A 54,176-nucleotide genomic window follows, 5' to 3' on the forward strand; every position below is an offset into this window, starting at 1 on the left:
GCACCGCCACGATCGGCACCGTCAGCACCAGCACGCCCGCGACGTCGGGAACGCCGGTCAGCGCGGCGACCGCCCCGCCGCCCAGCCCGACGTTGAACCCGAACCAGCCGATCATGGCGAGGGCCAGCAGCCCGGTGACCGCGCGGTCGGTGACGGGCGGCAGGTAGCGCGGCGACAGCTCGGCGAGCGTGGCGTTCTCGCCCTCGGGAGGGCGCAGCCCGCGCCGGCCCTGGGCGGCCAGCAGCGCGCACATGACGATCCCGCCCGCCACCAGCACCACCAGCGGCAGGGCGCCGTCGTGCCGCCCGCCGACCTGGGCGCCCAGCACCAGCGTGCCGGGCGCGGTGCCGATGCCGAGCCACGCCCCGGCCGAGTTCCGCCAGCTCCGGCCCTCCGCCGCCGCCGTGCCGGTCACACCACGTGCTCCGCGAAGCGGTCCAGGGTGAGGGTGAGGGCGTCGGGGCCGGGCATCGCCCACAGTTCCTCGTTGAAGATCTCGACCTCGATGGGGCCGGTGTAGCCGGTGGCCTCCACCGCCTCGCGGAAGCGGCGCAGCTCGACGCAGCCGTCGCCGAGCATGCCGCGTCCCGTCAGCACGCCCTCGGGCAGCGGCGTGACCCAGTCGGCCACCTGGAAGACGGCCAGCCGGTCCTCGGCCCCGGCGCGGGCGATGTCGTCGTAGGCGGCCGTGTCCCACCACAGGTGGTAGGTGTCGATGACGACGCCGACCTGCTCCGGGGGGTGCGGGGCGGCGAGGTCGAGCGCCTGGCCGAGGGTGGAGACGACGCACCGGTCCGACGCGTACATCGGGTGCAGGGGCTCGATGGCCAACTGGACGTTGTGGCTTCCCGCGTAGGGCGCCAGCTCCGCCAGACACTCGGCCACCCGTGCACGCGCAGCGTCGATGTCGCGTGAACCCTCGGGCAGGCCACCGCTCACCAGGACGAGCACAGGAGTGCCCAGTTCGGCGGCCTCCTCGATGGCGCGGCGGTTCTCGGCGATGGCGTCCTTCTCCTGGAAGAACCCTCCGCGGCACAGGGACGTGACGGTCAGCCCCTCGTCGCCCATCAGTTTCGCCGTACGGGCCAGGCCGTACTCCGCGACGGGCTCCCGCCACAGGCCCACGCCACGGACGCCCCTGGCGACGCAGCCGGACACGAGGTCGGGGATAGGCCAGTGCCGTGTCGTCCACTGGTTGAGGCTGAATCGCGGATCGGGAACGGTCACTGGGGCACCCCCTGGACGGTCAGCCAGGCCCGCATGCGGGACGCGGCGAGTTCGGGGTCGGGCAGCAGACCGGCGGCGTCGGCGAGCTGGAACAGGCGCACCAGATGCGGGACGGACCGCGCGCTCTCCAGGCCGCCCACCATGCGGAAGTGCCGCTGGTGGCCCGCCAGCCACGCCAGGAACACCACACCGGTCTTGTAGTAGTAGGTCGGGGTCTCGAAGATGTGGCGCGCGAGCGGCAGCGTGGGGGAGAAGACCTCCTCGTACGTGGCGAGGTCGCCTTCGTCCAGCGCGTGCAGGGCCGTCGCGGCCGCGGGGGCGATCGGGTCGAAGATGCCCAGGAGGGCGTCGCTGTGGCCCTGGTCGTCACCGCGGATGAGGTCCGGGTAGTTGAAGTCGTCACCCGTGTAGAGGCGCACGGACGCGGGCAGGCGGCGCCGGATGGCGATCTCGCGGTCCGCGTCCAGCAGCGAGACCTTGATGCCGTCCACCTTCGACTCGTGCTCCGCGATGATCGACAGGACGGCGTCGGCGGCCGCGTCGAGATCGGCCGCGCCCCAGTAGCCCTCCAGCGCCGGATCGAACATCGGGCCGAGCCAGTGCAGGATCGCCGGGCGGTCGAGCTGGCCCAGCAGCCGCCCGTACACCTTCGCGTAGTCCTCCGGGCCCGTGGCCGAGGCCGTGAGCTGGCGGCTGGCCATGAGGATCGGCACCGCGCCGGCTTCCGCCACCACCGCGAGCTGCTCCTCGTACGCGGCGGCCACCCGGTCCAGGGACGTCGGCCCCGGCTCCAGCTGGTCGGTGCCCGCGCCGCAGGCGATCAGCCCGCCGTGCGCCCGCGCCTCCGCCCCGCTGCGCCTGATCAGCTCCTTCGTGGTCTCCCACTCCAGGCCCATCCCGCGCTGCGCGGTGTCCATCGCCTCCGCCACGCCGAGCCCGTACGACCACAGGTGGCGGCGGAACGCCAGCGTCGTGTCCCAGTCCAGCGAGGAGCGTTCCGAGAACGGGTCCGGGACGACGTGCGCCGCCGCGAACGCCGCCCGCGACCGGGCCGGACCCGCCGGCCGCGCGAACGCCCGCGGCTCCCCCAGCGCGTACGGGACCAGCGACCCGTCCGCCGCCGGCAGGTCCAGCTTGACCGCCGCCGATGTCATCGGGTCAGCTCCGGCACCTCGAGCCGCCGCCCCTCGCGCCACGCCTTCAGCCCCAGCTCGGCCAGCTGCACGCCCCGCGCGCCCGCGTAGAAGTCCCACGGGAACTCCCCGTCGTCGGCGACATGCCGCAGGAACATCTCCCACTGCACCTTGAAGCCGTTGTCGAACTCCTCGTTGTCGGGGACCTCCTGCCACTGGCCGCGGAAGTCGTGCGTGGCGGGCAGGTCGGGGTTCCACACCGGCTTGGGCGTCATCGAACGGTGCTGGACGCGGCAGCGCCGCAGGCCCGCCACGGCGCTGCCCTCGGTCCCGTCCACCTGGAACTCCACCAGCTCGTCCCGGAACACCCGGGTCGTCCAGGAGGAGTTGATCTGCGCGACGATCCCGCCCTCCAGCTCGAAGATCCCGTACGCGGCGTCGTCGGCGGTGGCCTCGTACGGCTTGCCGTGCTCGTCCACCCGCTCGGGGATGTGCGTGGCGCCCAGCGCCTGCACCGACCGGACCGGCGCGATCGCGTCCAGCACGTACCGCCAGTGGGCGAACATGTCGAGGATGATGCCGCCGCCGTCCTCGGCCCGGTAGTTCCAGCTCGGCCGCTGCGCCTCCTGCCAGTCGCCCTCGAACACCCAGTAGCCGAACTCGCCCCGCACCGACAGCACGCGGCCGAAGAACCCGCCGTCCATCAGGCGCTTCAGCTTGCGCAGCCCCGGCAGGAACAGCTTGTCCTGGACGACGCCGTGCCGGATGCCAGCCGCGTCGGCCAGCCGGGCCAGCTCCAGCGCCTCATCCAGGTCCTCGGCCAGCGGCTTCTCGGTGTAGACGTGCTTGCCCGCCTCGATCGCCGCGCGGATCGCCGGGACCCGGGCCGAGGTGATCTGGGCGTCGAAGTAGATCTCGACGCCGGGCCGTGCCAGGGCCTCGGCCAGATCGGTCGTGAAGGCGTCCAGCCCGTGCTTCTCGGCCAGCGTGCGCAGCTTGTCCTCGCTGCGCCCGACCAGCACCGGCTCCGGCCACAGCAGGGTGCCGTCGGCCAGCGGCAGCCCGCCCTGTTCCCGGATCGCCAGGATCGAGCGGAGTAGATGCTGGCGGTACCCCATGCGGCCGGTGACGCCGTTCATGACGATCCCGATGGACCTGCGTGCCATCCCGTTCCTTCTTTCGTATGTGTGCGGGGAGCCGTCGGCGGGCGCGTCTATTCGACGGCCGCGCCGGCCCCCAGAAGCTCGCGGATGCGGCCCGCGACGCTCGCGAACTCCGGCATGGCCAGGGTGGCGGCGTACTCGCGCTCGGCGGGCAGGTCGACGTCGATGATCTCCCTGATGGTGCCCGGCCGGTCGCTCATCACCACCACCCGGTTGGCCAGGAAGACCGCCTCCGGGATCGAGTGCGTGACCAGCAGCACGGTGGTGCGGGTGGTCCGCCAGATCCGGTTCATCTCGATGTTGAGCTGCTCGCGGGTGAGGGCGTCCAGCGCGCCGAACGGCTCGTCCATCAGCAGCACCGGCGGCTCGTGCAGCAGTGCGCGGCACAGCGCCACCCGCTGCTGCATGCCGCCCGACAGCTCGTGCGGCAGGGCGTCCTCGAAGCCGGACAGCCCGGTCATCTCGATCAGCTCGGCGGTGCGGCGCCGGGCCTGCTCGCCCGGCATCCTGCGCATCTCCGCCTGGAGCAGGATGTTGCGGCGGGCGCTGCGCCACTCCAGCAGCGCGGCGCGCTGGAACACGTACCCGATGTCGTGCCGCGGCCCGGCCACCTTCTCGCCGTTCAGCCGCACCGTGCCGGTGGTGGGCTTGAGCAGCCCGGCCACCATCTTCAGCAGCGTCGACTTGCCGCAGCCGGACGGGCCGACGATCGCGACGAACTCGCCCATCGGCACGTCCAGCGACACCTCGCGCAGCGCCGTGACGTCGCGCTTGCGGGTGCGGAAGCGCACGGCCACCTCGTCGATGCGGACGGCGGCCTGCTCCGCGGGCCCGGGGTCGCGCCCGGACGCGGTCGTGGAATCGGTCTCCGGCTTGCTCATGATCCTCATCGCTGGTCCCGTCAGCCCTGGGGCGCGGAGTCCGCCTGCCAGTACGTGGCGGGCGGCTGCGCCTTGCCGATGAGGCCGGTCTGGTGGAAGAGGTCGATCGTGCTCTTCCAGTCGGCCTCGGTGTTGACGCCGGGCGTCTTGCCCTGGGTGGCGTCGGTGTGCAGCAGCGTGAGCGTGGTCTTGAACTGCTCGGTGATGACCGGCACCGGCGGCAGCTGGTCGGAGGCTCCGGCCATGGAGGCGACCGCGCCGGCCTCGTCCTTCTGGGCCGCGGTCCAGGACTCGCTGGTGGCGGCGACCATCTTCTTGACCAGGTCGGCGTCGCTCTTGAGCTTGCGCTCGGAGACCATCAGGCCGTTGGAGTAGAAGTTCAGGCCGAACTCGGAGAACCGCAGCGCCGACACCGGCTTCTTGGCCTTGTCCTGCATGATCGGGCCCTGGTCGCTGGCGTAGCCGAGGAGCCCGTCGGCCTTGCCGGAGATGACCGCGGCCATCTTCCCGGCCGGGTCGGTGTTCTGGATCTGGACGTCGCTCTCCGACATGCCGTTCTTCTTCAGGAACGCCGGGAAGGTGCGCGACAGCGCGTCGCCCGCGGTGCCGGCGATCTTCTTGCCCTTGAGGTCGGCCGGCTTCTTGATGTTGGTGGCGTCGAACGCCTGCACCGAGGCCGGGGTGGTCTGGAGGAAGACGCCGATGCTCTTGATCGGCATGCCCTTGTCGACCGCGGCCAGCAGCGCCGGGGTGTCGGCCCAGCCGAAGTCGGTCTGGCCCGCTCCGGTGGCCTGGACGGTCTTCTGCGAGCCCTGCCCGGCCTTGATCTCCAGGTCGATGCCGTGCTTCTCGTAGATCTTCTGCTTGACCCCGTAGTAGAACGGCGCGTGCTCGCCGTAGGGGTACCAGTTCAGGGTCAGCGAGACCTTGGTGAGCTTCTTGCCGTCGGCGCCGGTGGTCTCCTCGGAGCCCCCGCCGCACGCGGTGAGCGCGAGGAGGGGCAGCAGCGCGGTGGTGACGGTCGCGAAGGTGCGGAGTTTCATGGGGTGGTCTCTCCGTCAGTAGGTGGTGGTGACGGCGTCGCCGCGACGGCTGGCGTGCCAGGGGAGAAGGAGGTGCTCGGCCAGTTCGACCAGGACGAACAGGACGACGCCGATCAGTGACATGACCAGCAGGCCGGCGAACAGCATCGGGGTGTCGACGTTGCCGTTGGCCTGCAGGATCACGTAGCCCAGGCCCTCGTTGGCGCCGACGAACTCGCCGACGACGGCGCCGGTGACCGCCAGGGTCACCGCCACCTTGAGCCCGGAGAACAGGTACGGCAGCGAGGCCGGGAAGCGGATCTTGGCGAAGGTCTGCATCGGCCCGGCGCCCATCGTGGCCGACAGCTGGATCATCTCCGGGTCGACCGCCTTCAGGCCGGTGACCATGGAGATGACCACCGGGAAGAACGCGATGAGCACCGCCACCACGATCTTGGGCGTGATGCCGAAGCCCAGCCACACCACGAACAGCGGCGCGATGGCGATCTTCGGGATGACCTGCGCGAACAGCAGGACGGGGTAGAGCGTCTTCTCGACCGTGGTGGAGTACACCATGACCACGGCGGCGGCGATGCCGATGATGACGGCGATCGCGAAGCCGAGCAGGGTCTCGTAGGTGGTGACCCAGGTGTGGTGCGAGAGGTAGGACCACTTCTCGGCCATCAGCGACAGCGTGCTGCCGGGGGACGGCACGAGGTAGGGCTCGACCAGCTCGGCGGCGGTGACCGCCCACCAGGCGGCCAGGCAGGCCAGCAGCAGGCCGACCGGCCGCCAGGACCGTTCGAGCAGGTCGCGGGTGCGCTCGCCCGCGGTGGGGCCGCCGCGCTCGGCGACCCCGGCGGCCGCCGGTCTGGCCGGCGGCGCGGTTGTGGTGCCCTGACTCACCTTGGTACCTCCGTGGTCGGGGACGCGGTCTCACTCGGAAAGCGCATTCTGAAAGCGCTTTCTGATGTACCGTAAGAACGACGAACGGCGCGGTCAAGAGGGCGACCCACCCCAATTGACCGGGAGCGGCGGCTCGAGGCGACGAGGGGGCGGCGATGACGGCGGACGGTGTACGGTCGCCCGACCGGCGGCACGAGCGGCAGAACGACCGGCCGAACGACCGGCAGCACGTCACGCTCCAGGACGTGGCCCGGCAGGCCGGCGTCTCCCTGGCCACCGCCTCCCGCGTCCTCAACGGCACCGCCCAGGTCCGCGCCGACCTCCGCGAGCGCGTGCTGGCCGCCGCGGGCGAGCTGGCCTACACCCCCAACGCGCACGCCCAGGCCCTGGCCAGCTCCAACAGCAAGGTCATCGGCGTCATCTGCCACGACGTCAGCGACCCCTACTTCGCCGCCATCGCCCGCGGCGTCATGCGCACCGCCGCCGACCACGAGCTGCTGGTCATGCTGGCCAGCACCTTCCGCGACCCGGCCCGCGAGATCGAGTACATCGCGACGCTGCGCGCCCAGCGGGCCCGCGCCATCCTGCTGATCGGCTCCGGCTTCGAGGACCGCGACTGGGAGCGCTCGATGGGCGCCGAACTGGACCCCTACCAGCGCGCCGGCGGCCGGGTCGCCGTGGTCAGCCGGCACCGCAGCCTCAAGGTCGACACCGTCCTGCCGCAGAACCGGGAGGGCGCGGCGGCGCTGGCCCGCGCGCTGCTCGACCTGGGCCACCGCGACTTCGCCGTCCTCACCGGGCCCCGCGCGCTCACCACCGTCGCCGACCGGTTCGGCGGGTTCGCCGCCGCGCTCGCCGAGGCCGGGGTGCCGCTGCCCCCCGAACGGATCGTCGAGGCCGGCTTCACCCGCGACGGCGGCTACGCCGCGGCCACCGAGCTGATCCGCCGCGGCACCCTGCCGACCTGCGTCTTCGCCGTCACCGACGTGATGGCGATCGGCGCCCTGGCCGCCTTCCGCGACTCCGGCGTGGACGTCCCCGGCGAGGTGTCGCTGGCCGGGTTCGACGACATCCCGATCGTCCGCGACCTCACCCCGCCGCTCACCACCGTGGCGCTGCCGCTCGACCTGATGGGCGAGCGGGTCATGGAGCTGGCCGTGCGCGAGCCCGCGCCGCGGCGCAGCCGGGTGGAGCGGATGGCGGGCGAGGTCGTCCTGCGCACCAGCACCGCCGCACCGCGCGGCGCCCGAACCGGCGGGAGTCCCCAGTGACCTTGAGCGACCTGAAGATCGAACGCGTCGAGACCTTCGCCGTGGCGCTGCCGACCCGCCGCTCGTTCGGCGTCTCCGGCGGCGCGGTGGCCGTCGCCGGGCGGCCCAGCCTGCGCGTCCTGGTCAAGGTCAGCGCGGACGGCGTGAGCGGCTGGGGCGAGGCCACCCCGATCCCCGCCTGGACGTACGAGACCGCCGAGTCGATCGTCACCACCATCGACCGCTACCTGGCGCCCGCCGTCGCGGGCCGTCCCGCCTGGGATCTGGACGGCGCCTGCGCCGCGGTCGAGCGGGCGGTCAACCGGGGCTTCAGCATCGGCGCGCCGCTGGCCAAGAGCGCCCTGGACACCGCCCTGCACGACCTGCTCGGACGGGCCGCGGGCGTGCCGCTGGGCGTGCTGTGGGGCGCCCGCCGCGCCGAGCGGATCGAGCTGGGCTGGATCGTGTCCGGCCAGTCGCCCGCCGAGGTCGGCGACAGCGTGGCCGAGGGCCGCGGGCTCGGCTACGGCGCGTTCAAGGTCAAGATCGGCCTGCACGACGAGGCGACCGACGCGGCCGTGGTGGAGGCCGTGCGCGAGCACGCGGGCGACACCGCGCCGCTGTGGGTGGACGCCAACCAGGGCTACACCGTGCACGCCGCGCTGCGCATGGCCCGCCGCCTGCACGACGTGGGCGTCACCGCGTTCGAGCAGCCGCTGCCGTCCAACGACGTCGCCGGGCTGCGGCGGCTGCGCGAGACCTGCCCGATCCCGGTCGCGCTGGACGAGAGCCTGCGGCACCCGTCCGATCTGGCGACGTTCGTCCGGCTGGAGGCGATCGACATCGCCATCGCCAAGGTGCAGCGCAGCGGCGGGCTCACGCTCTCCCGCCGCCTGTGCGCGCTGGCCGAGGACTGCGGCGTCCAGCTGATGGGGTCCGGGCTGACCGACTCCGACCTCGGGCTGGCCGCGTCGCTGCACCTGTTCGCCGCGCACGGGATCGACACCCCGGTCGACCTGAACGGCCGCCAGTTCGTGGAGTCGCCGTACGCGGGCCCGACCGTGCGGGTCGAGGGCGGCACCGCCCACGTCCCCGAGGGGCCGGGGCTGGGCGTGGAGGTCGACGAGAAGACCGTCCGGCGCCTCGCCGTGGACGTCCTCACCACCGGCCTGCCGTAACCACCGGGCGAGGGGCCGCGGAGACCGCCGAGGGGGGCGGTTTCCGCGGCCCCCGCATCACTGTCCCGTGCCCTGGTCGTCGGCCGCGGACGCGGTGGAGTCGGCGGGTACGACGGGCCGCTCCTGTTCCGGGTGCTCCGTGGCCTGCGTGGGCCAGGAGGCGAGCTGGGTACGACGGGGATTGGCGAGAGAGGTGCTCACGGTGGTCGCCGTCCTCCTTAGAAAGATGGGCGCGCGTGGTATGCGCTCTCCGGTCAACGCTCCGGAGGAGTAGATCTTCCCGGATACCCCGCCCCTTTCCGCAAAATGGTCTAGACCGCTGGCCCGGAGCCCTGCCGGGGACGGCTCCGGCGCGGGTGGCGTGATGGGGGTCTCAGTCCTGATTTATGGTGATGAGTTCATTACATTATGGAATTACTGACTGGTAGCGGCTTGATCAACATGTCGCATGGGGAGCGGCGCCCTACCGGACCGGTCCAGTGAACTCCAGAAAGGGATATCCCCGACATGAGTCCCGCTTCCACCCCCGTGAACGACATTCGCCGGGGGTACCCGGCGTTGTGGATGCTCGGCCTGATCGTCATGGCCGCGAGCGTCACCGCCTTCGCGGAGTCGTACAACGGCCTGCGCAAGTGGGCCGAGCAGCACCGGGTGACCGGGGTGTGGGCGGACATCTGGCCGCTCCAGGTGGACGCGTTCATCGCGGCCGGGGAGCTCACCCTGCTGCTGTCGGCGCTGTACCTGTGGCCGATCCGGGTCCGGGTGCTGGCCTGGACGGTCAGCCTGACCGGGCTCAGCGTCTCGGTGCTGTGCAACGCGGGCCATGTCGGCGAGCGCGCGAGCGTGGCCGACCACCTGACCGCCGCGCTGCCGCCGGTGGCGGCGATCGCCGGGCTGGTCATCTCGCTCAGCGTGATCAAGCAGGTCACCCTCATGAACCCGAACAGCACGCGCGGCCGGGAGCGGGCCGCCCAGGGGCGGCGCGGCAAGCGCGGGCGCGACGAGGCCGGCGCCGCCGAGCCGGCGGGGGCCGGGTCGGTGACCGTGGAGCAGGTGGCGGCGGAGCCGTCCGCGGTGGAGGCGCCCGCCGAGCCGCCCGCGGTGGAGCGCGCCGCGGAGGAGCGGCCGGTGGAGGCCCTGCCCGCCGGGTGGTGGTCGCGGCGCGGCGCCCAGCGTGGTGCCCGGCAGGGCGCGGAGCAGGGCGCGGAGCAGGGCGGGGAGCAGAGCGCGGAACCGGTCGCGGCGGCCGGCGGGGCCGGGGCGCCGCTGGAGCCCGCGCTGCCGAACGGCGCCGCGGTCGACCCCTCGCCCCAGCCCGACGCGCTCCGCAACCGCTACGACCGTCTCTTCGGCGGCTCCTGACGGCCGGGGGCGGGCCCCGCCCGGCGGCTGGCCGGGTGTGGTCGGCTCCCTCGTCCCACTAACCTCGCCAGCATATTCTGGCGAGGTTTGGTGTTCCGGGGGGCCTGCCGCAACGCACCGAGGAGCCGTCCGTGGCCGACCGACCGAGCACGCCCCGTTCCCCCCTCACCCGCAGGCGCGCGCTCGGCGTGGCGCTGGGCACCGGTGCCGCGCTGGCCGGCGCCGAGACCTTCGCCGGATCCGCCGCGGGCGCCGCACCCCCGCCCGGGACCTGGACGAACGTGCCCCTCCCCGACGGCACCACCCCGCACATGTGGGCCGTGTCCGCCCCGACCCGCCGTACCGCGTTCGCCATCGGCCAGCACTCCTGGGCGCCGGTCGACGTCACCGGCGTCCTGCACTGGGACGGCCGCGCTTGGCGCACCGAGCCCGTCCCGCCGATGCGGTGGAGCTGGTACATGGACCTGGCCGCGGCGCACCCGCGGGCGGCCTGGATCGTCGGGATGGGCCTGGCCGACCAGGTCCCCGCCTCGCTGTACTGGAACGGAGCGCGCTGGCGGACCGCGCCGCTCCCCGTCCAGGGGGCGACCCAGGGATGGCCGGGCGTCGCCGCCGAGCCCGGCGGTACGGCCTGGGCCTACGTGAACGGCCCGTACGCCGTGCCGGATGCGAACGCCCTGCTGCGCTTCGAGCGCGGTGCGTGGGCGCGCAAGCCCTCACCGATCGCGGACGGCGACATCTTCCTCGCGATCGCGGTCCGTTCGCCCCGGGACGTCTGGCTCGGCGCGGTGCCCACCAGCGGCGGCATCGCCTACACCATGCACTGGAACGGCCGGGCATGGCAGCGGTACGACATCCCCGGCTCCTTCTCCCTGGGGAAGATGAGCCTCCTCCCGATCTCGCGGTCGAGCGCTTGGGGCTACTACGCCGAACAGCTGTGGCACTGGGACGGCACCGCATGGTCGAGGGTCGGCCAGGTTCCCCGGTACGGGATGCTCCCCTTCCCGTACGCGGGATCGCTGGTGTCCGACGGGCAGGGCGGCGTCTGGCTGGGCCACCTGGCCGAGGCGACCTCCGGTCGCGCGGGCTACCTGCACTGGGACGGTGCCACGTGGACGACCTTCCTCGGCCCGGCCCGGACGTACCAGGGGCAGACGGTGCAGGCGCAGGTCACCGACATGGCCCCCATCCCCGGAACCAGGTCGATGTGGGCGGTCGGCTACGAGGGCACCGGCCTGCGCCCGTTCATCGAGCGTTTCGACCGGGCCTGAGCCGGCGGTCAGTCGCTGCCGGCCGCGCGGTGCGTGGCGAGCCAGGCGTGCAGGAGCATGTGGAACTCCAGCCGCTGCGCCGGGTCGTAGATGTCGTCGCCGAAGAAGGTCTCCAGCTGCCGCACCCGGTAGCGGATCGTCTGCGCGTGGACCTGGAGCCGGATGGACACCTGCGTGGCGTTGAACCCGCACTCCAGCGAGACCAGGAGCGTCTGGGCGAGCCGGTAGCGCTGCGCCGGGCGCAGCTTCATCAGCGGCGCCAGCCGCCGGGACGCGGCGCGATCCAGCAGCTCCCGGTCCTGCATCATCACCAGGATCGGGATGTGCCGTTCGGCCAGCACCAGCCCGTCGTGGGCGATGACGCCGGCCGCCGCCAGGTCGAGGGCCTGCCGGGCCCACCGCAGCGACTTGGCCAGCTCGGTCAGCGCGACCGTGGGGCCCAGCGCGCCCGCCCGGTCGCGCAGCCCGGAGCGCAGCAGCTGGTGACGTCCGGGCCCGGCCGGGTCCGGGACGACCAGGCAGGGCCGCTCCAGGTGCAGTCCCGGCAGGATCTCGTCGGGCAGCGAGGGCGGGTGCGCGTCGGGGTGCGGTTCCCCAAGGGCGACCGCGGCGACGGTGCGGGGCAGCTGCCACTCGGCGCGGCGGGCGGGTTCGCGGAGGTCGGCCAGCCGCGGCGCGGGTTCGGCGATCAGCAGTTCCAGCAGGGCGCGGCGGCGGTTCTGCCGCTCGCCGACCGCGCGCGCCGCCACCTCGGCGTGGCCCTCGGCGACCACCGCGGCCAGCCGGTCCAGGTAGGACAGCACCGCCTGCGCCACCTGGGCGATCATGCTGGCGGTGACGGGGTGGGCGGAGCGCTCGGACGCCTCGGTGAGCCGCCGCACCGCCACCCCGGCGCCGGTGCGCAGCGCGGCCTGCAGCGGGTCGAGGCTGCGGCCCTCCCGGGCCTCGCCGACCCCGATCTCCCGGAAGAACTCCATGATCTCGGCGGAGGAGGTCCCGGGCTCGGCGATCAGGTCGACGAAATGCCCGATCGACAGCTCGGTGGCGTGGGCCAGCACCTCGGAGTAGCGGGCGTCGTGCGGGCGGGCGTACTCGGGGATCCCGCGCTCGATCTCCGCGACCGCCTCCTTGACGATCTCCGGGACGTGCTTGCGCAGCGACCGGGCCAGGGCGGGCGTGGCGCCCTCGGGGAAGCGCGTCCGGATGTCCAGCAACTGGTCGGATACCTCCATGACCCCGCCTTCTCCGACAACATCCCTCGAATCACTTGTAACTCATCTCACACCTGATTATCGGTCACGCCACCGAAGTCGGTGGTTTGTGGTCCAAGGGTGGGCTTGGTGGTGTTCATCCGTTTCTCCGGGGTAAAGGGCGGGGCATGGCCGAGTCAGCCGAGGAAACGCTGGTCCTCGCCCGATCCGTGATGGACGCCGCCCAGCGAGAGATGTGGTCCAAGGCGCGGCAGCGCGTGCCCGCCGTCCGGTTCGGCGCGCTGGCGGGGACCCTGGGCGTCCTCGCGACGGCCGCCACGTACCGGTTCAACGTGCTGCTGCTGGAGCGCAAGCTGCCGCCCGAGGCCGCCGCGTTCGTCGCCGCCGCCGCGTACGCGGGCGGTGCCGGCTGCGCCGCGGTGGTGGCCGCGCGGCGCTGGCGCGGCCTGCCCGCCCCGCTGCCCACCGAGACCGCCCGCCAGGTCGCCGAGATCCTCGCCGACAGCACCGACTGACCCCGCCGACAGCACCGACTGACCCCGCCCGCGCCCGGGTTACCTGGTCGATCGCGGGTAGGGACGCGTCCATGGAGAGCCCTGAGCAGCCGGGCCCGCCCCGGCCGGTGGTCGCGCGCCCCGTGTCCGCCGAGATCACCTTGACCGTGAACGGCCGCGAGCACCGGATCGCCGTCGACACCCGCTCGTCCCTGCTGGACGTGCTGCGCGAACGGCTCGGCCTGACCGGCGCCAAGAAGGGATGCGACCACGGCCAGTGCGGCGCGTGCACCGTCCTGCTGGACGGGCGGCGCGTCAACGGCTGCCTGGCCCTGGCCGTGGCGCACGACGGCGCCGAGATCGTGACCGTCGAGGGCCTGGCCGCCGAGGGCGACCGGCTCGGGCCACTGCAGGAGGCGTTCGCGGAGTGCGACGCCTTCCAGTGCGGCTACTGCACGCCCGGCCAGCTGTGCTCGGCGACCGGGATGCTGGAGGAGATCGCCGAGGGCGCGCCCAGCGTGGTCACCGGGGATCTTTCGGCCGACGCGGAGCCGACCGACGCCGAGATCCGCGAGCGGATGAGCGGCAACCTGTGCCGCTGCGGCGCGTACGTCAACATCGTCGCGGCGATCCGGCAGGTGGCCGGGGCCCGCGGCGCCGCCAGAGCCGCCGGTGACCGGGAGGAAGCGGGGGTGCCGTCATGAGGCCGTTCGCGTACGAGCGGGCGGGCACCGCCGAGGACGCCGTGGCCCTGCACGGTGACGACGCCCTCTACCTGGGCGGCGGCACCAATCTGGTGGACCTGATGCGGCTGGGCGTGGCCGAGCCGGGCCGGCTGGTGGACGTGACGGGCCTGCCGTACGACCAGGTCCGGGAACGGCCGGCCGGTGACGGCGGGCTGCTCATCGGGGCCGCGGTCCGCAACGGCGACCTGGCGTCCCACCGCGCCGTCCGCGAGCGGTTCCCGATGCTCGCGCAGGCCGTGCTGGCCGGGGCGTCCGGGCAGATCCGCAACGCGGCCACGGTCGGCGGCAACCTGCTGCAGCGCACGCGGTGCTCCTACTTCCAGGACATCGCCAAGCCGTGCAACAAGCGCCGTCCGGGCACGGGCTGCCCGGCCCGGGAGGGCGAGCACCACAACCTGGCGATCCTGGGGCATTCGCCGGAGTGCGTGGCGACGCACCCCTCCGACATGGCGGTCGCGCTGGCCGCCCTGGACGCGCGGGTCCGCGTCAAGGACCGCGTGGGCGAACGGGAGCTTCCGCTGGTGGACGAGGGCGCCCGGTCGCTCTACCGGCTGCCCGGCTCCGAGCCGCAGCGGGACACGACGCTGGACCCCGGCGACCTGATCACCGAGGTGGAGGTGCCGCCGCTCGGCATGCCGTCGCGGTACCGCAAGGTCCGGGAGCGGGCGTCGTTCGCGTTCGCGCTGGTGTCGATCGCGGCGGCCGTGGACGTGGCGGCCGACGGCTCGGTCCGGGACTGCCGGATCGCGCTGGGCGGCGTCGCCCACAAGCCGTGGCGGGCGTGGCGGGCCGAGGAGCGGCTGCGCGGCGGGCCCGCGACCGAGGAGCGCTTCCTCCGCGCCGCCGAGGCCGAGCTGGAGGCCGCCGAGCCGCTGCGCGACAACGGCTACAAGGTGCTGCTGGCGCGCAACCTGATCGCACGGACGCTGGCCGAACTGGCCGAGCCGCAGGGGGAGGGGGAGGGCGCATGACGGCGCTGGACCGGATCGAGGCCCACGACAAGCTGACCGGCCGGGCCCGCTACGCGTTCGAGTACCCGGTGGAGGGCGTGGCCTACGCCTACGCCGTGCAGGCGAACGTCGGCAAGGGCCGGGTGAGGTCCGTGGCGGCGGGGGAGGCGCTGGGGCTGCCGGGGGTCCTGGCCGTGCTGTCGTGCGAGAACGCGCCCGCGCTCAAGCCGGTCGATGACGGCGAGCTGGCGCTGTTCCAGTCCCGCGCGGTGTCCTACCGCGGGCAGCTCGTCGCCGCCGTCGTGGCCGAGACCCTGGAGACGGCGCAGGAGGCCGCGCGCCTCCTGCGCGTCGAGTACGACCCCGAGCCGCACGACGTGCGGATCAGCACCGGCCATCCGACGCTCTACAAGCCGGACAAGGTGAACCCGGCGTTCCCGGCCGACACCGAGCAGGGCGATCCGCTGGGCGCGTTCTCGGCGTGCGCGGTGCAGGTGGACGCGACGTACACGACCCCGGCGCAGCACAACAACCCCATGGAGCCGCACACCTCGCTGGCCCTGTGGGGCGACGACGGCCGCCTGGTGGTCTACGACTCCAACCAGGGCGCCTCGATGGTGCGCGACACCCTCGCCCGGCTGTTCGACCTCGATTCCTCCCGGGTGCGCGTGGTGTCGCCGCACGTGGGCGGCGGTTTCGGGTCGAAGGGGACGCCGCGGCCGAACGTCGTCCTGGCCGCGATGGCGGCGCGGGTGACGGGCCGTCCGGTGAAGTACGCGGTCACGCGGCAGCAGATGTTCGCGACGACCGGCTACCGCACGCCGACGATCCAGCGGCTGCGGCTGGGGGCCGACGCGGAGGGCCGCCTGGGCGCGGTCCTGCACGAGGTGGTCGAGCAGACCTCGACCGTGCGGGAGTTCGCGGAGCAGACCGCGACGCCGACCCGGGTGATGTACGGGGCGCCGAACATGCTCACCTCGCACCGCCTCAACCGCCTGGACGTGCCGTCGCCGTCGTGGATGCGCGCCCCCGGGGAGACCCCCGGCATGTACGCGCTGGAATGCGCGATGGACGAGTTGGCGTACGCCACCGGAATCGACCCGATCGAGCTGCGGATCCGCAACGAGCCCGAGACCGAGCCGATCAGCGGCCTGCCGTTCAGCTCCCGCAACCTGGTGGCCTGCCTGCGGGAGGGCGCCGCCCGCTTCGGCTGGGCGGACCGCGTGCCGATGCCGCACGCGCCCACGGAACGGCGGGGGCCGCGGGGCCGCAAGCTGGTCGGCATGGGCGTGGCCGCGTCCACCTATCCCGGCTACCGCAGCCCCAACCGGGCCTCGGCGAGGCGCGACCCGGACGGCCGCTTCACGGTGCGGATCGCCGCCGCCGACATCGGCACCGGCGCCCGCACCACGCTGACGATCATCGCCGCGGAGGCGCTGGGCGTGGAGCCGTCCCGGGTCACCGTGGAGATCGGGGACAGCGACCTGCCCAGGGCGACGGTCGCGGGCGGGTCGGGCGGCACCGCCGGGTGGGGGACGGCGGTCGTCCGGGCGTGCGAGGCGGTGCTGACGGCGCCCGAGGGAGTCGAGGTGTCGGTGGACACGGCCGAGGAGGTGCGGGCGCAGGAGAAGTACGCCCGGCACGCGTTCGGCGCGCAGTTCGCCGAGGTCGAGGTGGACGCCGACACGGCCGAGATCCGGGTGCGGCGCATGCTGGGCGTCTTCGCGGCGGGCCGGATCATCAACCCGAAGACGGCGCGCTCGCAGTTCATCGGCGGGATGACGATGGGGCTCGGCATGGCGTTGATGGAGGAGAGCGTCATGGACGGCGAGTTCGGCGACTTCGTCAACCGCGACCTCGCCCAGTACCACGTGGCCGCGTGCGCGGACGTGCTCGACATCGAGGCGGCGTGGATCGAGGAGGACGATCCGCACCTCAATCCGATGGGGTCCAAGGGCATCGGGGAGATCGGCATCGTGGGCGCGGCGGCGGCCGTCGCCAACGCCGTCCACCACGCCACCGGCGTCCGGGTGCGGGATCTGCCCATCACCCCGGCAAGGCTGCTGCCCGCGCTCTGACCCTGGACGCGTACGTCCCGCCATGAGATGGTGATACGAAATTCGTGTAAACGTCTCACGGTGGTGATCCGGAATGACCGACCTCGACGTGCGCGACCTCCCGGCGGACGGCCCCGCGGACGGCCCGCGCCGCGCCGCCGGGAGCATCCCCGGCCCCGGCTCCCTCACCTGGCGGTACGCGGGCGACTGGCGCGGCGGGCTCACCGCCCGCGCCACGCTGCTCCTCCAGGTGGCCCATCCCGTGGTGGGCGCGGGCGTCGCCGACCACTCCGGCTTCCTGGAGGACCGCTGGGGGCGCCTGATCCGCACCATGGAGTCCACCTTCGACTTCCTCGGCTACCGGGGCGACGAGCGCGGCCGCGGCGAGGCCGCCCGGCTCCGCGAGATCCACAAGGACATCAAGGGCGTCGACGCGCAGGGCCGCCGCTACCACGCCCTCAACCCCGAGGCGTACCTGTGGGTCCACGCCACCCTCTTCCACGGCATGGTGCAGACCCAGGAGCTGTTCGGGCGGCGGCCCCTCACGCCCGACCGCGAGCGGGCGCTGTTCGCCGAGTGGCGGGAGCTCGCCCTGGCCCTCGGCATCACCGAGCGCCACCTCCCCGCCGGCCCGGACGCCTTCCGCGAGTACTTCGACGCGATGGTGGAGGAGCGGCTGGAGTACAACGACACCGTCCGGCTGCTCATCGACCTCGACCGCAAGCCGCTGCCGCCCCCGCCGCGCTGGCCGCTTCCGGTCTTCGCCTGGTCGGGGATCGCGGTGCCGCCGACCGTGCTGCTCCGCAGGGTCGGCGTGGGTGCGCTGCCGCCCGTCCTGCGGGAACGGTTCCAGCTGCGCTGGACGGCCGCAGACGACCTGCGCTTCCGCGCGTTCGCCCGGTCGATGCGGGCGGCCGACACCGTGATGATCGACGGCCTCCGCCAGTCGCCGATCGCGTCCCGTGCGACGCGCAGGGCCCGGCGCGGCCGCTAGGGTCGGGACGTCATGACCCGAGAACCCGACGCCCCGGACCAGGACCCGGGCCAGGCCCCGGACGAGGGGGAGCGGCCCGTCGAGGTCCTGCTGCGCGGGCTGCTGGCCGGCCCGCCCGGTCAGGACGGCCCCGAGGAGTCCGGGCCGCAGGCCGACCGGATCCTGGACGCGGCGCTGGAGCTGTTCGCGACCTTCGGGCTGCGCCGGACCACCATGGACGACGTCGCCCGCGCCTCCGGCCTCGGCCGCGCCACCATCTACCGGCGCTTCCCCGGCAAGAACGACCTGGTCACCGGGGTGCTGCTGCGCGAGGCCCGGCGCTTCTTCGGCGAGCTCGACCGCTCGGTGGCGGCGTTCACGACGCTGGAGGAGCGCCTGGTCGAGGGGTTCGTGACCACGCTGCGGATCAGCCGCGAGCAGCGGCTGGTGAACCGGCTCATGGTGCTGGAGCCCGAGCTGCTGCTCCCGCACGCGACGGACCGGGCCGGGCCGCTGCTGGCCGCCGCCCGCGGCTACCTGTCCCGGCGCCTGCGCGCCGCGCAGCGCCAGGGCGACGCGGGGCGGCACTTCGACCCCGAGGTGGTCGCCGAGATCCTGGTCCGGCTGACGCACTCCCTGCTGCTCACCCCGGCCGGGCACATTCCGCTGGACGACGAGGGCGCCCGCGCGTTCGCCCGCCGCTACCTGACCCCGATGATCACCTAGCGGGCGGTTCTGTGGGCGACTGCTAAAGCAGCGCCGGACTTCTTGATTCCCGCCCGTTACGGCCGCCCGGTGTCGTGGGCGACAGTCGATCAGGTCTTTCCGTTTCCTGTTCGCCTGCGACACCGAGGGACAGCCAGTGAACGAGACCGCCCTGCCCGACCTCGACGACGCCGAGGCCGTCCGGAGGTTCATCGACCGCATCGACGGCCCCGAGCGGCTGCGGGCGCTGCTGGACGCGCCCGGCATGGACGACGACGCCCGGATCGAGGAGGTCGTGGCCGCCGCCGGGGCGCCGGAGATCCTCGACCGGGTCTTCCAGATCATGGGCGAGCGGTTCGTCCCCGAGCGGGCGGGGGACGCCGCGGGCGCCGTCCAGTGGGGCGTGCGGACCCCGACCGGCGTCTACACCTACCACGTGGTGATCTCCGGCGGGCGGGCGCGGGGCGAGCGCGGCGCGCTGTCGGGCGCCGCGCTCTCCCTCAAGATCGCCGCGCCGGACCTGCTGCGGGTGTGCGCCGGGCGGCTGAACGCCGTCACCGCCTTCACCAGCGGGAAGATCAAGCTTGAGGGCGACATGATGTTCGGCGCGAAGATGTCGGCCTGGTTCGACTACTGACCCGCCCTCTTCCTCCCTGTTTATCCCCCTTCGTCCCGCCGCGCATGTTTGAAGCCCGCGCGGCGGGTAGTGGCCCGATCACCGTCCGGATCGGGTCCTGTGGGGAGGCTGCTGTGGGTGTGCGGACGTGGATCGAAGGCTGGCCCGTCTACCGGCAGCTGACCGGCGCCGACCGGCTGGGCCGCGGGGCCGCCGCCGAGTCGGCGCGGACGGCGGGCCTGGAGCCCAGGACCGCCACGGCCGACCGCGTGGTCAAGTCGGTCTGCCCGTACTGCGCCGTGGGCTGCGGCCAGCAGGTGTACGTCAAGGACGAGAAGGTCGTCCAGATCGAGGGCGACCCCGACTCGCCCATCAGCAGGGGACGGCTGTGCCCCAAGGGATCGGCGAGCCTCCAGTTGACCACCGGCTCCTCCCGCGAGCATGAGGTCCTCTACAGGCGCCCCTACGCGAAGGACTGGGAGCGCCTGGACCTCGGCACCGCCATGGAGATGGTCGCCGACCGCGTTCTGGAGACCCGTGCGCGGACCTGGGAATGGGAGGTCGAGGACAACCGCGTCAGGCGGACCCTGGGCATCGCCAGCCTCGGCGGGGCGACCCTGGACAACGAGGAGAACTACCTCATCAAGAAGCTCCTCACCGCGCTGGGCGTGGTGCAGGTGGAGAACCAGGCGCGGGTCTGCCACAGCTCCACGGTCGCCGGTCTGGGGACGTCGTTCGGACGCGGCGGGGCGACGACGTTCATGCAGGACCTCCAGCACTCGGACTGCATCGTCATCCAGGGGTCGAACTACGCCGAGGCGCATCCGGTGGGGTTCCAGTGGGTGATGGAGGCGAAGGCCAGGGGCGCCACGATCATCCACGTCGATCCCCGGTTCACCCGGACGAGCGCGGTCAGCGACATCTACGTGCCGCTGCGGGCGGGCTCGGACATCGCCTTCCTGGGCGGCATCGTCAACCACGTGCTGAGCACGGAGTCGTACTTCCGCGAGTACGTGCTCGCCTACACCAACGCCTCGACGATCCTGCGGGAGGACTTCCGCGACACCGAGGACCTGGACGGCCTCTTCTCCGGCCTGAACGCGGAGACGCGGCACTACGACTTCGACACCTGGCGGTACGAGGGCCTGGACGTGGTGGCCGCCGCCGGGGAACGCGACGACGATTACGAGCGCCGCATCGGATGGGGCCCCGCCATACGCGAGGCCGGACGCGGCGAGAGCCATGGCGCCGGAGGCGCCGCGCTGGGCAAGGGCAAGCCGCGCACGGACGAGACCCTCACCCACCCCCGGTGCGTGTTCCAGGTGCTGAAGCGGCACTACTCCCGCTACACGCCGGAGATGGTCGAGCGCGTGTGCGGCGTCCCGCCCGAGCTGTTCGCCAAGGTGTGCGACGCGCTGGTCCGCAACTCGGGGCGCGACCGTACGAGCTCCTTCGCCTACGCGGTGGGCTGGACGCAGCACACCATGGGCTCGCAGTACATCCGCACGGCCAGCATCCTGCAGCTGCTGCTCGGCAACATCGGCCGCCCCGGCGGGGGCATCCAGGCGCTGCGGGGGCACGCGAGCATCCAGGGGTCCAGCGACATCCCCACCCTGTTCGACCTGCTCCCCGGCTACATCCCCATGCCGCACGCCCACCACCACGAGACCCTGGACGACTTCGTCAGGGCGGACTCGGCGCGCAAGGGCTACTGGGGCAACATGCGCGCGTACACGGTCAGCCTCCTGAAGGCCTGGTGGGGCGAGAACGCCACCGTGGACAACGACTACTGCTTCGGCTACCTGCCGCGCCTGACCGGCACCCACAGCACCTACGAAACGGCCCTCGCCATGATGGAGGGCGCGTGCAAGGGCTACTTCCTCATGGGGGAGAACCCGGCCGTGGGCTCGGCCAACGCCAAGGTGCAGCGGCTCGGCATGGCCAACCTGGAGTGGCTGGTGGTGCGGGACTTCTCCCTGATCGAGAGCGCCACCTGGTGGAAGGACGGCCCGGAGGTGGAGACCGGGGAACTCCGCACCGAGGACAACGCGACCGAGGTCTTCTTCTTCCCGGCCGCCGCGCACACCGAGAAGGAGGGCACCTTCACCAACACCAACCGGACGCTCCAGTGGCACCACACCGCCGTGCAGCCGGACGGCGACGCCCGCAGCGACCTGTGGTTCATGTACCACCTGGGCCGCATCATCCGGGAGAAGCTCGACGGGTCCACGCAGGAGCGCGACCGGCCGGTGCTGGACCTCACCTGGGACTACCCGGTGGAGGGGCCGCACGACGAGCCGTCCGCGTCCGCGGTCCTCGCCGAGATCAACGGGTACGACGCCGACGGCGCGCACCTGTCGACCTACAGGCAGCTGAAGGACGACGGGTCCACCTCCTGCGGCTGCTGGATCTACTGCGGCGTGTACGCCGACGGGGTGAACCAGGCCGCGCGCCGCAGGCCGGGCCAGGAACAGGACTGGATCGCCGCCGAGTGGGCCTGGACGTGGCCGGCCAACCGGCACATCATCTACAACCGCGCCTCCGCCGACCCCGACGGCGTGCCGTGGAGCGAACGCAAGGCGCTCGTCTGGTGGGACGCGGAGCAGCGCCGGTGGACCGGGCACGACGTGCCCGACTTCCCGCTCGACAAGGAGCCCTCGTTCCGTCCCGACGAGGACGCCGTGGGCCCGGCCGCGCTGGCCGGCGACGACCCGTTCATCCTGCAGGCCGACGGCAAGGGGTGGCTGTTCGCCCCCGCCGGGCTCGTGGACGGCCCGCTCCCGACGCACTACGAGCCGCAGGACTCGCCGTTCGACAACCCGCTGTACGGGCAGCAGCGCAACCCCGTCCGGCAGCTCCTCCCCGACCCGCACAACCGGCTCCACCCGAGCGGTTCCGAGCCCGGCGCGGAGGTGTTCCCCTACGTCGTCACGACCTACCGGCTCACCGAGCACTTCACCGCGGGCGGGATGAGCCGCTGGACGCCCTACCTGGCCGAGCTGCAGCCGGAGTTCTTCTGCGAGGTGTCGCCGGAGCTGGCGGCCGAGCGGGACCTGACGCACGGGGGCTGGGCGACGATCGTGACCGCCCGCAACGCCATCGAGGCGCGGGTGCTGGTGACGGACAGGATCGCGCCGCTGCGGGTGCAGGGCCGTACCGTCCACCAGATCGGGCTGCCCTTCCACTGGGGGCCCAACGGCTACAGCAAGGGCGACGCCGCCAACGAGCTGGCCTCGATCGCGCTCGACCCGAACGTGCACATCCAGGAGGTCAAGGCGCTGTCGGCCGACATCCGTCCCGGGCGCCGTCCCCGGGGGCCGGCGCTACCGGAACTGGTGCTCGACTACCAGCGCAGGGCGGGGATCACCGCGGACACGGGCATGGGGGTGTGACGATGGGCAGGTTGGCGGGGCCGCTGGCCGATGTCGCGGGCGAGGCGGGTCACCGGGACCATCCGCCCCGCATGGGGTTCTTCACCGACACCTCGGTGTGCATCGGCTGCAAGGCGTGCGAGGTCGCCTGTAAGGAGTGGAACGCCATCCCCGAGGACGGCCTCACGTTCACGGGGATGTCCTACGACAACACTCGGGGGCTCAGCGCGGACACCTGGCGGCACGTGGCGTTCATCGAGCAGCGCAAGCCGCTGGGCTTCCAGGACCCGGGGGTGGAGCACGGCGACTACAGCGACGTGGACCTGCTCGGCCTGACCGCGGAGGCGGCCGCCCGCGCCCCGGTGGACGGCCCCGCGACCCTGGACGGGGAGGACCGGGGCGAGTTCCGCTGGCTGATGGCCTCGGACGTGTGCAAGCACTGCACGCACGCGGCCTGCCTGGACGTGTGCCCCACCGGCTCCCTCTTCCGCACCGAGTACGGGACGGTGGTCGTCCAGGAGGACATCTGCAACGGCTGCGGCTACTGCGTGCCCGCCTGCCCGTACGGCGTCATCGACCAGCGCGAGGACGACGGCCGGGTGTGGAAGTGCACGCTGTGCTACGACCGCATCTCCGACGGCATGGAACCCGCGTGCGCCAAGGCGTGCCCCACCGATTCCATCCAGTACGGCCCTCTGGACGAGCTGCGTGAACGCGCCTCCGCGAGGGTGGAGCACCTGCACGAGGCCGGGGTCGAGGACGCCCGCCTCTACGGCCACGACCCCGGCGACGGCGTCGGAGGCGACGGCGCCTTCTTCCTGCTCCTGGACGAACCCGAGGTGTACGGGCTGCCGCCCGACCCCGTCGTCACCACCCGGGACCTGGGGTCGATGTGGCGGCACGCGGGCGTCGCGGCCCTGACCTTCCTGGGCGGTATCGCGGCGGCGAACCTCATCACGAGGAGGCGGGGATGAGCGAGGCCGAGGTCACGCGCGAGGGCGAGCGGGGGCGGCGTCCCGGCCGGGAGGCCGTGCCCGGGGAGCGCGGCGGGTACGAGCGTCCCGGCCCGCGGCGCCGCCGGAAGGGGGAGCGGACCGTCGTGCCGGAGGCCGAGTTCGGCTCGTACTACGGCAGGCCGATCATCAAGGAGCCGCCCTGGGCCGCCGTCGACATCGCCGGGTACCTGTTCTTCGGCGGGCTGGCGGGGGGCTCCTCGGCGCTGGCCGCCGGGGCGGAGCTGACCGGCCGCCCGGCGCTGGCCAGGGCCGGGAAGATCGGGGCGCTGGCGGCGATCTCGCTGTCCACGGCCGCGCTGATCCACGACCTCGGCCGCCCGGCGCGGTTCCTCAACATGCTGCGGGTCGTCAAGCCGACCTCGCCGATGAGCATGGGCTCCTGGATCCTGATCGCCTACGGTCCCGCCACGGGGGTCGCCGCCGTCACCGACGTGACCGGGCTGCTTCTTCGTGGGGGGACGACCCCCCACACCCCCCGGAAAGGCAAACCGTCCCGGCTCCCTCCGCTCCGCTGGCGCTCCGCTACGGGAACCGGGACGGTCCCCCGGATCGGCCGCGCCGCCACCATATGGGCGGGGCTGTCGGGCGCCGGGGTGGCGTCCTACACCTCCGTGCTGATCGCGAACACGGCCGTGCCGGCCTGGCACGAGGCGCACCGCGAGATGCCGTTCATGTTCGTCGGGTCGGGGACGATCGCCGCCTCCGGGCTGGGCCTGCTCGCGGCCCCGGTGCACGAGAACGCCCCGGCGCGGGCGTCCGCGGTGTTCGGGGCGGTGCTGGAACTGGCGGCCGGGCACCGGATGCGCCGGCGGCTGGGGTTGCTGGCCGAGCCGTACCGCAAAGGCAGGGGCGGCGCGCTGATGCGCGCGGCGCAGGCCCTCACCGTGGCGGGCACCGCCGGAGCGGCATTCGCCGCGGGACGGTCCCGGCTCGGCGCGGCCCTCGCCGGAGGGGCGCTGCTCGCCGGCTCCGCCTGCACCCGCTTCGGCGTCTTCGAGGCGGGACGGGCCAGCGCCCGCGACCCGCACTACACCGTCGCCGCGCAGCGCTCAGGGCACGCGCCCGCGGTGGAATGACGCCGGGATTTCCCGAAACGGCCCGTTGACATGGTCCGCCGGCCCCGCCTAGGTTGAGCGCGCTCGCTAAGCGGACGCTTAATGGCCGGGGAGGCCCACGATGACGGACCTGTTCAGCCTCACCGGCAAGACCGCCTTGGTCACCGGCGGCACGCGCGGCATCGGCCTGATGATCGCCCGGGGCCTGCTGCAGGCCGGCGCCGCCCGGGTCTACGTCAGCTCCCGCAAGGCCGACGCGTGCGAGCGGGCGGCCGAGGAGCTCGCCGAGTACGGCGAGGCCGTCCCGCTGCCCGCCAACGTCGGCACCGAGGAGGGCTGCACCGGCCTCGCCGAGCAGATCGCGGCACGCGAGGACGCGCTGCACATCCTCGTGAACAACGCCGGAGCCACCTGGGGCGCCCCGCTGGAGGAGTTCCCCGCCCACGCCTGGGACAAGGTCGTCGACCTCAACCTCAAGGCCCCGTTCTTCCTGACCAGGGCGCTGCTGCCGCAACTGCTCAAGGCCGCCGACCCCGACGACCCCGCCCGCGTCATCAACATCGGGTCGATCGACGGCATCAACACCCCCGGCGAGCGCTACTCCTACACCTCCAGCAAGGCCGGGCTGCACCAGCTCACCCGCGTCCTGGCCAAGGAGCTCGGCCCGCGGGCGATCACGGTGAACGCGGTCGCGCCCGGCCCCTTCGAGTCCAAGATGATGGCCGCCACGCTGGACGCGTTCGGCGAGACGATCGCGGCCACCGCCCCGCTGCGCCGCATCGGCCGCCCCGACGACATGGCCGGGATCGCCGTCTACCTGTCCAGCCGCGCCGGCGCCTACGTCACCGGAGCGGTCATCCCGGTCGACGGCGGCTTCACCGTCCTTTGACCGGCCGTGCCGGGGAGGTCTGGTCGGACCGTCCCGAAAGCGCCCGGCGGCTGCTGCACGCCGCGATCGAGGTGATCGGCGAGCACGGCTTCCACGGCACCTCCACCCGAGCCGTCGCCGCCCGCGCCGGCCTCAGCCCCGCCGCGATGTACATGCACTTCCCCACCAAGGAGGACCTGCTCTACCAGATCAGCCTGGCCGGGCACGAGCTGACCCTGGACCTGGTCGAGGAGGCGTCCGCGGCCTCGCACGACCCCGTGGAACGCGTCCACGCCATCGTCACCGGGCTGGTCCGCTGGCACGCCGAGCACTCCACCATCGCCCGGATCATCCAGTACGAGCACGCGTCCCTGGCGCCCGGCCACCGCCGCGAGATGATCGAACTGCGCCGCCGCGTCGAGGACGTGCTGCGCCGGGCCGTGGACGACGGCGTCCGCACCGGCCGGTTCGACTCGGCGGCCGTCCCCACCGGGGTGCTGGCCATCATGTCCCTGACCATCGACGTCGCCCGCTGGTACCCGGTGCAGACGCGCCGCAAGCCCGAGCAGATCGCCCGCGCCTACGCCGACCTCGCCCTGCGCATCCTCAACTGGAACGGCGGCCCTGAGGTGATGGAGCCGGGACCGGGGTGACCAGCCTGCCCTCCTCCAGGAAGCGGCGCAGGTTGAGCAGCGCCAGATCGCCCATCGCCTCGCGCGTCTCGTGCGTGGCGGAGGCGATGTGCGGCAGCAGGACGACCGAGTCGAGGTCCAGCAGGGCGGGCGGCACGTTCGGCTCGTCCGCGAACACGTCCAGCGCCGCGCCCGCGAGCCGTCCCCCGGTCAGCGCCGCCACCAGGGCGGGCTCGTCCACGACGCTGCCGCGGGCGATGTTCACCAGGTAGCCGTCCGGGCCGAGCGCCTCCAGGACCTCCGCCGACACCAGCCCGCGCGTCCCCGCGCCGCCCGACGTGGCCACGATCAGCGCGTCGCTCCAGGCGGCCAGCTTCTCCGGCGACTCCGCGTAGGCGTAGGACACGCCCTCCACCGGGCGCCGCGAGTGGTAGGAGATCTCGGTGTCGAAGCCCTGCAGGCGGTGCGCGATGGCCCGCCCGATCCGGCCCAGGCCGAGGATCCCGATCCGCTTCCCGCTCACCTTCGCGGCCAGCGGGAACGGGCCGCGCGTCCAGTCGCCCCGCCGCACGAACCGGTCGGCCGCCGAGAACCGCCGCATCACGTCGATCAGCCCGCCCACGGCGGTGTCGGCCACGCAGTCGGTGAGCACGTCGGGCGTGTTGCTGACGGCGATCCCCCGCTCGGCCGCCGCCACGACATCGGTCGTGTCGTACCCGACCCCGAAGTTCACGATCACTCGCAGCCCGGGCAGCCGGTCCATCAGCGCCCGGTCCACCCCGACCCGCGCCGTGGTCACCACGGCCGCGAACTCCGCCCCGTGCCGGTCGAGGAAGCCGTCGTCCTGCCCGTCGAGGAGCACGGCGTCGTACCGCTCCCGCAGATTCCGCTCAAGCGACGGCAGGAGCGGCCCCACCTGCAACACACGATCACTGTTCAAGGTCAGCTCCGATCCAGAGCTGGACGCTTCGGATCGAAGGTCCAGCCGGGGAGTAGGTATTGCATGGCGGCGGCGTCGTCTCGGGCGCCGAGACCCTCGGCAAGGTACAGGCGGTGGGCCTCGTCCAGCCTGTCGGGGTCGATCTCCACGCCCAGGCCGGGGCGGTCGGGGACGGTCAGGTGGCCGTCGGCGATCTCGAACGGGGCGGTGGTGAGCCGCTGGCCGTCCTGCCAGATCCAGTGCGTGTCGACCGCCGTGATCTCGCCGGGCGCGGCGGCGGCGACGTGGGTGAACATGGCCAGCGACACGTCGAAGTGGTTGTTGGAGTGCGAGCCCCAGGTCAGGCCCCAGGCGTCGCAGAGCTGGGCGACGCGGACCGAGCCGTCCATCGTCCAGAAGTGCGGGTCGGCGAGCGGGACGTCGACCGCGCCCGCCTTGATCGCGTGGCCCAGCTCCCGCCAGTCCGTCGCGATCATGTTGGTGGCGGTGCGCAGGCCGGTCGCGCGGCGGAACTCGGCCATGACCTCGCGGCCGGAGTAGCCGTTCTCGGCGCCGCACGGGTCCTCGGCGTAGGCGAGGACGTCCCGGAGCCCGCCGTCGCGGGCCAGCTCGACCGCCTGGGCGAGCGACCAGGCGCCGTTGGGGTCCAGGGTGACGCGGGCGCGGGGGAAGCGCTCGGCGAGGGCGGTGACGGCGGCGGCCTCCTCCGGGCCGGGCAGGACGCCGCCCTTCAGCTTGAAGTCGGCGAAGCCGTACCGGGCCTGGGCGGCCTCGGCGAGCGCGACGATCGCCTCGGGGGTGACCGCCTCCTCGTTCCGCAGCCGGAACCAGTCGTCGTCCTTCTCACCGGCGCGGTAGTCCAGGCCGGTGCGGGTCCGGTCGCCGATGAAGAAGAGGTAGCCGAGCACCGGGACGCGGTCGCGCCGCCGCCCGCCCCCGAGCAGGTCGGCGACCGGCACCTCCAGGTACTGCCCGAGCAGGTCGAGCAGCGCCGACTCGAAGGCGGTGACGGCGTGGACGGTGGTGCGCAGGTCGAAGGTCTGGGCGCCGCGCCCGCCCGCGTCGCGGTGGGCGAAGCGCCGCCGCACGGTCTCCAGGACGGCGTTGTACGCGGCGACCGGGCGGCCCACGACCAGGTCGCGGGACTCCTCCAGGGTGCGGGTGATCGCCTCCCCGCCCGGGACCTCGCCCACGCCGGTGCGGCCGTCGGAGTCGGTCAGCAGGACGATGTTGCGGGTGAAGAAGGGGGCGTGCGCGCCGCTGAGGTTGAGCAGCATGCTGTCGCGCCCGGCGACCGGCACGACGCGCAGCCCGGTGACCGTGGGCACGGCCGCGCGAGTGCCCGGAGGGCGGCCGTGCGCTCTTGCCGGGGGGTGTGGGGGGTCGTCCCCCCACCGGGGCATGTCCATGTCAGTCCCTTCGGCCGTCGACGCGGCGCGGGACGCCGAGCGGGTTGTCCTCGCGCAGTTCCTCGGGCAGCAGGGCGTCGGGGACGTTCTGGTAGGCGACCGGGCGGAGGAAGCGCTCGATCGCGCGGGTGCCGACCGAGGTGGTGGCGGGCGCGGAGGTGGCGGGGTAGGGGCCGCCGTGCACGACCGCGTGGCCGACCTCGACGCCGGTGGGCCAGCCGTTGACGAGCACGCGGCCCGCGAGCAGTTCCAGTTCGGGGAGCAGTTCGGCGGCGAGGGCGTGGTCCTCGGGGGTGAGGTGGAGGGTGGCGGTGAGCTGGCCTTCGAGGGACGCGATGATCGCCTTGAGCCGTTCGGTGTCGCGGACCCGCACGATCAGGGACGCGGCGCCGAAGATCTCGTCCTGGAGGGACGGTTCGGCGAGGAAGGTCTCGTCGTCGGTGAGGTACAGCCCGGCGCGGCACGCGACGGCGATGTCGGCGCCGGCGAGGCCGCGCGCGAGCGTCCTGACGCCCTGGGTGGCGGCCAGGCGCTCGGTGCCGCCGTCGAAGGCGGCGCGGATCCCGTCGGTGAGCATCGGCGCGGCGGGGGCGGCGGCCACGGCGGCGAGGGCGGCGTCCGCGAACGCCTCGAAGCCGTCGCCGTCCAGGGCGAAGACGAGGCCGGGGCTGGTGCACAGCTGCCCGGCGCCGGTGGTGAGGGAGGCGACGAAGGCCCCGCCGAGGTCGGCGCCGGAGTCGCGGAGCGCTCCGGGCAGCACGAACACCGGGTTCACGCTGGACATCTCCGCGTACACCGGGATCGGCACGGGCCGGGCGGCGGCCGCGGCGACCAGCGACAGCCCGCCGCCGCGCGAGCCGGTGAAGCCGACGGCCCGGATGCGCGGGTCGGTGACCAGCCGGGTGCCGAGGTCGTGGCCGTGGCCGAGGAGGACCGAGAAGGTCCCCTCGGGCAGCCCGTGCTCCTGGACGGCCTCGCGGACGGCGCGGCCGACCAGCTCGCTCGTCCCGGGGTGCGCCGAGTGGGCCTTGACCACGACGGGGGCGCCGGCGGCGAGCGCGGAGGCGGTGTCGCCGCCCGCGACGGAGAAGGCGAGCGGGAAGTTGCTGGCCGCGAACACCGCGACCGGGCCCAGCGGGACGCGGCGCTGCCGCAGGTCGGGGCGCGGCAGCGGGGTGCGGTCGGGGAGGGCGGGGTCGACGCGGGCGCCGAGCCAGTCGCCGTCGCGGACGACGGAGGCGAACAGCCGCAGCTGCCCGGTGGTGCGGGCGCGTTCGCTCTCGGCGCGGGCGCGGGGGAGCCCGGTCTCGGCCATGACGAGGTCGGTGAGGGTGTCGCCGAGGGCGTCGATGCGGTCGGCGGCGGTGTCCAGGAACGCGGCGCGGGCCTTCAGGCTCGTCTGGCGGTAGGTGCCGAACGCCTCCCAGGCCAGGGCGAGGGCGCGCTCGATGTCGTCCGGGGTGGCGATGGGATGGGCGGGTTCGAGCCGCTCGCCGGTGCGCGGGTCGTGCGCGTACAGCTCGGCGGCGCTCATCGGGCGGCCTTCTCGATCAGGGCGGCGAGGTCGGCCAGCTCGCCCTCGGTGAGGTCGGTGAGCGGCGGCCGGACCGGTCCGGCGGGACGGCCGATGGCGTGCATCCCCGCCTTGACGATGGACACCGCGTACCCGGCGCACCGGTTGCGGATGTCGAGGTAGGGGAGCACGAAGTCGGCGAGCCTGCCGTAGACCTCCGCCCGGTCCCGCGCCTGCACGGCGTCGTAGAAGGCGAGCGCGAAGTCCGGGACGAAGTTGAACATCGCCGAGGAGTAGGTGGTCACGCCCAGTTCGAGGTAGGGCAGCGCGAACGTCTCGGCGGTGGGGAGCCCGCCGACGTACAGCAGCGAGTCGCCGAGGGTGGCGTACAGCTTGGACATCAGCTCGATGTCGCCGACGCCGTCCTTGAAGCCGATCAGGTTGGGGCAGTCCTCGGCGAGCCGCGCGACGGTCTCCACGGTGAGCTGGGCGTTGGCCCGGTGGTAGACGATCACGCCGAGGGAGGTGGCCGCGCACACCGCGCGGACGTGCGCGGCCAGGCCCTCCTGGCCCGCCTCGGTGAGGTAGGGCGGCAGCAGCAGGACCGCGTCCGCGCCGGCCTGCTCGGCGTCGGCGGCCAGCTCGCGGGCCAGCGCGGTGCCGTACCCGGCGGGCGCGATGATCGGGGTGCCCTCGGGGGCCTCGGCGACGGCCGCGCGCACGACCCGTCCGACCTCGGCGGGGGTGAGGGAGAAGAACTCGCCGGTGCCGCCCGCGGCGAACAGGCCCGCGGCCGGGTACCCGCCGAGCCAGCCGATGTGCTCGCGGTAGGCGGGCTCGTCGAAGTCGAGCCCGCCGGTCATGTGCGTCACCGGGAAGGACAGGAGCCCGGCCCCGAGCACGGACTTCAGCTCGTCGTGGGTGAATCTCGTCATCTGCTCTGAACTCCAGGGTCGGGGGCGGGGAGCGACGCGCTCAGGCTAAGGACCGGGCATGATGCCTGTCCAAGTTGTATTTGGCATGCGCTGATACCTTTCGTGCATGTACACGCTTGACCAGCTCCGGGGCTTCGTCGCGGTCGCCGAAGAAGGCCATTTCGGCCGGGCCGCCGAGCGGCTGCGCATGACCCAGCCGCCGCTCAGCCGGCAGATCCAGAAGCTGGAGCGGGCCGTGGGCGTCACGCTGCTGGAGCGCACCCCGCACGGCGCCGCCCCGACCCCCGCCGGCCGGGCGTTCCTCACCGAGGCGCGGCGGCTGCTCAGCCAGGCCGAGGCGGCGGTGCTGGCGGCGCGGCGCAGCGCGCAGGGCACCAGCGGCACGCTGCGGATCGGATTCACCGCCGTGTCGGCGCTGGCCGTGCTCGGGCAGTGGATCGCCGCCGCCCGCGCGCACCTTCCCGGCGTGGACCTGGTGCTGTCGGAGATGGTCACCCGCGTCCAGGTGGACGCGCTGCTGGCCGGGGAGATCGACGTGGGGCTGGCGCGTGGGGTGCCCCGGTCGGACGTGCTGAGCGCGCGGCTGGTGTTCGCCGAGCCGCTGGTGCTGGCGGTGCCGCGCGGGCACCCGCTGACCGGACTGGGCCGCACGCCGCGGCTGGCCGACATCGCCGCGCACGACCTGGTCACCTACGCGGCGGTCGAGGCCCGCTACCTGTACGAGCTGGTGATCACCGTGTTCCGGGACGCGGGGGTGGCGCCGCGCTACGTCCAGCAGATGGGGCAGGTGCACAGCCTGCTGGCGCTGGTGGACGCGGGCGTCGGGGCGGCGCTGGTGCCGCGCTCGGCGTCGGTGCTGCGGCTGCCGAACCTGGAGTTCCTCGCCATCGACGGCCTCGCGCCCGACCTGGTGGAGGTGCACAGCGTGTGGCGGACGGGCAACGAGGATCCGGCGCTGCGGGCGCTGCTGCGCCTGGTGGGCCGCCGGGACGGGCCGTCGCACCCGGGTCCGTAAGCGACCCTTGACGACGGAAGAGAGAGGACTCTAAGGTCCGTCTACCCATAGAGACGACTTTCCTCCTCGTAGACGATCGTTCGGAAAACGCGCCCGGTGCTCCGGGCGCGCCCGCTGCCCGCCCGTCCGCGGCCGCCCGCACGTCTCCGCGCTCTCGGCACGTCCTGTCTGGAGAGGCAATGTCCGCAATCCCACCCTGTCCCCCACCGCGCGCCCCCTCCCGGCGCACGGCGGTCGCCGCGGCGGTCCTCCTGGCCGGCCTGGTGGCCGGAACCGGCTGCACCGTCGCCAACAGCGACTCCCTGACCGGGGGCGCCGACGGCGCGCTGCAGATCGTGCTGCAGCAGGAACCGCCCACCCTCGAACCCTGCGAGTCCTCGCTCACCTCCACCGGTGTGGTCGTCCGCTCCAACGTCACCGAGCCGCTGATCGAGCGCGACCCGACCAGCGGCGCGCTCAAGCCGCTGCTGTCCACCGGGTGGAAGGCCACCGACGACCGCACCTGGACGTTCACCGTCCGGGACGGCGTCCGCTTCCACGACGGCTCGGCCTTCGACGCCAAGGACGCCGCGTACTCCATCACCCGCGCGGTCGGCTCCAAGCTCGGCTGCAACGTCGACGGCTACGTCTTCGCCGACAGCAAGCTGGAGGTGTCGGCGCCCGACGCCCGCACCCTCACCGTCAAGACCGCCGAGCCCGACCCGATCCTGCCGCTGCGGCTGTCGTTCCTGGAGATCGTCCCGGAGGGCACGAACCTCAAGGCCAAGGTGCGCGAGCCCGTCGGCACCGGCCCGTACAAGATCGAGGACTGGGACACCGGCATCAGCCTGCGGCTCGGCCGCTTCCCCGGCTACTGGGGCACCAAGCCCGACTACCCGGCCGTCCGGTACGTGTGGCGGGCCGAGAACAGCATCCGCGCCGCCATGGTCACCAGTGGCGAGGCCGGGATCGCCACCGGCCTCGGCCCCGAGGACGGCGCCGGCGACCTCGGCGTCCCCTTCCCCAACAACGAGACCACCGCGCTGCGGATGGACGCCAACGTCGCGCCGCTCAACGACGTCCGGGTCCGCCGCGCGATCAACTACGCCATCGACAAGAGCGGCATCGTCCAGTCGCTGTTCCTCAAGCTCGGCGAGCCCGCCGGGCAGCTGGTCGCCAACGGCGTCGTCGGCCACGACCCGGCGATCAAGCCCTGGCCGTACGACCCGGCCCGCGCCAAGGCCCTGGTCGCCGAGGCCCGCGCCGCCGGGACACCGGTGCAGACCCCGATCACCCTGATCGCCCGGAACGCCCAGTTCCCCAAGGTCGCCGAGACCGCCGAGGTGATCCAGGAGGCGCTCGGCCAGGCCGGGCTGAACGTGAAGATCAAGATGCTGGACACCGCCGCGCACCTGGAGTACCAGCTGCGGCCGTTCGTCCGCGACGCCGGCCCCACCCTGCTGCTGATCATGCACGGCAACCAGGCCGGCGACGCCGCGTTCACCACCAGCCAGTACCTGGCGAGCGACGGCCCGCAGAGCCAGTACGGCACGCCCGCGCTGGACGCCATGATCGCCCAGGCCGGGCAGAAGACCGGAGCCGAGCGCGCCAAGGCCTTCGGGCAGGTGCTCGCCTACCAGAACGAGAACATCGTGCAGTACGCCCACATCGCCCACATGCGCGGCCTGCTCGGCATCGCCCGCGACGTCCGCTACAAGCCGGACTCGGCGACCACCGACGAGCTGCGGCTCGCCGACGTCCACCGGGCCAAGTGAGGGAGCAGGGATGCTGACCTTCGTCCGCAAGCGCGTGGTCTCCAGCGCGCTTCCCCTGGTCGTGGTGATCCTGGGCGTGTTCTGCCTGGCCCGGCTCACCGGCGACCCGGCCAAGCTGTACCTGCCGCTCAGCGCCACCCCGCAGATGCGGGAGGACTTCCTGGCCCGCAACGGGTTCGACCGGCCGCTGTGGGAGCAGCTGCTGGACTACCTCGGCGGGGTGTTCACGCTCGACTTCGGCGAGTCGCTCCGCACCGGGCAGGACGCGGCCGGGATGGCGCTGCGCGCCTTCCCCGCCACCCTCCAGCTCGCCGGGGCGACCATGCTGCTGGCCATCATCGGCGCGGTGATCATCGGCAGCTGGGCCGCCTACAAGCCCAACTCGCTCGCCGACCGGCTCTCCGGCTTCCTGTCCATGACCGCCGCCAGCATGCCCGACTTCTGGTTCGCGATCATGGGCGTGCTGGTCTTCGCGGTCACGCTGGGCTGGCTGCCCACCTCCGGCGTCGTCGGCGGCCCCGAGGTGTGGGTGCTGCCGCTGCTCACGCTGCTGATCCGCCCGTTCGGCGTGCTGGTGCAGGTGGTGCGCGGCTCGATGGTGTCGGCGCTGTCGGCGCCGTACGTGAAGGTCGCGCGGAGCAAGGGGGCCAGCGAGCCCCGGGTGGTGTTCGGGCACGCGCTGCGCAATGCCGCCCCGCCCGCCCTGACCGTCGCCGGGGACCTCACGGTCGGCCTGGTGAACGGCGCCGTGGTGGTCGAGACGATCTTCGGCTGGCCGGGCATCGGCAAGCTGATGATCGACTCCATCCTGCAGCGCGACTTCGCCGTCCTGCAGGCGGCCGTCCTGGTCACCGCGGTGACGATCTTCGCGCTCAACATCCTCATCGACCTCGTCCACGCGCTCCTGGACGCCCGCGTCCGGCAGCCCGTCGCGGCATGAAAGAAGGTGACGTCATGACGGCGACCCTCGACACCGCGGCGAAGCCCGCGGGCGCCGCGCCGCCGCGCCGCGTCCGGTGGTGGAAGCTGCTGCTGCGCGACCGGGTGGCCACGGCCGCCGCCGCCGTGCTGCTGCTGGTGGTGCTGGCCACCACCGTCGGCCGGATCCTCATCGGCGACCTCGACACCCGGCAGAACCTGCGCGCCACCAACACCCCGCCGTTCAGCCTCGACCACGGCTGGGAGTTCATCCTCGGCAGCGACGCCCTCGGCCGCAGCGTCCTGGCCCGGCTGATCGTCGCGGGCGGCACCACCCTGTCGGTCGCCGTCCCGGCCGTGCTGATCTCGCTGGTCGTCGGCGGGGCCTGGGGCATGTGGGCGGGCTACCACCGCGGCTGGCGCGAGAACGTGTCGATGCGGATCGCCGACATCATCCTCAGCTTCCCGTCGCTGCTGATGGCCGTGGTGGTGCTGTACATCTTCTCGCCCAGCGCCGCCAACATCGTCGCGGTGCTCGCGATCGCCCGCATCCCGGTCTACCTGCGCACCGCCCGCGCCGAGGCGGCCGAGCTGCGCGGGCGGCTGTTCGTGGACGCGGCGCGCACGTTCGGCACCCGGTCCGGGGCGGTGATCGTCCGGCACATCGCGCCGGTCGTCGCCCCGACCCTGCTGACCGTCGCCACCGTCGACTTCTGCTTCGTCATGCTGGCCGAGTCGTCGCTGAGCTTCCTCGGCATCGGCATCCAGCCCCCCGACGTCAGCTGGGGGCTGATGGTCGCGCAGGGCCGCCAGTACCTGCAGACCGCCTGGTGGACGGCCGTGTTCCCGGGCGTCGCCATCGTCGTCACCACGGTCTCGGCCACCCTGCTGGCCGCCTGGTTCCGGCTGGCCACCGACCCCGCCCAGCGCTGGCGGCTGGCCCTGCCCCGCGGCCGCCGCGGCCGCCGGTCCGCCCTCCCGGAGGTGCCCCAGTGACTTCTTCCACCACCGCTCCGGCCCTGGAGGTCGAGGGCCTGTCCGTCGACCTGCGCACCCAGCACGGCACGGTGCGCGCCGTCGACGGCGCCGGCTTCGCGGTGCGGTCGGGGGAGACCCTGGCGCTGCTCGGCGAGTCCGGCTGCGGCAAGTCCATGACCGCGCAGGCGATCGTCGGCCTGCTCGACCCGGTCGCGAGCGTGACCGGCGGCGCGGTCCGCCTCGCCGGCGACGACATCCTGAAAATGGACCGCGCCGCCCGCCGCAAGATCGCCGGCCCCCGGCTGTCGATCGTGTTCCAGGACGCGCTGACCGCCCTCAACCCGGTGCAGACCGTCGGCGCCCAGCTCGCCGAGCCGTTCCGGATCCACCGCAAACTGTCGCGCCGCGCCGCGCTCGCCAAGGCCGCCGAGCTGATGGAACGGGTCGGCATCCCCGACCCGAAAGCACGCCTGTCGGCCTACCCGCACCAGTTCTCCGGCGGCATGCGGCAGCGCCTTCTCATCGCGATGGCCGTCGCCCTGGACCCCGACGTGCTCCTGGCCGACGAGCCGACCACCGCGCTGGACGTGACCGTCCAGGCGCAGATCATGGAGCTGCTGCGGGAGCTGCGCACCGAACGGGACATGGCCGTCGTCCTCATCACCCACGACCTGGCCGTCGTGGCCGAGCACGCCGACCACGTCGCGGTCATGTACGCGGGACGGGTCGTGGAGACCGGCCCGGTCGCCGAGGTCTTCGCCGACCCCCGCCACCCGTACACGCGCGGGCTGCTGGAGTCCGTCCCGGCGAAGGTCGGGCGCGGCGAGGAACTGCACTCGATCAAGGGCGGGCCGCCGGAGCTGCACGCCATCCCGAAGGGGTGCGCGTTCCAGGCCCGCTGCCCGGCGGTCGAGGACGTGTGCCGCACCGAACGCCCCGGCCTAGCGGTCACCGCGCCGCGCCGCGCCGCCGCCTGCCACTTCGCGAACAAGGAGCCGGCCCATGCCTGACCTCCCCACCAATGTGATCGAGGCGCGGGGCGTGGCCAAGACGTTCCACGTCCCGAAGAACAAGGACGGCAAGAACCGGCTGCGCGCCCTCGACGGCATCGACCTCACCCTAGGGCGCGGCGAGACCCTCGGCCTGGTCGGCGAGTCCGGCTGCGGCAAGTCCACGCTGGCCCGCGTCCTGCTGATGCTGGAGCGCCCGGACGAGGGCACGCTCAGCTTCGACGGCGTCGACCCGTTCACCCTCAAGGGCAAGGAGTTGCTGGCCTGGCGGCGCCGCGTCCAGATGGTCTTCCAGGACCCGTTCGCCTCCCTCAACCCGAGGATGACCGCGGCCGAGATCATCGCCGAGCCGTGGCGGACCCACAAGGACGTGCTGCCGTCCCGCCAGGACCGGCAGGCACGCGTCAAGGAACTGCTCGACCTGGTCGGGCTGCGCCCCGGGGACGCCGACCGCTACCCGCAGGAGTTCTCCGGTGGCCAGCGGCAGCGCATCGGCATAGCCCGCGCGCTGGCGCTCAACCCCGAGGTGATCGTCTGCGACGAGCCGGTGTCGGCGCTGGACCTGTCGGTGCAGGCCCAGGTGCTCAACCTGCTGGACGAGCTGCAGCGCGAGCTCGGCGTGTCGTACGTGTTCATCTCGCACGACCTGTCGGTGGTCCGGCACGTCGCCGACCGGGTCGCGGTGATGTACCTGGGCCGGATCGTGGAGTACGGCACGGCCGAGGAGGTCTTCGAGTCGCCGCGCCACCCGTACACGGCGGCGCTCCTGTCGGCCGCGCCCGAACTGGGCGACAGCCGACGGAAGCGGATCCTGCTGGAGGGCGAGGTCCCCTCACCCCTGGACCCGCCGTCCGGCTGCCGCTTCCGCACCCGCTGCTGGAAAGCGGCGGACAAGTGCGCCACGACCGTCCCGACCGCCCCCGAAGCCGACGCCCACCAGGCCGCCTGCCACTTCCCCCTGGCCCCGGCCGCCAGCCGATGATCGCGACCCCTCGGCCTTGACCGGCCGGGGGGCCGCCCAGTTGCCAGCTTGGCCCAGAACCCTCAGGGGTGGTGATCCGCCTTCCCTCCGGGCCGGGGAAGGCGTTGACGCCAGGTAACTGCCTGCTCACGGGTTGGTCGGCTAGGTCACGCCTTCGGATGCCTTGCCGGGCGGAGCCGGTGGGGCAAGGCTGGGGCCATGCCCGTGCCTGGTGCCTTCGGGCACACAAGGAGGATGACGATGGCTCTAGAGTTCCTGGGCGCGGACCCGACGTCGGAGGTAGGAGGGTCCCCGTCCGTATGGCGCGACACGGAGACAGGTGACTACGTCCTGCGCGGGTGGGTCATCTCCGATTCGGAGACCCGCGCACAGATCGGGCAGGACCCGGCGGGCGAGATCAGCATCCGGTTCCCGCAGCGCATGATGCAGTTCTTCCCGGAGGTGGACAGTGGCGGCGGAACCGACGTTTGACGACGTCTGTGGCCGTCCGGGCCGCGGCCCGTACACGGGGGCGCTGCTGTCGGCTGCCCCGGAGTTGGGCACCGCGGACGACCGGCGGGAGCGGATCCTGCTGGAGGGCGAGGTGCCCTCGCCGCTGGACTCGCCGTCCGGCTGCCGCTTCCGCACGCGCTGCTGGAAGGCGTCGGACAAGTGCGCCACGGGTGCCGGTCGCCCCCGAAGCCGACGCCCGCCAGGCCGCCTGCCACTCCCCGCTGGAGCCGGCCGTCAGCACCTGAGGGACGGCACGGCCGATGCCCATCGGCCGTGCCGTCATGCTCAGTCCCGGAGGGCCAGCACCCGCGCGATGGACGCGAGTGCCGTAGGAATGTCGTCGGCGCGACAGATGCGCTCACCCCACGACCACAGCAGCCAGCACACGCCGTCGCGGTCGCGTTCCGCGCCGATGTCCTCGACCAGACGCGCGGCCCCCGTTCGGCCGACGTGCAACGCGGTGGGGTGCTCGATGAGCCGGACGGTGTAGTCCCCGGTGGCTTCCAGAGCTTCACCGAGACGCTGTAGGTAGGGGGTCACCCGCCCACCCCGCCGAGTTCGCGCTCGATCGCCTTGACCGCCCCCGTGATGTCGTCCGCCGGAGCGATCGCCGTGCCGTCGGCCGACCGCACGAACCACCATGCGCCGTCGCGGAAGTCGCACCCGATGGCGAACGTCCGGCGCGGCGACCCGAGGTCCAGCCACGTCACGCCGCGCCGCTCGACGAGCCCGCACCCGATGCCGGGGCGCGCCTCGACGGCCGCCCGCAACTCGTTCAGGTGCTCGCGCCGGTCGTTGTGCGGCCTGGGCGTGCTGATGGTCGCCGCGTGCCGTCCCCTGGCGAAGCTCATTCCCTCACCTCTCTCGCTCGCTGCCGTTCCGTGCGCGCTCGGCTTCTTCGACCAGCGCCGCACGCAACGCCTCCGCTGTCGGACACATCACGGTCGGATCGACCCCCGCACGCGGATCGTGCAATGTCGCGACCCATTCACCGAGAAGCCCGTCACGACGAACCGACCGCCAAATTCGATAACCACCGAAATCAGCACGAAGCCGGGCAAGCTCCCAATCCTCGGGATGCGTGCGCGTGTCCATCACGGGCCCCTTCCGGCCTGGTCGCCTGCGTGAATCTCGTGGTAAGCGTCACAGCTCCGGACTACGCTCAGCTACATAGCGAGCACCCCCCGAACACCCCCCGAACCACCCCCCCCACGAGGGATGAGAACCGCCCCTGATCCGTCCGCGACGCACTCTGGAGCCGTGATGCCACAGAACCAAGGCGACTTCACGCGAGACCCGCTCATTCGCGCATTCGGCGCGGTCCTTCGCGCCCATCGTGAAGCCGCAGGGCTTTCACGCCCTCAGCTCGCCGAGTCGCTTGGCTGCAAGCCCGGATGGATCGAGAAGATGGAGACCGGAACGAAGCCGTCCATTCTCTCGGCGATCGATCTCGATACGTTCTTCCAGATCAAAGAGAAGACGTTTCAGACGATGGCCGAGGAGATCGAGCAGACCGGAAAGCACACTGCCCCGCCGCCCGGGTTCAAGGAGTACGCGAAACGGGAAGCGAAGGCGAGCGAGATCAGGGGGTTCAGCGGCCTGCTGATCAACGGGCTGTTCCAGTCGGAGGGCTACGCCCGTACGATCTTGGAATCGATCGAGCATGGCGCCGACATCGATACTGCCCTGGCCGAGCGCATGGAACGCAAGGCGATCCTCGCCGGTGACGCCCCGCCGCGCGTCTGGCACACCCTCGACGAAGGGGCGTTGCGCCGGATCGTGGGCAGCAGGGAGATCATGCGTGAGCAGTTGCAGGCTCTTCTCGACGTGTCCGAGCACCCGCGAGCGATGATCCAGGTCGTTCCCCTCAGCGCGGGATATCACGCGGGGCTCGGTGGCGAATTCACCATTCTCGGATTCGAGGGCGGCGCGAGCACCGGCTACACCGAGTCGGCCGGAGTCGGGGTCCTGATCGAGCAGCCCGCCGGAGTCGCGGGGCTCCAGGTACGGTATGACTTGCTCAAGGGTCACGCGCTACCCGTCGGGGAGTCGCGTGCCTTGATCAGGACCGTGATGGAGGAGATATGAGCACGATGGACCTGGCGGCCGCTCAGTGGCGCAAGAGCAGCCGCAGCGACCATCAGGGCGGACAATGCGTCGAGGTCGCAGGGATCGCCCCCGTGATCGCGGTGCGGGACTCCAAAAACCCCGACGGCCCTAAACTGATCCTCGATGCTGCCGACTGGCGTGCGCTTACGCGTCAGATCAAGGCGAGCGAGCACGACCTGGCCTGACGGCCCCGCAGGGGGTCATATGGGACTGGAACTCGTCCGATATCAGGAGAGTCGCATGAACACGGACCTCTCGGTCGCCCGGTGGCGGAAGTCCAGCCGAAGCGACGAGCACGGTGGGTCGTGCGTGCAGGTCGCAGGGGTCGACCCCATGGACGCTCAGTGGCGCAAGAGCAGTCGCAGCGGTGGCCAGGGGGGCGAGTGTGTAGAGATCGCCAACCTCGCCTTCGTCATCGCTGTTCGGGACAGCAAGGACCCGGAGTGTCCCAAGCTGATCCTCGATGCTGCCGACTGGCGTGCGCTCGCGCGCCGGATCAAGGCGTGCGAGCACGACCTGGCCTGATCCCCCACCCTCCCGGCGAGCCCTCGGCCTGTGCCCCAGGTCGGGGGCTCTTTTTAGCGGATGGCGTGGAGGGGGGCGGTTCTCGGTCAGGGCTGTGAGGTTGGCGGCGATGTCGTGGCTGCGGCGCTCGAACGTCTTGGTCGTGTGACCGGAGTTGTGCGGCGTCAGCACGACGCTCTCCAGCTTCTCGAAGGGCATCGTGCTGCCGCCGCGGGCCTTGCCGTCGGTGGCGAGGCATGCCGGGGAGTGCGGCCCATCGGCTTCTCCGTCCGCATCACTTCTGCCGGGCGAAGAACTCGTTCGCATCGGGAAGGAACATGAACACCACGGCAGGGATGGTCAAGCACCAGCTGATCAACTGAAGGAGGCCCATCATGATGCCGAAGTCGCCTCCGGAGAAGTAGGTGCCGAGGTCGCCGAGGCGGATCACCAGGCCCAGCACCGCCAATACAGCCAGAGTGATTCGCGCCCAGTTCTTGCCTTTGCGCATCTTGGAGACGAACCAGAACCAGAGGGCGAGAAGCATCGACCCGAGAAACAGGCCACCGATCAAAGCACCCTGGACAAGGTCCCGATCTTCTGCGGTGAGGCCGTCTTCGCGGAGAGCGTTGTCCACCAGGGTGTCCATGAACATCAGGCTGACCAGGGCACCGATCAACCCGACGACGATGCCGGCGATCCAGAGTTTGAAGGAGGTCTCCACAGACTTCGACTCGGATTCGGTAGTCATACGTGACACCGTGCCGAGAACGCTCTCGCTCGCAACATAAGGTTTGTTGGGCTGCTTCCCGCCGGGCTGGGGCCAGGGTCGGGCTGCGAGACGGGACGGGCCGCACGGTAGCCGCGTTAGCCGCGCCGCGTGGCATAGAGGCGGTCGGCCCAGGTAAGTCGGTCATCGCCAACGTCTGAGAGGAATCCGGCGTTGACCTGTTGGAGAGAATTTGGTTCGGTGAATTCCTGCAGAGCAGTTCAGGCCCTGATCCCCGGCGCAGGGTGCGGACCCTGCCGCCGTGGGCTCCTGGACGGCACGTTGATCTGGAACCGGCGGTACTTGCTCCACGCGTTCCGCGAGTCCATCCCGCAGGCTTGAGGTGGACGGCCAAGGTACGGCGTGCGCGGTCAGGCGACCCGCCAGGTGCGGTCGCCGAGGGTGGCGACGAGGTCGAGGTGGCCGCCGAGGGCGGCGACGTAGTCGCGTACGACCTCGATGCCGGATACCTCACCATGCTCGATCTTGGAGATGCGGGCTTGGCTGACGCCGAGGAGGTCGGCGAGTTCGGCTTGAGTGACTCCAGCGGCCTTACGGATCTCCGCGAGTTGGAATCCACGGACGTAAGCTTCGCGCCGTTCACGGGCTGCGGTTTCTCCGGCGGCGCGTTCGGCATCACTGCGCGGGCCGAGGGCAGCCGCTTTCGCCTTGACACCGGACCACGTGCCGTATCCGGTACCCATCACCCCTCCTGTTCTTCTTTGAGCGCGATCAGATGCTCGGTGGGCCGGGGCGGCCTGGGGAACGAAAACGCCGTCGTGCCGCCACCTTCACCGACGCCCAGCCACGAACAAGAGAACCCGATCAATGACCGCTCTGCGCTTAATCGAGTGCATCGCCCTGGCCAAGCGCCGTGCGGACGGCCAGGCGTCCAGCTCGCCGGAAGCCGCGTTCGCCGGAATCGACTTCGTGCCAACGGGCGTCAGTAAGCGCGACCTGAACGGCCAAAGCGTCGGGGCCTGCCTGCGGCAGCGGCTTCTCCCACTCGTAGTCGACGTCGCCGAGCAGTTCACGTCTGATGCCGTCGGCCACGGCCTCGGCGAACTCGGGTGGAAGATCCGCCTCGTCGACAAGATTGACGAAGTCGAATTCGGTCACGCCGTCCGGCAATGGTTCGAAGTCGACGGTGATGACGGCGAACGGCCCGCAGGCTCCGATGTTCTTGATGTAGCGGACGTGCACATCGCGCACCGCATCCACGAACAGGCTGGCCATCGACGTCCTTCTTCCACTCACTACAGCGCGATGAAGACCCTGTCCCGAACGGGCAGGGTTACCGCGCTTGCACCGAGGCTAACCGGTCTTACCCCGGAAAAGGACGACGTTGTGGAGGGGGCGGTTCTCGGCCAGGGCTGTGAGGTTGGCGGCGATGTCGCGGGCTCGGCGCTCGAATGTCTCGGTCGTGTGACCGGAGTTGTGGGGTGTCAGGACGACGTTCTCGAGCTTGTCGAACGGCATCGTGCTGCCGCCGCGGGCTTTGCCGTCGGTGGGCCACCACACGTCGATGCCCGCTCCGGCGATGCGGTCGGCGGCGAGCGCTTCGTAGAGGGCGTGCTCGTCGATGACCGGGCCGCGTGCCACGTTGATCAGGAGCGCGGTGGGACGCATCAGGTTCAGCTCGGCGGCGCCGATCATGCCCCGGGTGTGCTCGTTCAGCGGGACGGTCACCACGACGATGTCCGAGGTCGCGAGGAGTTCGGGCAGCTGGTCGGAGGGCAGGACGCGGTCTAGGTGGAGGCCGTCTTCCAGGGGTGAGGCCGGGTCACGTCGTGTCGCTTGGACGCGCAGGCCGAACGCCTGCGCGAGGCGCGCCACCTCGCGTCCTGTTTCACCTAGGCCGAGGAGCCCTAGTGTTCGTCCGGCCAAGGTGTCGCCCAGGGGGAGAGCGGGGTCTGCGGAGACCGACTCCCAGACACCCTTACGCACCAGCCGGTCGCGCCGCAGCACCTTCCGGGACAGCATGAGCGCGACCATCACGACGTGCTCGGCGATGGAGCGGCCGTGGTGGAAGGTGTTGCAGACGGCTGTGCCGGGCGGGAGCGCGTCCAGGGCGATGCGCTCGTATCCGGCCCCGGTGCACTGGACGAGCCGCAGGCCCGGCCCGGCGGCGCGGGCCATGTCCTCGGTTAGGCGAGAGCAGACGATTATCTCGGTGCCGGGCAGGGCGGCGAGGAGCTCCTCCTCGGGGAGATCGGCGGCGAGTACGATTTCGTGCCCGCCGCCTTGCAGGATCGGCGCGAAGCGGGCGGTGATCGGGTCGGTGACCAGGACCTTCACCAGCGGGGCTTCTTCAGTTCGTAGGAGGGGTCGACGCGCTTCATGTAGCCGGTGTCGTCGCGGTCGCGGATTCCGCACTTCACGTACTGCTCGTGCAGTGCGGCCAGCCGGTCGCGGTCGAGTGTGACGCCGAGGCCGGGCGCGGTCGGGACGGCCAGGGCCCCCTCGCTGAACATCAGCGCGCCGTCGGCGATGACGTCCTCGCCCGGGTCCTTCCACGGCCAGTGGGTGTCGCAGGCGTAGGTGAGGGCCGGGGACGCGGCCGCCAGGTGCGTCATCGCGGCCAGGCTGATGCCGAGATGGGAGTTGGAGTGCATCGACAGTCCGAGCCCGAATGTCTCGCAGATCCCGGCGAGCAGGCGCGACCGGGTGAGGCCGCCCCAGAAGTGGTGGTCGGACAGCACGACCCCGACCGCGTCCCGCTTCACGGCGGGCTCGATGTCGGCGAAGCTCACCACGCACATGTTGGTGGCCAGCGGCATCGGCACCTTCCGCGCGACCTCGGCCATCCCCTCGACGCCCTCGGTCGGGTCCTCCAGGTACTCCAGGACGCCGTCCAGCTCCTGCCCGACCCGGATGGACGTCTCGACCGTCCAGGCGCCGTTCGGGTCGATGCGGAGGGGGTGGTCGGGGAACGCGGCGCGCAGGGCCCGGATCGCGGCGATCTCCTCGTCCGGCGGGAACACCCCGCCCTTCAGCTTGATCGCGGAGAAGCCGTAGCCGTCGATCATGCGGCGGGCCTGGGCGACGATGCCGTCGGGGTCGAGGGCGGCGCCCCAGGCGTCCGGCTCCTGGCCGGGGTGAGCGTCCCACTTGTAGAACAGGTACGCCGAGTAGTCGACCCGGTCGCGGACGGCGCCGCCGAGCAGCGCGCTGACCGGCAGCCCGACCGCCTGCCCCTGGATGTCCAGGCAGGCCACCTCGAACGGGGAGAGCACGGCGTCGGCGGTGCTGCTGTTGGTGACCATCCCGGCCATGCCGTGCCCGCCCGTCCCGGTGTCGCCGGCCAGGCTCGCCCGGACGCCGCGGGCCAGCGCGTTGAGGTCCCAGACGTCAGTGCCGGTGATCTCCTCGGCGGCGCGGCGCAGCCGGGCCAGGTGGGCGGTGTCGGCGTAGGTCTCGCCGAGGCCGGTGAGGCCCTCGTCGGTGCGGACCTCGACGATCGCGCGGATGGCGTACGGCTCGTGCACGCCCACGGTGTTGAGCAGCGGCAGGTCGCGGAACGCGACCGGGGTGACCGTGATCGCGGCGATCCGCTGGCGGGTCCGCGGTCCGGGAGCGGCGGCCTCGGGTGACGGATTCGGGGGCGGCTTGGGCATGGGGGCGGCACCTCACAACACCGATCGGCTCCAATGTCCGGCTACGTTAGCAGACTGCGTTTTTATATGTAGACGACGGTCCGGTATGTGGGCATGACGGAACCCCGGGCCGCGTGACCCGGGTTTCGGCCGTCCGGGGTCAGACTTCCCAGGAGTCCTCGGTGATCGGCGGGGCGCTCCGCTCGATCCGCTCCCGCGCCTCCCGCATCGCCGCGACGATCTCGGCCTCCCGCTCCGGGGTCAGCCGGGCCATCGGCACCGAGCAGCTGATCGCGTCCCGGGGCGGGCGGCCCTCCGGCGCGTACCGCAGCGCGAAACCGAAGCAGTGCAGGCCGAGGCTGTTCTCCTCGACGTCGACCGCGTGGCCGCGCTCCCGCGTCCGCTCCAGGTCGGCGTCCAGCGCGCCCCGGTCGGTGATAGTGCGGGCGGTCGAGGCGACCAGCTCCGCCGGCACGTGCCGGTCGAGTTCCCCGCCGTCCCGCTCGGCCAGTAGCGCCTTGCCCAGCGCCGTGCAGAACGCGGGCAGCCGCCGGCCCACCCGGCTGTAGGGGCGCAGGTACTGGCTCGACTCGCGGGTGGCCAGGTAGACCACGTCGAACCCGTCCAGCCGCCCGAAGTGGAAGGTCTCGTCGAGCTTCTCGCCCAGCTCGTCCAGCACCGGCTTGACGATCCGCAGGTGCGGGTCGGTGTCCAGGTAGCTGGTGCCGACCAGCAGCGCGCGGATGCCGATCCCGTACATCGTCCCGGAGGCGTCGGTGCGCACCCAGCCGTGCTTGGTGAGCGTGCGCAGCAGCGCGTACAGGCTGCTGCGCGGCACGTTCAGCGCCTCGGTGAGCTCGCGCAGCCGGGCGGGGCGGTTCTGCCGGGACGCCAGCAGCTCCAGCAGCTCCAGGGTCCGCGCCGCGGACTTGACCTCGCGCACGCCGGAGGTCCTGTCGTCGATGCCCGGTGACTCGTCGGACGAAGCGGCCATGGTGCGGGCCTCCAGAGATCCAGCGGAACGGATACTTGGGACGTGGTGGATGGAACCCGTTATAGAGCCGGGGGTCGCGCCAGCCTAATAGATGGGGAGGCGCTGTCTACATTCGGAGAAGCTCCGGAGGAGGGTGGGACACGATGGACGATCTTCCGGGCGGAGGGGTTCGGTTCGAGGTCCACGATCCCGCGCCGCCGCGGCTCCGGGTCGAGATCGCGGCGCCCGGCCGGTTCTGGCTCCGTCAGGACGACCGTCCCGTGCTGCTCGCCCACGTCGAACGCTCGCACTACGGCGTGCACTACATGCGCCTGGACGGCCACACCCCCGTACTGCCGCCCCTGACCGCAGCCGAGGCGCGCAGGGAGCCCTCCTGGCCGCACCACTACGTCACCTGGCTCGCCCAGGGACCCGGCCCCCTGCACCCCGGATGGTGGACGCTCCAACCCTGGCGCCCGCCCGGTCCACTGGAACTGGCGGCCGAGCACCCGTCGGGCTATCTGGACTGGTTCGCGGGCTGGAACGGGATCGTCCCCCTGCGTCCTCTGCCCGAGCCCGGGAACGGCCGCGTCAAGGCCCACCGCAAGCTCGTCCGGGACGGCCTGCTGCCGCCGATCCTGCTCTGGTGGGTCAGCGGCCTGGACGGCTGGGTCCTCCTGGACGGACACGCCCGCCTCGCCGCCGCCCTGGCCGAGGACACGATTCCGCCCGCCCTGGCCCTCGCCCTGGGGCCGTCCCCGTCCCAGGTGGACGAGATGGTGGAGTACGCGCAGCGCGGCCAAGCCCTGGTCGAGGCCCAACTCGACAAGGAAAGTGCCAGGCGCGCAAAGCAATGGCACTTCGCCGACGTGTACGCGGGCATCCCCGGGGAGAGGCTGCGCACCCGCGCGTGGCCCCTGCCCGAAGGCGGCTCCGAAGCCTGGCAACGGGCCGCACCGCCGGGCTGGCCACCGCCCGACGACTGAAAAGGGGCCCGCGCCGGACGGCGCGGGCCCCTCGAACCGAACGTCAGCCGGTCACCGGCAGGTCACCCGGAACGGGCGTCGGCGCCGGGGCCTGGCCGGGCGGGGTCGCCGACGGCGGGGTGGACGGCGACGGCGCCGGCTGCTCCGGCTTGCCCGGGTCCGACGGGCCGTCCGCGCCCTTGCCGCAGGTGGCCGAGGCGATGCTGATGGTCTCGGTCTTGCCCGGGCCGAGCGGTAGCGTCAGCTCGATCGCGGTCACGTTGAGGCGGCCGTCGGGGGTGCGGGTCTGCTTGTTCAGCACCAGCGAGGCCGTGCCCAGCGTGTCCAGGTTCACCGACACGCCGCTGTTGGGCTTCGCCGCCGCATTGATCGTCTTGCCGTTCAGCTGCACCTTCACCAGCTGGGACCGGCCCTCGCCCTTCACGCACTTGGCGGTGACCAGGCTGGCCGTCAGGTGCGCCTTGGGCACCTTCAGGTCGACGACCGACGCGCGGGCGTGCGCCTTCCCGGCGGAGGCGTTCAGCACCCGGGCCTGCAGCACCGGGTTGGCCGGCACTTCGGCGACGCTGCGGCTCAGCGTGGACGGGCCGGCGGAGGTCACCGACGGGGTCGCCGGGATGGCCACCGGACCGGACGCGGCGAGGGCGAACGCCTGGCTGGGCGGGGTGGTGGCCTGGGCGGACGGCAGCGCCCCCGCCAGTGGCAGGGCTCCGGCCAGCGGCAGGACGGCGGCGCCGGCGATCACGGCGGCACGGGCAAGGTGCTTCACGCGCATGCATGTCTCCTTCGACAGGGGGCGGAGGGCCCCCGAGGGATGGGTAAAGCGGGGCGTTGCAGCGGGGAGGGCGGGGAGTCCCGTCAGTCGACGATCTCGACCGGGGTGCCGAGCGGAGCCTTGGACAGCCGGGTCAGCGCGTCCGCGGGCACCCGGACGCACCCGTGCGTGACGGCCTTGCCGAACACGTCCTTCTTCGGCCACCCGTGGAAGGCGACCGTCCCGGGGCCGCCGCCGAAGGTGTCCAGGGTGTCCGAGTGGGCGCCGACCGGAAGGATCAGCGGGCTGTAGGTGGCCTTCGGCGGAGCCAGCAGCGCCATCAGGAACGTCCGCCCCGTCGGGGTGGGCGTCTTGGCCTCGCCGACCGCGACCGTCCACGAGCCGACCTTGCGGCCCGACTCGGTGAGCGTCAGAAGGCGGTCGCTCACGTCGACCTTGACCGCGTGGGTGCTGCGCGCGGTCTCCACCTTGTCGGCCGCGCCGGGGATCCAGCCGGTGACGCGGTTGGGCCGGCTGGGCAGCAGGACCCGGTTCCACCCAGGCTTGCTCTCCACGACCGGCACCCACGTGGGCCCGCCCAGCTGCTTGTCCGGCAGCGTCGCCAGCGCGGGCCCGCCCGGCTGCGCCGACACGGGGAGCGGCGCCTTCGGGCGGACCACGGTGCCGTCGGTCTTGCCGAACGGCTCCTGGTCCTGCGGCAGACCCTTCAGGGTCGTGTACGTGGTGGCCTCCGGCAGTTTCCCGCCGCCCCCTTGGGGGCCGGCGCCGGACGCGGTGGTCGTCTTCTCACCCCCGCCGCATCCGGCCGCGAGCACGGCCGCGGCCGAGGCGGCCGTGGCGGCCACCGTGATCCTGCGTACAGGCGTCATCTCCAGCCCTTTCTCTCCCGCCGAGCCTTTCTGTGCCGACACATACGCACGAGGTGCGACGGGGGTTGCACGCTTCTCAAGAACTCTTCAAAGCGGCCCCCACGGGTTTAGGGCGGGTACAGGGGGAACGGGCTGAAAAGGTCCCGGATAACGCGCCGACCTCGGGCAAGACCACGGGAGGGGCTGGTTCGATGAGCACGGTACGGCCGCAGGAGAGCGGCGAGCGGACGGCCGGAGACACCGTCTACACGGCGCCCGCGCAACGCGTCCCCGAAGACGCGCCCGTCAGGGCCGCCCGCGGAGGCGAGGGCGTGGGCGAACTGGTGTCCCGCGCCAGCCAGCAGGTCTCCGAGCTGGTCCGGGCCGAACTGCGCCTGGCCGTGATGGAGCTCAAGGACAAGGGCAAGCACGCCGGAACCGGCGCCGGTCTGTACGGCGGCGCCGGACTGGTCGCCTTGTACGGCGTCGGCGCGCTCATCGCCGCGGTGATCGCGGCGCTGGCACTGGTGCTGCCGGTGTGGGCCAGCGCGCTCATCGTCGGCGCGGTCCTGCTGGTGATCGCGGCGGTGCTGGCGGCGATGGGCCGCAGCCAGACCAAGCGGGCCGTCCCGCCCAAACCCGAACAGGCCATGGACAGCGCGCGCCGCGATGTGGCGGAGATCAAGGAAAGGGCCCACCGATGACCCAGCAGCGCTCGCGTGACGCGGCCGCGCCGCCGTCCCCTGCCGGCCACCGTGCGCCGTCGGGGACCGAGGAACTGCGCGCCGAGATCGAGCAGACCCGCCGCGACCTGGGCGACACGGTGGAGGCCCTGGCGGCCAAGACCGACGTCAAGGCCCGTGCCAGGGAAACCGCGGACCGCATGAGGACGGACATGTCCGCCCGCGCCCGCCGGATGACGCGCCGAACCGGCCCAGGGGAGGATGCCGGTACCGCCGGAAAGGGCACGGCGGGCCGCCGGGCCGGCGCCGTCGCCGTGGGCGCGGCGGGCATCGCGGTCACCGTCCTGGTCGTCCGGCGGAGCCAGGCCCGGCAGCCTTCGCCGTGGCAGCGCATGATGACGACGCGCGGCCGCCGAAGCCTTGCCACCCGCGCCCGCGCCGCCGCCTTGGCCGCCATGGGCGCGATGGCGGCCAAGGGCGCCCTGTCCACCCGGGCAGGCCGCAGGGGCGGAAAGCATCGCATGGGCGCCTACATGGGGCGCTCGTCCACACACGCCCGCACGGGCGGTCGGCGCGGCACTCGCATGGGCGCGATGCCGAGCATGGCTTGGCGGGCTTACAGGGCGCGCCCACACACACGCGGTCGCGCCCGCACAGGCGGCCCGTTCGGTATGAGCGGGCGCGCTTACATGGGGCGGCCGTACACGTGGGCGCGTGCGCGCACGGGCGGCCCGTTTGGAGGCGCCCGCACGGGCGGTCGGCGCGGTATGCGCGGTGCTCGCATGAGCGCGATGCCAGGCATGGCTCAGATGGGATGGCCGTACATGCGCGGCGGCGCCCGCGCGGGCGGTCGGCGCGGTATGCGCGGCGGTCGCATGGGCGCGATGCCGGTCATGGCCGGGCGGGCTCAGAAGGGACGGCCGTACACGCGCGGCGGCGCCCGTATGAGCGGGCCGTTCGTCGTGAGGGGCGGCGGCGCGATGCCCGGCATGGGCGGGCGTGCCCGTACGGGCGGCCTGCCGGGCATGGCGGAGCGCATGCGCCGCAACCGGCGGCTGCGCGCCATGCTGGCGGGCAGGGCCCGCACCCGAGGCGGCCGGTGGCGATGACGCTGCTCTACAAGCCGCTGTCGCTGCTGATCAGCATGCTCGGCGGCATGCTCGCGGGCGTGGCGTTCAAGCAGCTGTGGAAGGTGGCCTCGGGGAAGGACGACGCTCCCGACGCGGACGACTTCGACCGCACCTGGCGCGAGGTCCTCGTCGCCGCCGCCGTTCAGGGCGCCGTCTTCGGCCTGGTCAAGGCGGCCACCCAGCGTGCGGGGGCGCGCGGCCTGCGCAGGCTGACCGGCCGGTGGCCCGGCGACTGAGCGCGCCGATGGCCGCCGGGAGGCTGCACGGTCCGCGGCTCTGGCGGCGGCACCGCGCGGGTGACGCCGGTACCGAGACCCCGGCCGGTACGTGGCCCGAGTCGTGGTGGGACGCGGGCAGGCGGACGCTGGGCGAGTTCAAGAAGGACGAGCTGAGCGACCGGGCCGCCGCGCTCACCTACTACAGCGTCCTGTCGATCTTCCCCGCGATGCTGGTGATCGTGTCGCTGGTGGGGCTGGGCGGCCGGTCGGTGTCGCAGTCCCTGCTCTCCAACGTGGGCGATCTGGCGCCGGGCGCGGTCCGCCAGGTGCTGGTGACCGCGCTGGACGAGCTCCAGGGGAGCCGCGGCAGCGCCGGCGTGGTCGCCGTGGTGAGCCTGGTCGCCGCGCTGTGGTCGGCCTCGGGGTACGTCGCCGCGTTCATGCGAGCGTCCAACGTCGTCTACGACGTCCCGGAGGGGCGGCCGATCTGGAAGACGCTGCCGATCCGCGTCGCGGTCACGGTGGTCACGCTGGTGCTGCTGGCCGCCTCGGCCATCGCGGTGGTGGTGTCCGGGCCGCTGGCGCAGCGGGCCGGTGACGCTCTGGGTCTGGGCGCGACCGCCGTGGCGGTCTGGAACGTCGCCAAGTGGCCGGTGCTGCCGGTGGTGGCCGCGTTCCTGGTCTCGCTGCTGTACTGGGCGGCTCCGAACGCCCGGCACGGGTTCCGCTGGGTGACGCCGGGCGGGGTCCTGGCGATCGTGCTGTGGCTGGCCGCGTCGGCCGGGTTCGCGTTCTACGTGTCGGGGTTCGCCTCGTACAACAAGACCTACGGCAGCCTCGCCGGGGTGATCGTCTTCCTGGTGTGGCTGTGGATCACCAACATCGCCATCCTGCTGGGCTGCGAGCTGAACGCCGAGCTGGAGCGGGGCCGTGCCATGGCCGCCGGTCATCCGGCCGGGGACGAGCCGTACGTGGAGCCGCGCGACACCCGCACCCTCGGCAAAGGGGGCGGACCCGAGGCGGCCTGACCCGGGCAACCTCCGGAGCAGCATGGACGTCTCCCCTGCGAGGGGGAGATGCGATGGGCACAGAGAAGCGGATCGAGTCCCTGGTGCGCGAGCTGGCCTCCGGGGACCCGTCACGGCGCGCCGCCGCGGCGAAAGGGCTCGGACGGATCGGTCGCCCGGAGCATGCCGCGGTCCTCGCGGCGGCGGCCCGGGACGAGGACGCCGGAGTCCGTGCGGCGGCGGCCATCGGGCTCGGCAGGCTGGCGGCGCCTGCGGCCGGGGACGTCCTGTTCGAGCTGCTGGACGATCCCGACGCGCAGGTGCGCCGCCGGGCCGTGCTCGCCGCCGACCGGCTGGCCCTGGACGGTCCCGCCTTCACCGCCGCGCTGGGACGCCTGCTGCGTGATGAGGAGTACCACGTCAGGCTGAACGCGCTGGCGGCCCTGGACCGGCTGCGGGAGCCCGGCGACCTCCCGTCGCTGGTGGAGCTGCTCGACGACCCCGTCCAGAAGGTGCGGGAGTGGGCGGGCGTTCTGATCCGCGTGTTGCACTACCGAGGCGGGCACGCGGACGCGCTCGCGCCCCTGCTGGCACGTACCGCGCGATCCGGCCCCGGAAGGGCGCGCGCGGTTGCCATGACCTTGATCCCCGAGGATGAGCGGCCCGGTGTGGCGGTCGCCGGGCTCACCGCCGCCGAGCCCGAGGTGCGGGTGGCCGCGGTCGGTCTGCTGTCCAGAAGCGGTCGGCCTGACGTGCCCGAACGCCTGCTGGCGGCGCTCGACGCGGAACGCGATCCTGTGGCGGCCGGCGTCCTGATCGGCGCCCTGGGTTGGATCGGGGAACGCCGCGTTGTCGCGGGGGCCGTCCGATGGCTGTACGACCCGCACGCGGGGTTCACGGCCGCGTGGGCGCTGGGCGTGGTCGGCACGCCGGACGCGCTCCGGCGGCTCCGGACGCTTGTCGCACCGGGGAGCGCGCCGCCGCCGGGGGTCCGCGGCTCGGCCGCCACCGCACTGGGGGCGGCGGGCGACCGGCGCGACGCCGCGGCTCTGGCCGCCCTGCTCGTGGAGCCGGACAGCGACGTCCGGAGGGGGGCGCTGCAGGGCCTGGCCTCGCTGGACATCGTGGGGCCGCGGTCACGCCGCGAGCGCGCCGTCGTCCTCGAAGCGGTGCTGGGCCTGTGGGAGGCGGAACTGATGTCGGACCGGCTTCTGCCCATGTACGCCGCCATGGCCTTGCGCGGTTACCCCGAGCTGCGCCGCCCCGATGTGCGGGCGCGGCTGCGGCGGCTGGTCGACGAGTCGTTGGACGCGTCCCGGTCGGCGGCGGCCGAGCTCCTGGAGGGCACCGGCTGAAATGGCGTTGCACGGGGCTTTGGGCGGCTCGTACTGTTTGCGGCGCGGCAGCGTGTAGCTCAGCAGCAGAGCACCGGGCTTCGGACCCGGAGGGCGCGGGGGCAGAACCCGCCACGCTGGCATGGACGGTGAGAGCGCGGGCGACGCGACGGTGAAGGTGAACGTGCACTACCCGCACGCCCAGCTGGCCAAGGCGTTCACGACGGCCCTGACGCACGAGGACGAGGCCACCCGGCGGCGCGCCGAGGAGCGGTTCGAGCGCTGGCACCTGGTGTTGCAGGGCATGGCCGACGGGACGCTCACGATCGGTTCGCGCGAGCCCGTGTCCGGGCTGCCCGCGTGGGTGACGCCGAAGGTCGTGCGGGGCGGGTTCGCGACGGGGCAGGCCGCCGCAGAGGGGCCGCTGGAGCCGTACGAGACCGAGGCCGCCCGGCGCGCGGGCATTGCCGCCGAGCGCCGCGCGTTGTTTAACTACTACCTGACGGACGCGGGTCTGGCGGAGCTGTGCGCGTACCTGGACGAGGGCCGGTACGACGTCGCCCTGCCGGAGGAGGGCGCGCTGCTGGTGGTGGCGTGGCTGCTGCGCGCGGGCGACTCGGCCGCGGCGGTCGCCGTGCTGGAGGCGATCGAGCCGTTCGCCGACCGGCTGCGGTTCGCGCCGCGTCCGAGGCCGGCCGGTCCGCCGGGGTCCGGCGCGGGGGCGGAGGTCGTGCACCGGGCGAGCGTCGGCGACGTGCGGCAGGCGCTCGGACGGCGCGCCCCCAACCCGGCGGTCGCCGCGATGAACGAGGCGCTGGCGGTGTGGAACCCGTTCGCCGACGAGTTGCTGGCGCACTGGCTGGAGACCGCGGACCCGGAGACGGGACGGGTCGCGAGCCGCGTGCCGGACGATGGCTGGCGGGCGCGCGGCGAGGCGCTGCTGGTGCGCTACCGGGCGCTGAAGGCCGAGCACACCCTGTGCCGCAAGCACCGCAGGCCCAGGGAGAACCTGGCGATCCTTCGGTCGGCCCTGGAGCAGGTCGTGGAGGGACGCGGCGCGCCGGAGCGTCCGGGGCTGCTCCAGCACGCGGTGGACGCGATGGTGCGGCGCCGCGGCGCGCCGGGCACGGCCGTGCACGCGGCGCTGCGCGAGCAGCAGGCGGGGATCGCGGCACGGCCCACGCACCACGCGCTGGCGCAGGTCCTGGTCG

The 54,176-nt window shown here is 72.8% G+C and carries 57 protein-coding genes, 1 tRNA gene and 1 pseudogene (2 of these 59 running past the window's edge); 35 read left to right on the plus strand and 24 right to left on the minus strand.

Translation table 11 applies throughout. The annotated features are described in order from the left end of the window. The 7 genes in view from ACFPZN_RS06060 to ACFPZN_RS06090 are tightly spaced (at most 47 nt apart) and all read right to left on the minus strand, a layout consistent with a single transcriptional unit that may run on beyond the window. Positions 1-415, minus strand: partial view of a purine-cytosine permease family protein gene (locus ACFPZN_RS06060; protein ID WP_378280793.1) — the 5' end (the start) only. Its footprint begins 1,031 nt before the window's first position; 415 of the gene's 1,446 nt are visible here — the first part of the coding sequence; its start codon is at positions 413-415; its stop codon lies beyond the left edge, outside the window. Next, positions 412-1,227 carry a sugar phosphate isomerase/epimerase family protein gene (locus ACFPZN_RS06065; protein WP_378280794.1) on the minus strand — a complete coding sequence of 272 codons (816 nt, stop codon included), beginning with the start codon at positions 1,225-1,227 and terminating at the stop codon, positions 412-414. Before ACFPZN_RS06065 ends, ACFPZN_RS06060 begins: the two co-directional genes overlap by 4 nt. Further along, entirely contained in the window at positions 1,224-2,381 is a 1,158-nt protein-coding gene (locus ACFPZN_RS06070) for a dihydrodipicolinate synthase family protein (protein ID WP_378280795.1), read from the minus strand. The genes ACFPZN_RS06065 and ACFPZN_RS06070 overlap by 4 nt, the downstream gene beginning before the upstream one ends. Next, entirely contained in the window at positions 2,378-3,526 is a 1,149-nt protein-coding gene (locus ACFPZN_RS06075) for a Gfo/Idh/MocA family protein (RefSeq protein ID WP_378280796.1), read from the minus strand. The genes ACFPZN_RS06070 and ACFPZN_RS06075 overlap by 4 nt, the downstream gene beginning before the upstream one ends. Positions 3,527-3,573: 47 nt before the next feature. Beyond that, entirely contained in the window at positions 3,574-4,404 is an 831-nt protein-coding gene (locus ACFPZN_RS06080; RefSeq protein WP_378280797.1) for an ABC transporter ATP-binding protein, read from the minus strand. A 20-nt stretch (positions 4,405-4,424) separates the two neighbouring features. Further along, positions 4,425-5,447 (minus strand): ABC transporter substrate-binding protein, encoded by a 1,023-nt coding sequence (locus tag ACFPZN_RS06085; RefSeq protein WP_378280798.1) that lies wholly within the window; start codon positions 5,445-5,447, stop codon positions 4,425-4,427. Between the two features lie 15 nt (positions 5,448-5,462). Further along, the gene (locus tag ACFPZN_RS06090; RefSeq protein ID WP_378280799.1) at positions 5,463-6,332 is read right to left on the minus strand and encodes an ABC transporter permease; all 870 of its coding nucleotides are present in this window, start codon (positions 6,330-6,332) and stop codon (positions 5,463-5,465) included. A 155-nt stretch (positions 6,333-6,487) separates the two neighbouring features. Between ACFPZN_RS06090 and ACFPZN_RS06095 the strand changes: the two genes are divergently transcribed. Both ACFPZN_RS06095 and ACFPZN_RS06100 read left to right on the plus strand, forming a co-directional pair. Next, positions 6,488-7,603, plus strand: a complete 1,116-nt coding sequence (locus ACFPZN_RS06095) for a LacI family DNA-binding transcriptional regulator (RefSeq protein ID WP_378280800.1) — start codon at positions 6,488-6,490, stop codon at positions 7,601-7,603. Continuing rightward, positions 7,600-8,760: a mandelate racemase/muconate lactonizing enzyme family protein gene (locus ACFPZN_RS06100; protein ID WP_378280801.1), complete on the plus strand. Its 1,161-nt coding sequence runs from the start codon at positions 7,600-7,602 to the stop codon at positions 8,758-8,760. Before ACFPZN_RS06095 ends, ACFPZN_RS06100 begins: the two co-directional genes overlap by 4 nt. A gap of 57 nt (positions 8,761-8,817) precedes the next feature. Here the strand turns inward: ACFPZN_RS06100 and ACFPZN_RS06105 are convergent, their stop codons facing one another. Continuing rightward, the gene (locus ACFPZN_RS06105) at positions 8,818-8,961 is read right to left on the minus strand and encodes a hypothetical protein (RefSeq protein ID WP_378280802.1); all 144 of its coding nucleotides are present in this window, start codon (positions 8,959-8,961) and stop codon (positions 8,818-8,820) included. 306 nt (positions 8,962-9,267) lie between these two features. Here ACFPZN_RS06105 and ACFPZN_RS06110 point away from each other — a divergent pair, with 306 nt between their 5' ends. Both ACFPZN_RS06110 and ACFPZN_RS06115 read left to right on the plus strand, forming a co-directional pair. Beyond that, a complete protein-coding gene (locus tag ACFPZN_RS06110; protein WP_378280803.1) occupies positions 9,268-10,122 on the plus strand; it encodes a DUF2637 domain-containing protein in 855 nt (284 codons plus the stop codon). A gap of 131 nt (positions 10,123-10,253) precedes the next feature. Beyond that, positions 10,254-11,393, plus strand: a complete 1,140-nt coding sequence (locus ACFPZN_RS06115; protein ID WP_378280804.1) for a hypothetical protein — start codon at positions 10,254-10,256, stop codon at positions 11,391-11,393. Between the two features lie 8 nt (positions 11,394-11,401). On the opposite strand, the gene ACFPZN_RS06120 is transcribed toward ACFPZN_RS06115, so the two are convergent. Next, positions 11,402-12,625: a PucR family transcriptional regulator gene (locus ACFPZN_RS06120; protein ID WP_378280805.1), complete on the minus strand. Its 1,224-nt coding sequence runs from the start codon at positions 12,623-12,625 to the stop codon at positions 11,402-11,404. A 146-nt stretch (positions 12,626-12,771) separates the two neighbouring features. Here ACFPZN_RS06120 and ACFPZN_RS06125 point away from each other — a divergent pair, with 146 nt between their 5' ends. From ACFPZN_RS06125 to ACFPZN_RS06180, 12 genes are all read left to right on the plus strand, one after another. Then, complete coding sequence (locus ACFPZN_RS06125) at positions 12,772-13,119, plus strand: phage holin family protein (RefSeq protein ID WP_378280806.1); 348 nt, start codon at positions 12,772-12,774, stop codon at positions 13,117-13,119. A 71-nt stretch (positions 13,120-13,190) separates the two neighbouring features. Next, the gene (locus ACFPZN_RS06130; RefSeq protein WP_378280807.1) at positions 13,191-13,802 is read left to right on the plus strand and encodes a 2Fe-2S iron-sulfur cluster-binding protein; all 612 of its coding nucleotides are present in this window, start codon (positions 13,191-13,193) and stop codon (positions 13,800-13,802) included. Further along, a complete protein-coding gene (locus ACFPZN_RS06135) occupies positions 13,799-14,815 on the plus strand; it encodes an FAD binding domain-containing protein (RefSeq protein WP_378280808.1) in 1,017 nt (338 codons plus the stop codon). The genes ACFPZN_RS06130 and ACFPZN_RS06135 overlap by 4 nt, the downstream gene beginning before the upstream one ends. Next, positions 14,812-16,872 carry a xanthine dehydrogenase family protein molybdopterin-binding subunit gene (locus tag ACFPZN_RS06140; RefSeq protein WP_378280809.1) on the plus strand — a complete coding sequence of 687 codons (2,061 nt, stop codon included), beginning with the start codon at positions 14,812-14,814 and terminating at the stop codon, positions 16,870-16,872. Before ACFPZN_RS06135 ends, ACFPZN_RS06140 begins: the two co-directional genes overlap by 4 nt. Positions 16,873-16,945: 73 nt before the next feature. Next, positions 16,946-17,845, plus strand: a complete 900-nt coding sequence (locus ACFPZN_RS06145; protein WP_378280810.1) for an oxygenase MpaB family protein — start codon at positions 16,946-16,948, stop codon at positions 17,843-17,845. 12 nt (positions 17,846-17,857) lie between these two features. Continuing rightward, positions 17,858-18,550, plus strand: coding sequence for a TetR/AcrR family transcriptional regulator (locus ACFPZN_RS06150; protein WP_378280811.1), 693 nt, complete (start codon positions 17,858-17,860; stop codon positions 18,548-18,550). Positions 18,551-18,686: 136 nt separating this feature from the next. Then, the gene (locus ACFPZN_RS06155) at positions 18,687-19,166 is read left to right on the plus strand and encodes an SCP2 sterol-binding domain-containing protein (protein WP_378280812.1); all 480 of its coding nucleotides are present in this window, start codon (positions 18,687-18,689) and stop codon (positions 19,164-19,166) included. A 113-nt stretch (positions 19,167-19,279) separates the two neighbouring features. Then, a complete protein-coding gene (gene fdh / locus ACFPZN_RS06160; protein WP_378280813.1) occupies positions 19,280-22,537 on the plus strand; it encodes a formate dehydrogenase in 3,258 nt (1,085 codons plus the stop codon). Positions 22,538-22,608: 71 nt separating this feature from the next. Next, complete coding sequence (locus ACFPZN_RS06165) at positions 22,609-23,490, plus strand: 4Fe-4S dicluster domain-containing protein (protein ID WP_378280856.1); 882 nt, start codon at positions 22,609-22,611, stop codon at positions 23,488-23,490. Next, positions 23,487-24,608, plus strand: coding sequence for an NrfD/PsrC family molybdoenzyme membrane anchor subunit (gene nrfD / locus ACFPZN_RS06170; protein ID WP_378280814.1), 1,122 nt, complete (start codon positions 23,487-23,489; stop codon positions 24,606-24,608). Before ACFPZN_RS06165 ends, nrfD begins: the two co-directional genes overlap by 4 nt. A gap of 100 nt (positions 24,609-24,708) precedes the next feature. Continuing rightward, entirely contained in the window at positions 24,709-25,476 is a 768-nt protein-coding gene (locus ACFPZN_RS06175) for an SDR family oxidoreductase (protein WP_378280815.1), read from the plus strand. Further along, complete coding sequence (locus ACFPZN_RS06180) at positions 25,473-26,108, plus strand: TetR/AcrR family transcriptional regulator (protein WP_378280816.1); 636 nt, start codon at positions 25,473-25,475, stop codon at positions 26,106-26,108. The genes ACFPZN_RS06175 and ACFPZN_RS06180 overlap by 4 nt, the downstream gene beginning before the upstream one ends. Here ACFPZN_RS06180 and ACFPZN_RS06185 read toward each other — a convergent pair. The 4 genes from ACFPZN_RS06185 to kdgD all read right to left on the minus strand — a co-directional run bounded on the left by ACFPZN_RS06185 (position 26,062) and on the right by kdgD (position 30,884). After that, positions 26,062-27,027: a 2-hydroxyacid dehydrogenase gene (locus ACFPZN_RS06185; protein ID WP_378280817.1), complete on the minus strand. Its 966-nt coding sequence runs from the start codon at positions 27,025-27,027 to the stop codon at positions 26,062-26,064. The genes ACFPZN_RS06180 and ACFPZN_RS06185 overlap by 47 nt on opposite strands. Positions 27,028-27,029: 2 nt before the next feature. Then, the gene (locus ACFPZN_RS06190; RefSeq protein ID WP_378280818.1) at positions 27,030-28,355 is read right to left on the minus strand and encodes an enolase C-terminal domain-like protein; all 1,326 of its coding nucleotides are present in this window, start codon (positions 28,353-28,355) and stop codon (positions 27,030-27,032) included. 82 nt (positions 28,356-28,437) lie between these two features. Beyond that, on the minus strand, positions 28,438-29,970 hold the full coding sequence (locus tag ACFPZN_RS06195) for an aldehyde dehydrogenase (NADP(+)) (protein ID WP_378280819.1): 1,533 nt from the start codon (positions 29,968-29,970) through the stop codon (positions 28,438-28,440). Beyond that, positions 29,967-30,884: a 5-dehydro-4-deoxyglucarate dehydratase gene (gene kdgD, locus ACFPZN_RS06200; RefSeq protein WP_378280820.1), complete on the minus strand. Its 918-nt coding sequence runs from the start codon at positions 30,882-30,884 to the stop codon at positions 29,967-29,969. Before kdgD ends, ACFPZN_RS06195 begins: the two co-directional genes overlap by 4 nt. A gap of 106 nt (positions 30,885-30,990) precedes the next feature. Here kdgD and ACFPZN_RS06205 point away from each other — a divergent pair, with 106 nt between their 5' ends. From ACFPZN_RS06205 to ACFPZN_RS06240, 8 genes and pseudogenes are all read left to right on the plus strand, one after another. Continuing rightward, the gene (locus tag ACFPZN_RS06205) at positions 30,991-31,899 is read left to right on the plus strand and encodes a LysR family transcriptional regulator (protein WP_378280821.1); all 909 of its coding nucleotides are present in this window, start codon (positions 30,991-30,993) and stop codon (positions 31,897-31,899) included. 179 nt (positions 31,900-32,078) lie between these two features. Further along, positions 32,079-33,653, plus strand: a complete 1,575-nt coding sequence (locus ACFPZN_RS06210) for an ABC transporter substrate-binding protein (protein ID WP_378280822.1) — start codon at positions 32,079-32,081, stop codon at positions 33,651-33,653. Between the two features lie 10 nt (positions 33,654-33,663). Beyond that, complete coding sequence (locus ACFPZN_RS06215; RefSeq protein ID WP_378280823.1) at positions 33,664-34,593, plus strand: ABC transporter permease; 930 nt, start codon at positions 33,664-33,666, stop codon at positions 34,591-34,593. 14 nt (positions 34,594-34,607) lie between these two features. After that, positions 34,608-35,567, plus strand: a complete 960-nt coding sequence (locus tag ACFPZN_RS06220; protein ID WP_378280824.1) for an ABC transporter permease — start codon at positions 34,608-34,610, stop codon at positions 35,565-35,567. Then, entirely contained in the window at positions 35,564-36,559 is a 996-nt protein-coding gene (locus tag ACFPZN_RS06225; RefSeq protein WP_378280825.1) for an ABC transporter ATP-binding protein, read from the plus strand. The genes ACFPZN_RS06220 and ACFPZN_RS06225 overlap by 4 nt, the downstream gene beginning before the upstream one ends. After that, entirely contained in the window at positions 36,552-37,541 is a 990-nt protein-coding gene (locus ACFPZN_RS06230; RefSeq protein WP_378280826.1) for an ABC transporter ATP-binding protein, read from the plus strand. The genes ACFPZN_RS06225 and ACFPZN_RS06230 overlap by 8 nt, the downstream gene beginning before the upstream one ends. A gap of 240 nt (positions 37,542-37,781) precedes the next feature. Beyond that, on the plus strand, positions 37,782-38,012 hold the full coding sequence (locus ACFPZN_RS06235; RefSeq protein ID WP_378280827.1) for a hypothetical protein: 231 nt from the start codon (positions 37,782-37,784) through the stop codon (positions 38,010-38,012). Further along, positions 37,990-38,145: pseudogene (locus ACFPZN_RS06240) on the plus strand (dipeptide/oligopeptide/nickel ABC transporter ATP-binding protein); the annotation flags it as partial. The gene ACFPZN_RS06235 and the pseudogene ACFPZN_RS06240, both read left to right, overlap by 23 nt. Before the next feature lie 173 nt (positions 38,146-38,318). On the opposite strand, the gene ACFPZN_RS06245 reads toward ACFPZN_RS06240, so the two are convergent. The 3 genes from ACFPZN_RS06245 to ACFPZN_RS06255 are packed head-to-tail and all read right to left on the minus strand — an operon-like array spanning position 38,319 to position 39,128. After that, the gene (locus ACFPZN_RS06245; RefSeq protein ID WP_378280858.1) at positions 38,319-38,573 is read right to left on the minus strand and encodes a hypothetical protein; all 255 of its coding nucleotides are present in this window, start codon (positions 38,571-38,573) and stop codon (positions 38,319-38,321) included. Continuing rightward, complete coding sequence (locus ACFPZN_RS06250) at positions 38,570-38,884, minus strand: hypothetical protein (protein ID WP_378280828.1); 315 nt, start codon at positions 38,882-38,884, stop codon at positions 38,570-38,572. Before ACFPZN_RS06250 ends, ACFPZN_RS06245 begins: the two co-directional genes overlap by 4 nt. Positions 38,885-38,888: 4 nt before the next feature. Then, the gene (locus ACFPZN_RS06255) at positions 38,889-39,128 is read right to left on the minus strand and encodes a hypothetical protein (protein WP_378280829.1); all 240 of its coding nucleotides are present in this window, start codon (positions 39,126-39,128) and stop codon (positions 38,889-38,891) included. A gap of 168 nt (positions 39,129-39,296) precedes the next feature. Between ACFPZN_RS06255 and ACFPZN_RS06260 the strand changes: the two genes are divergently transcribed. The 3 genes from ACFPZN_RS06260 to ACFPZN_RS06270 are packed head-to-tail and all read left to right on the plus strand — an operon-like array spanning position 39,297 to position 40,667. After that, entirely contained in the window at positions 39,297-40,121 is an 825-nt protein-coding gene (locus ACFPZN_RS06260) for a helix-turn-helix domain-containing protein (protein WP_378280830.1), read from the plus strand. Then, the gene (locus ACFPZN_RS06265) at positions 40,118-40,327 is read left to right on the plus strand and encodes a DUF397 domain-containing protein (RefSeq protein WP_378280831.1); all 210 of its coding nucleotides are present in this window, start codon (positions 40,118-40,120) and stop codon (positions 40,325-40,327) included. Before ACFPZN_RS06260 ends, ACFPZN_RS06265 begins: the two co-directional genes overlap by 4 nt. Positions 40,328-40,382: 55 nt before the next feature. Next, complete coding sequence (locus ACFPZN_RS06270; protein ID WP_378280832.1) at positions 40,383-40,667, plus strand: DUF397 domain-containing protein; 285 nt, start codon at positions 40,383-40,385, stop codon at positions 40,665-40,667. 274 nt (positions 40,668-40,941) lie between these two features. Here ACFPZN_RS06270 and ACFPZN_RS06275 read toward each other — a convergent pair whose 3' ends face one another. From ACFPZN_RS06275 to ACFPZN_RS06300, 6 genes are all read right to left on the minus strand, one after another. Further along, on the minus strand, positions 40,942-41,397 hold the full coding sequence (locus ACFPZN_RS06275; protein ID WP_378280833.1) for a hypothetical protein: 456 nt from the start codon (positions 41,395-41,397) through the stop codon (positions 40,942-40,944). Positions 41,398-41,786: 389 nt separating this feature from the next. After that, positions 41,787-42,119 (minus strand): helix-turn-helix domain-containing protein, encoded by a 333-nt coding sequence (locus ACFPZN_RS06280; protein WP_378280834.1) that lies wholly within the window; start codon positions 42,117-42,119, stop codon positions 41,787-41,789. A gap of 139 nt (positions 42,120-42,258) precedes the next feature. Then, the gene (locus ACFPZN_RS06285; protein ID WP_378280835.1) at positions 42,259-42,651 is read right to left on the minus strand and encodes a hypothetical protein; all 393 of its coding nucleotides are present in this window, start codon (positions 42,649-42,651) and stop codon (positions 42,259-42,261) included. 78 nt (positions 42,652-42,729) lie between these two features. Continuing rightward, a complete protein-coding gene (locus ACFPZN_RS06290) occupies positions 42,730-43,713 on the minus strand; it encodes a 2-hydroxyacid dehydrogenase (RefSeq protein WP_378280836.1) in 984 nt (327 codons plus the stop codon). After that, positions 43,710-45,032, minus strand: coding sequence for a glucarate dehydratase family protein (locus ACFPZN_RS06295; protein WP_378280837.1), 1,323 nt, complete (start codon positions 45,030-45,032; stop codon positions 43,710-43,712). The genes ACFPZN_RS06290 and ACFPZN_RS06295 overlap by 4 nt, the downstream gene beginning before the upstream one ends. A 139-nt stretch (positions 45,033-45,171) precedes the next feature. Continuing rightward, complete coding sequence (locus ACFPZN_RS06300) at positions 45,172-46,005, minus strand: IclR family transcriptional regulator (RefSeq protein ID WP_378280838.1); 834 nt, start codon at positions 46,003-46,005, stop codon at positions 45,172-45,174. 143 nt (positions 46,006-46,148) lie between these two features. Here ACFPZN_RS06300 and ACFPZN_RS06305 point away from each other — a divergent pair, with 143 nt between their 5' ends. Continuing rightward, positions 46,149-46,970: a hypothetical protein gene (locus ACFPZN_RS06305; RefSeq protein ID WP_378280839.1), complete on the plus strand. Its 822-nt coding sequence runs from the start codon at positions 46,149-46,151 to the stop codon at positions 46,968-46,970. A 43-nt stretch (positions 46,971-47,013) separates the two neighbouring features. Here ACFPZN_RS06305 and ACFPZN_RS06310 read toward each other — a convergent pair whose 3' ends face one another. Both ACFPZN_RS06310 and ACFPZN_RS06315 read right to left on the minus strand, forming a co-directional pair. After that, complete coding sequence (locus ACFPZN_RS06310; protein ID WP_378280840.1) at positions 47,014-47,745, minus strand: choice-of-anchor P family protein; 732 nt, start codon at positions 47,743-47,745, stop codon at positions 47,014-47,016. Positions 47,746-47,828: 83 nt separating this feature from the next. After that, positions 47,829-48,614, minus strand: a complete 786-nt coding sequence (locus ACFPZN_RS06315; protein ID WP_378280841.1) for a L,D-transpeptidase — start codon at positions 48,612-48,614, stop codon at positions 47,829-47,831. Between the two features lie 191 nt (positions 48,615-48,805). On the opposite strand from ACFPZN_RS06315, the gene ACFPZN_RS06320 reads away from it, so the two are divergent. The 7 genes from ACFPZN_RS06320 to ACFPZN_RS06350 all read left to right on the plus strand — a co-directional run. Beyond that, positions 48,806-49,297, plus strand: a complete 492-nt coding sequence (locus ACFPZN_RS06320) for a phage holin family protein (RefSeq protein ID WP_378280842.1) — start codon at positions 48,806-48,808, stop codon at positions 49,295-49,297. Then, entirely contained in the window at positions 49,294-50,385 is a 1,092-nt protein-coding gene (locus tag ACFPZN_RS06325) for a DUF3618 domain-containing protein (protein ID WP_378280843.1), read from the plus strand. The genes ACFPZN_RS06320 and ACFPZN_RS06325 overlap by 4 nt, the downstream gene beginning before the upstream one ends. Then, entirely contained in the window at positions 50,382-50,642 is a 261-nt protein-coding gene (locus tag ACFPZN_RS06330) for a DUF4235 domain-containing protein (RefSeq protein ID WP_378280857.1), read from the plus strand. Before ACFPZN_RS06325 ends, ACFPZN_RS06330 begins: the two co-directional genes overlap by 4 nt. 8 nt (positions 50,643-50,650) lie before the next feature. Beyond that, positions 50,651-51,652 carry a YihY/virulence factor BrkB family protein gene (locus ACFPZN_RS06335; protein ID WP_378280844.1) on the plus strand — a complete coding sequence of 334 codons (1,002 nt, stop codon included), beginning with the start codon at positions 50,651-50,653 and terminating at the stop codon, positions 51,650-51,652. 53 nt (positions 51,653-51,705) lie between these two features. Further along, positions 51,706-52,986: a HEAT repeat domain-containing protein gene (locus tag ACFPZN_RS06340; RefSeq protein ID WP_378280845.1), complete on the plus strand. Its 1,281-nt coding sequence runs from the start codon at positions 51,706-51,708 to the stop codon at positions 52,984-52,986. A gap of 48 nt (positions 52,987-53,034) precedes the next feature. Further along, positions 53,035-53,106, plus strand: a tRNA-Arg gene (locus ACFPZN_RS06345). Between the two features lies 1 nt (position 53,107). Then, positions 53,108-54,176, plus strand: the 5' portion of a protein-coding gene (locus ACFPZN_RS06350) for a transcriptional regulator (protein WP_378280846.1). It continues 1,235 nt past the right edge of the window; only the first 1,069 of its 2,304 coding nucleotides appear in the window; the start codon lies at positions 53,108-53,110; the stop codon falls past the right edge of the window.

This window comes from Actinomadura rugatobispora, from assembly GCF_042656285.1.
Classification (GTDB): domain Bacteria; phylum Actinomycetota; class Actinomycetes; order Streptosporangiales; family Streptosporangiaceae; genus Spirillospora; species Spirillospora rugatobispora.

What these genes read in the sequence shown, in the direction of transcription:
- ACFPZN_RS06305 (WP_378280839.1), top strand. Translation starts at nt 46,149, where the DNA reads ATGGACGATCTTCCGGGCGGAGGGGTTCGGTTCGAGGTCCACGATCCC.
- ACFPZN_RS06140 (WP_378280809.1), top strand. Translation starts at nt 14,812, where the DNA reads ATGACGGCGCTGGACCGGATCGAGGCCCACGACAAGCTGACCGGCCGG.
- ACFPZN_RS06135 (WP_378280808.1), top strand. Translation starts at nt 13,799, where the DNA reads ATGAGGCCGTTCGCGTACGAGCGGGCGGGCACCGCCGAGGACGCCGTG.
- ACFPZN_RS06110 (WP_378280803.1), top strand. Translation starts at nt 9,268, where the DNA reads ATGAGTCCCGCTTCCACCCCCGTGAACGACATTCGCCGGGGGTACCCG.
- ACFPZN_RS06095 (WP_378280800.1), top strand. Translation starts at nt 6,488, where the DNA reads ATGACGGCGGACGGTGTACGGTCGCCCGACCGGCGGCACGAGCGGCAG.
- ACFPZN_RS06340 (WP_378280845.1), top strand. Translation starts at nt 51,706, where the DNA reads ATGGGCACAGAGAAGCGGATCGAGTCCCTGGTGCGCGAGCTGGCCTCC.
- ACFPZN_RS06165 (WP_378280856.1), top strand. Translation starts at nt 22,609, where the DNA reads ATGGGGTTCTTCACCGACACCTCGGTGTGCATCGGCTGCAAGGCGTGC.
- ACFPZN_RS06270 (WP_378280832.1), top strand. Translation starts at nt 40,383, where the DNA reads ATGAACACGGACCTCTCGGTCGCCCGGTGGCGGAAGTCCAGCCGAAGC.
- ACFPZN_RS06150 (WP_378280811.1), top strand. Translation starts at nt 17,858, where the DNA reads ATGACCCGAGAACCCGACGCCCCGGACCAGGACCCGGGCCAGGCCCCG.
- ACFPZN_RS06080 (WP_378280797.1), bottom strand. Translation starts at nt 4,404, where the DNA reads ATGAGCAAGCCGGAGACCGATTCCACGACCGCGTCCGGGCGCGACCCC.
- ACFPZN_RS06300 (WP_378280838.1), bottom strand. Translation starts at nt 46,005, where the DNA reads ATGGCCGCTTCGTCCGACGAGTCACCGGGCATCGACGACAGGACCTCC.
- ACFPZN_RS06145 (WP_378280810.1), top strand. Translation starts at nt 16,946, where the DNA reads ATGACCGACCTCGACGTGCGCGACCTCCCGGCGGACGGCCCCGCGGAC.
- ACFPZN_RS06120 (WP_378280805.1), bottom strand. Translation starts at nt 12,625, where the DNA reads ATGGAGGTATCCGACCAGTTGCTGGACATCCGGACGCGCTTCCCCGAG.
- ACFPZN_RS06320 (WP_378280842.1), top strand. Translation starts at nt 48,806, where the DNA reads ATGAGCACGGTACGGCCGCAGGAGAGCGGCGAGCGGACGGCCGGAGAC.
- ACFPZN_RS06220 (WP_378280824.1), top strand. Translation starts at nt 34,608, where the DNA reads ATGACGGCGACCCTCGACACCGCGGCGAAGCCCGCGGGCGCCGCGCCG.
- ACFPZN_RS06315 (WP_378280841.1), bottom strand. Translation starts at nt 48,614, where the DNA reads ATGACGCCTGTACGCAGGATCACGGTGGCCGCCACGGCCGCCTCGGCC.
- nrfD (WP_378280814.1), top strand. Translation starts at nt 23,487, where the DNA reads ATGAGCGAGGCCGAGGTCACGCGCGAGGGCGAGCGGGGGCGGCGTCCC.
- ACFPZN_RS06250 (WP_378280828.1), bottom strand. Translation starts at nt 38,884, where the DNA reads ATGAGCTTCGCCAGGGGACGGCACGCGGCGACCATCAGCACGCCCAGG.
- ACFPZN_RS06275 (WP_378280833.1), bottom strand. Translation starts at nt 41,397, where the DNA reads ATGACTACCGAATCCGAGTCGAAGTCTGTGGAGACCTCCTTCAAACTC.
- ACFPZN_RS06310 (WP_378280840.1), bottom strand. Translation starts at nt 47,745, where the DNA reads ATGCGCGTGAAGCACCTTGCCCGTGCCGCCGTGATCGCCGGCGCCGCC.
- ACFPZN_RS06330 (WP_378280857.1), top strand. Translation starts at nt 50,382, where the DNA reads ATGACGCTGCTCTACAAGCCGCTGTCGCTGCTGATCAGCATGCTCGGC.
- ACFPZN_RS06285 (WP_378280835.1), bottom strand. Translation starts at nt 42,651, where the DNA reads ATGGCCAGCCTGTTCGTGGATGCGGTGCGCGATGTGCACGTCCGCTAC.
- ACFPZN_RS06255 (WP_378280829.1), bottom strand. Translation starts at nt 39,128, where the DNA reads ATGGACACGCGCACGCATCCCGAGGATTGGGAGCTTGCCCGGCTTCGT.
- ACFPZN_RS06335 (WP_378280844.1), top strand. Translation starts at nt 50,651, where the DNA reads ATGGCCGCCGGGAGGCTGCACGGTCCGCGGCTCTGGCGGCGGCACCGC.
- ACFPZN_RS06205 (WP_378280821.1), top strand. Translation starts at nt 30,991, where the DNA reads ATGTACACGCTTGACCAGCTCCGGGGCTTCGTCGCGGTCGCCGAAGAA.
- ACFPZN_RS06130 (WP_378280807.1), top strand. Translation starts at nt 13,191, where the DNA reads ATGGAGAGCCCTGAGCAGCCGGGCCCGCCCCGGCCGGTGGTCGCGCGC.
- ACFPZN_RS06195 (WP_378280819.1), bottom strand. Translation starts at nt 29,970, where the DNA reads ATGAGCGCCGCCGAGCTGTACGCGCACGACCCGCGCACCGGCGAGCGG.
- ACFPZN_RS06070 (WP_378280795.1), bottom strand. Translation starts at nt 2,381, where the DNA reads ATGACATCGGCGGCGGTCAAGCTGGACCTGCCGGCGGCGGACGGGTCG.
- ACFPZN_RS06075 (WP_378280796.1), bottom strand. Translation starts at nt 3,526, where the DNA reads ATGGCACGCAGGTCCATCGGGATCGTCATGAACGGCGTCACCGGCCGC.
- ACFPZN_RS06215 (WP_378280823.1), top strand. Translation starts at nt 33,664, where the DNA reads ATGCTGACCTTCGTCCGCAAGCGCGTGGTCTCCAGCGCGCTTCCCCTG.
- ACFPZN_RS06175 (WP_378280815.1), top strand. Translation starts at nt 24,709, where the DNA reads ATGACGGACCTGTTCAGCCTCACCGGCAAGACCGCCTTGGTCACCGGC.
- ACFPZN_RS06280 (WP_378280834.1), bottom strand. Translation starts at nt 42,119, where the DNA reads ATGGGTACCGGATACGGCACGTGGTCCGGTGTCAAGGCGAAAGCGGCT.
- ACFPZN_RS06260 (WP_378280830.1), top strand. Translation starts at nt 39,297, where the DNA reads ATGCCACAGAACCAAGGCGACTTCACGCGAGACCCGCTCATTCGCGCA.
- ACFPZN_RS06085 (WP_378280798.1), bottom strand. Translation starts at nt 5,447, where the DNA reads ATGAAACTCCGCACCTTCGCGACCGTCACCACCGCGCTGCTGCCCCTC.
- ACFPZN_RS06295 (WP_378280837.1), bottom strand. Translation starts at nt 45,032, where the DNA reads ATGCCCAAGCCGCCCCCGAATCCGTCACCCGAGGCCGCCGCTCCCGGA.
- ACFPZN_RS06210 (WP_378280822.1), top strand. Translation starts at nt 32,079, where the DNA reads ATGTCCGCAATCCCACCCTGTCCCCCACCGCGCGCCCCCTCCCGGCGC.
- kdgD (WP_378280820.1), bottom strand. Translation starts at nt 30,884, where the DNA reads ATGACGAGATTCACCCACGACGAGCTGAAGTCCGTGCTCGGGGCCGGG.
- ACFPZN_RS06325 (WP_378280843.1), top strand. Translation starts at nt 49,294, where the DNA reads ATGACCCAGCAGCGCTCGCGTGACGCGGCCGCGCCGCCGTCCCCTGCC.
- ACFPZN_RS06235 (WP_378280827.1), top strand. Translation starts at nt 37,782, where the DNA reads ATGGCTCTAGAGTTCCTGGGCGCGGACCCGACGTCGGAGGTAGGAGGG.
- ACFPZN_RS06265 (WP_378280831.1), top strand. Translation starts at nt 40,118, where the DNA reads ATGAGCACGATGGACCTGGCGGCCGCTCAGTGGCGCAAGAGCAGCCGC.
- ACFPZN_RS06125 (WP_378280806.1), top strand. Translation starts at nt 12,772, where the DNA reads ATGGCCGAGTCAGCCGAGGAAACGCTGGTCCTCGCCCGATCCGTGATG.
- ACFPZN_RS06230 (WP_378280826.1), top strand. Translation starts at nt 36,552, where the DNA reads ATGCCTGACCTCCCCACCAATGTGATCGAGGCGCGGGGCGTGGCCAAG.